Origin of the sequence: Blastopirellula marina, from assembly GCF_002967715.1 — a bacterium.
GTDB lineage: Bacteria > Planctomycetota > Planctomycetia > Pirellulales > Pirellulaceae > Bremerella > Bremerella marina_B.
The window spans coordinates 1-57,671 of record NZ_PUIA01000017.1 but is presented as its reverse complement, the minus strand read 5'-3'; the positions used below and the strand labels follow the sequence as shown (position 1 = coordinate 57,671).

Here is a 57,671-nt window from a genome sequence, read left to right as displayed (position 1 = left end):
TCGTCGAGCATCGTTTGCAGCTGAGCAATGCGGCTCGCGTTCACACTTCGCTCGGCATTCAGGCTGCGAATAGCGATGGCGATTTCCTGGTGCAAGTGGCCTCGGATCTCTTCTTCGGCATGATGGGCCGCGACAACGCCAGGATGGTTGTCGGTGCGAATCCCCTGCAGTTCAGCCGAACGAAGTTGGGCATCGATCAAGCCATCTTTCAGGCGACGCAATGCCGGCTGCGAATCGAGCAACTGGTTGGGCGTGGCGATCAATTCATTCGTGTTTTGCTGGGCGGCTGAGAGGATTTCCATCAAACGCTGCGAGCTTTGCTGATTGGCCAGAGCGGTTCGCAGTTCGTTCTTGATCTGTACCATCTGTTCGCGGAGGTTGCCGTTGCCGGAGCCGACTTCGTTCAAGATACGTAGTTCGGCCAGGTCGGTGCCGACTTCTTCTTCCATTTCCGAAAGCTGGTCGGTCACCCTGGTGAGGGCTTGTTTGGCCTGTTGTTCTCGGTAGTTGAGCTCTTGCATCAGGCTCGAGGCACGGCTGTTTCGCATCACTCCGAGTTGCTGGTCGAGTTGGACGCAGATCAGTTGATTCAACTGTTTTGCTCGCTCAGGCGTGTCGGCTTCGACGGTGATGTACAGCATTTCGGTCGTGCCGAATTCGGTGCCGCTGGGGGAGTGAACACTGATCGACTTGCGTGCCGTGGCGATGTCATCTTTGCTGGGCCAGGCCGAGGTCGACCAGCGGCCCGCTGGTGGGCCCAGTTCGGTCAGCGCCGCCTGAATCACTTCCCGCGAACGAGTGAGCTGTAGCACCGTTTCCTGGGCGTGTTTCATGTCTTCGACACGAGAGAACTGCCCCGGCTTGCCTAAGCTGCTGACTGCTTCATCGCGCAGAACGATGCTTTGGGTAGCCTCCCAGGAATTCGGCTTAACGACGGCGTACGCAAGAGCCGCGGTAGCAACCAGGATCGTGGGAACGATCCAACGCAGGCGGTAATGAACAAGTGCGAAGAGGATGTCAGCCGGGTTAAACATAACCAGAGCCTCGCGAAATGGCACGTCGGAAGGGAGTGGAAAAACGTGCGGGAAGCAAGACGCAGCCCAGTGGCTGGAGGTCCTGCTTCCCGCAACCCCGATTCGCTGGAGCTATAAGGCAACCCGAGTGCCAAGAACTGGGCGTGATTCACCGGATCGCGTTGTAAGAGAGCTTTTGGCAAGGACTTAAATGCGTTGGAGTGCGGTCTGCTGACCCCTGCGTTGATGTTGTCAATTCGCAATCGATGTGGCGAAAAAACAACGCATGATGTGGCGGAGAAACAAACACTGGAAGTTGGGCCAACATCCCGGATAAACGGATCTAACTTTGTTTGCTTTTACCTAACAGTGGGGAATGTTTGAAAGTCCGTTGTCGAGATAGAGAGCGACCGGCGGTGCGCAATCGCCGGCCTGAATGTTTACTTCGTCCCCCATATATCTATGCACGTCGAACGGTTTTCAGATCCTCAATCGGTCGTTTCCTTGCGGTCTGCCTGGAATGCGCTGGCTGGCAATGTGCCCTTTCGTAGTTACGACTGGATGATGTCGTGGTGGAAGCACTACGGCGAAGGGCATCAATTGTTTGTTGTCGGCGTGTTCGATGGAGACGACCTGGTCGGGCTGGCTCCGTGGTACAAGGCCGCGGGCAAGACCGGTGGACGCACCCTGCGCTTTCTAGGGGATGGCGAAGTTTGCAGTGACTACCTCGATATCCTCGTGCACCCGGACGACCCGAATCGCGTGGCTCCGCTGTTGGTCGATTGGCTGCAGGAAGCCCTGACGACTTCCAACGCATGGGATGCGATGGAGTGGGATAACCTCGAAAAGGGAACGGCCATCACGGCGGAGTTGAGTCAACGGATGATGCATTGCCAGGCAATGGTGCACCGATTGCCGGGCCTCAATTGCTGGCGTCTGGAGTTACCAGAGACATGGTATGACTTCGAGATGCAGCAGTCGAAGTCGCATCGGAAGCAGATCCGAAGACAGATCAGCCGCGTGCTCGATACCGATCGATGCCAGCTACACGTGTGCAATAGCACCATGGAACTGGATGCCGCCATGCCGATCCTGATCGATTTGCACATGCGCAGACGTAAATCGCTCGATCAGCCAGGCTGTTTCGCGGACGACCGCTTCACGAAGTTCTTGTACGAAGCGGCCAGCCAGATGATGGCCGATGGCAAGTGCGAAATCCTCTGGCTCGATTTGGACGATGTGCCAATCGCCGCCGAGATTCACTTCCCCAGCTATAGCATCGCCTACGCCTACCAGGCCGGGATCGATCCTGATCGTCTCAGCGACGAGCCAGGCAGCTTAATGCAGATTGCCGTCATTCGCCGCGCGATTGAACAAGGTAAGACGGCCGTCGATTTCTTACGCGGCGACGAACCGTACAAAGCTCACTGGCGAGCCGAACCACGAGCCTGTGAGACGATTCGAATCATTCCCAACACGACCTTCGGACTGATCCGCCAAGGGATCTGGACCACGAAGACGCAGGTTAAAAGCTGGCTCAAAGCATCGCTCGGAAAGAGCGAGTAAGGGGAAGCATGCCGCGACTGAAAGAACACCTGATCGATAGCTACTATGCCGCAACCTGGCCCTGGCGAGCCCGGTATCGTCAGGTTCGCGCGCGGGTAGGTCTCGTGCCGGTAATGGTTCTTTTCTACCATCGCGTGGCGGATCAGAACCTGAACGACTGGACGATCACCAACGACGGATTTCGTCGTCACCTCGACTGGCTCCAAGCCAACGTGGAAGTGGTTTCCCTGGCCGAAGCCCAGCGTCGCATCGCTTTGCGCTTTAATCCCAGACCGTGCGTGGCGATTACTTTCGACGATGGATACGGTGAGAACTGCGATCAGGCCATCGGCGAACTGATCCAGCGTCAGATGCCGGCTACTTACTTTGTGACCCTTGGCAACGTGCTGTCCGGCAAGCCGTTTCCCCATGATGCGAAACTGGGAATCGATGCCCGGCCGAATACGGTCGAAGAGCTGCGCGAGATGGTCGCCAGTGGTGTGATCGAGATCGGCGGGCATTCTCGCACCCATCCTGATATCGGTGCGATACGTGAAACGACCCAACTGCACGATGAAGTGATTGCGGCAACCGAGGAACTGTCTTCGCTGATCGATCAGCCGATTCGCTATTTCGCGTTCCCGTTTGGCCAGCATGCTAACCTGAATGACGCAGCCATCAACATGCTTCGCGCCAGTGGTATCCAGGGCTTCTGCTCCGCTTATGGCGGTTACAACATGCCGGGAGACGATCCCTATCACATTCAGCGTATTCATGGCGATCCAGAGCTTTCGCGACTGCGAAATTGGCTGACGATTGACCCTCGTAAACTTTCCGGTGTTAAGCGTTACCTGCCACGCTATGCCAAGCAGGCGATAGCGGTAGGGGGTGACGCATGAGCGCTGCACCAACTGCCGATAGCACGGCGAACGTAGCCAGCACGCCGACCTATCAAACGACTTCGCTGGCCGAAAGCATGTTGCTTTTGGCCATGCTAACGGTATTTCAACGCGGCATCGGCTTTGTCCGCGGCGTGCTGTTTTGTCGCTGGTTGCCGGCAGAGCAGCTAGGGCTCTGGGACCTGGTGTTTGGTTTTCTGATGCTGGCCGGGCCGCTGGTTGTGCTGGGGATTCCCGGTTCATTTGGCCGGTATGTCGAGCACTATCGACAAAAGGGACAGCTGCGAACGTTCCTCTATCGAACGACCGTAGCCACTGTCGCCCTGTCGACAATTGGTTGTGGGCTGCTGTGGCTGTTTCACGAACAAGCGGCGGTCATCCTGTTCAAGGATGCCAGCCTGGCCCCGATCATTCCGGTGGTGGCGCTCACGCTGATCGCGGTCGTGGGTTTCAATTACTTCGTCGAACTGTTCATCGCCATGCGGCAGATGCGGATGGTTTCGGCGCTGCAGTTCGTCAATAGCGTGCTCTTCGCCGTGATCGGTTTAGGGCTACTTTTGTGGTACGACAACTCCGCCGAAAGCGTCATTCTTTCGTATGGTATCGCTTGCAGCGTGACCGTGGTGATGGGGGGCGTTGTCCTGACGCGAGACTGGAAGCAGGTACCGCTATGCGACCGGGTGCCGATGCAATCGGAGTTCTGGAGTAAGCTGCTTCCTTTCGCTGCGTGGTTGTGGGCGATCAACTTGCTCTCGAACCTATTTGAAGTGGTCGATCGTTACATGATCGTGCACTTCAGCGGACTGACTCCCGAAGAAAGCATTACCCTGGTGGGCGATTATCACAGTAGCCGTGTGGTGCCCTGGTTGATGGTTGCCGTGGCGAATCTGTTTGGCGGGATCTTGCTGCCTCACCTTTCGGCCGATTGGGAACGCGGCGAACGTTCGAAGGTTTCTCAGCAGCTGAACCTCCTGCTGAAAGCGAGCTCGATGGTGATGATGGCCGGTGCCATTGTGATCGGTTTGACCGCACCATTTCTGTTCGAGTACGTCTTCGAAGGTAAGTACAGTGGTGGCCTGGAAGTGCTTCCGTGGACGCTGACTTACTGTGTGTGGTACAGCCTGGTCGGATGCGCGATGCTCTACTTCTGCTGTGCCGAGAAGACGCATGTCGGCGCGATAGTCTTTGGTATCGGCCTGGCGGCGAACGTGGGGCTGAATGCGTTGCTGCTACCGATGTGGGGACTCACCGGAGCTGTTATCGCGACGGCACTGGCCAATGCGATTGCGATTGTGTTGGCTCTGTTCCTGGCCCATCGGCATGGCATGGAAATCCAAAAATCAACACTGCTGCTTGCGGCAGCACCGTTTCTGCTTGGGCTCGGCTGGCAAGTCGCGCTTTCCGTGTGGATTGTTCTGTTGTGGCAAGCGTATGCCGGAAGCTGGGTGTTCGACACCCAGGAGAAGCAGTCGCTTCAGAACGGCTTGGACGTGCTGACAAGCAAGTTTCGGTCACGAACCTAAAAGGACCATGAGAACCGATGATGCGACGACGAATAAACCTACCACTTGATGGCCGTGCCCCTTTGCGTGTGATGTACCTGGTGACGAGCATGCCAGTTGGCGGCGCTGAAACATTGCTGGTGAATCTGATTCGCCGCATGGACCGTCATCGGTTTGCGCCCGAATTGTGCTGCATGAAAGATCTGGGACCGTTGGGAGAAGAGATGCAGAAGGAAGTTCCCACGTTCCACAACATGCTCAGCTGCAAATATGACCTGCGTGTCGTTCCGCGGTTGACCGAGCTCTTTGCCATGCGCGAGATCGATGCCGTGGTTACCGTGGGTGCTGGTGACAAGATGTTTTGGGGACGCCTATGCGCCTGGCTGGCAGGTGTGCCGGTCGTCGCTTCGGCGATCCATTCGACCGGCTGGCCTGACTCAATCAACTGGCTCAACCGCAGGTTGACTTCGATCACCGATCGTTTCATTGGGGTGGCTGCGCCGCACGGCAAGCATCTGGTCGAGGTCGAAGGTTTTCCACAACAGAAGGTCACCGTCATTCCCAATGGCATCGACACTGACCGCTTCGTTGCCAATCACCAGACACGCCAGCGCATTCGCCGCGAATGGGGCGTCTCAGACGAGACAGCCGTGTGCGGTATCGTAGCGGCCCTACGACCGGAGAAAGATCATCCGTTGTTTTTGAAAGCAGCGGCCCGCGTCGTTCAACAGGAACCCAACGCGCACTTCGTGATCGTGGGAGATGGCCCCGAGCGGCCTGCGATCGAGGCGCTGCGTGACGAACTGGGATTGCAGAAACACGTCACCATGACCGGTAGCCGTAGCGATATTCCTGAGCTTCTTTCGGCGATGGACTGCTTCGCGCTGACTTCCAAAAACGAAGCCAGCCCGGTTTCGATCCTCGAGGCGATGTCGACGCAACTGCCGGTGATCGCCCCCCGCGTGGGGAGCATTCCCGATGCCGTGGACGACGGCGTGAATGGACTATTGGTAACGGCCAGCAGCCTGGAAGAAACGGCCACTGCCATGGTGACGCTGATGGGAGATGCCGCCAAGCGAGCCGAAATGGGCAAAGCTGCCCGGGAAAAGGTGTTGCGATACGGTTCGCTCGACGCAATGGTCTCTGGCTATCAGGACTTGATCTGCGGTGTCTACCGGCAGAAGGTTCAAGCGGCCCTGCATGCGGCCCGTCAGCCGGTTTCCAGCCCGGTGCTGGTTCCCCATACAACGGACGCAAAAGCATCGTAAAGTGCAGTCAGCACAAGAGTTTCGTGCATAATGGCCGCTAGTCTTCCTGGCGCTTGTGCGATACGATGATTGGATTCCGTTCGTGTCGTGCTGGGGCAAGGTTTTAGAGCAAGTGAAATTCAACTTCACGGGTCCGTTCTTGGCTGGTCTGGCGAAAGTAGTCGCCGGAAGCAGTGTTCGCTGGGTGGATTGCCATCCCGACACGTGCCAACGGATCTATTTTGCCAACCACACCAGCCACATCGACGCGGTGATCATCTGGGCATCGCTTCCCAAGCATTGCCGCGAGCTGACCAAGCCAGTCGCGGCGAAGGACTATTGGGACCGAGGCTGGTTCCGCCGTTATTTGGCACGTTCGTTGAATGCTATGCTGATTGATCGCGAGAACATCAAAGTTCACCGTAGCCCGGTGGAGTCGATGCTCAAGGAGATTGGCGACAAGTATTCGGCGATCATTTTCCCCGAGGGAAGCCGAAACGATGGAACAAACCTCCGCGAATTCAAAAGTGGTCTTTTTTACCTGGCAAAGAAGCGACCTGACCTGGAATTGGTGCCGGTGTATGTCGACAATATGACTCGCATCTTGCCTAAGGGTGAATACCTACCGGTTCCACTGTTGAGCCGTGTGATTTTCGGACCGCCTATTTGGCTGGAAAACGGTGAACCGAAGACCGAGTTTCTCGTCCGCGCTCGGGAAGCGGTTTCCCGGTTGCGAGACGTCTGACGCTGAATTGACATCATGGACTTGCTGCACGTATCCCTTAGCACGATTCTCACGGCACCGTTGTTGGCTCAACAAACGGCGTTTTTGCTGGATGGTGCGACCGGCATCTTGCTGGGGGTAGTGATCAGTTGCCTGTTGATCGCGACCGGGGCAGGGCAGATCCTGCGGCGTCAGCCAGATTCGAGCGTGAACCCGGCCATCGTCCAAGCATTCATTCGCCGCGTGCGTGCCTGGTGGCTGATGACGGCGATCCTGGCCGTTACGTTTACGATTCCCTCGCCTGTGGCCACAGTGATCTTGTTCTTCTTGATCTCGTTCTGGGCTCTCCGCGAGTTCATCACGTTAACGCCGACCCGGCTGGGGGACCACCGAACGCTGTTCTGGGTCTTCTTTATTTTGACGCCAGCGCAGTATGTGCTGGTAGCGATGGGCCAATCGCAGTACGAGCTATTCAGTATCTTGATTCCGGTGTACGGCTTCCTGTTCATCGCCGCACGTATCGCCGTGGCTGGCGACTACAAACGCTTTTTGGAACGCATCGCCAAGATTCAAGCCGGGCTTTACATCTGCGTCTATTCGCTCAGCTATGCTCCGGCGCTGTTGTACCTGACCGACTGGACCGACCCGGAGTACTCGACCAAGAGCACGGCTGGATTGCTCTTCTACTTCCTGCTAGTCGCCCAGTTGAGTGATCTGCTGCACTTTGTCTGTAGTCGATTACTGGGCAAGAATGTGATCGCCCCGAATATCAACGCCAGCCGAACCTGGGAAGGCTTTTTTGCCGGCACTGGTGTGACCGCTGTGGTTGGGGCGATGCTGAGCCTGACCGGGGCAACGCCGTTCAATCCTTGGCAAAGTGCTGTCATGTCGATTGTGATTGCCGTGATGGGGGCCGCCGGTAGCATGGCCATGAGCGCCATCAAACGCGACCGCGGCGTGCAGGACTATGGCACGCTGGTGGAAGGGCATGCTGGCGTTTTAGACCGTATCGACGCCATTTGCTTTGCCGCTCCGGTCTTCTTCCACCTGACGCGGTACTATTTCACAACGGCCAGCGGTGGCTAGAGCGTTTTCATGAGAGTCGCGGCCAGCCAGAACGCTACCGATCGAATGGAGCCGGTCTAAGGCCCATTTGCTACCGAATCCAATACCCGTAGAGTACTTCGCCTGACAGGGATGCCTTTGCGACTCCGAAAGAAGTCGTTACACCAGGTCAGTTACGACGCTGAACAGATATTCGACAAGCTTAGCTTTCGCAGCGTCGCCAGCTTCTTGTGTTGATGAGCTTGCATTCGTTCCAGGATCTCGGAGAGAAATCGGACGGTTTCAACGATATGCTCTCCTTTGTTCAGCATGACACATTCAGCACGACCACTCATGGCTGCGTCGGTGACTTCGGCCCGAGTAGGGAGCCCTTTTTTCGCAAGGCTTTCCAGAACCTGGGTCGCCCAAATCACCGGTACGTGAGCCGCTTCGCTGAGCCAGAGGATCTCTTCCTGAACTTCGGACATGCGATTGAAACCGATTTCAACACCCATGTCTCCACGGGCTACCATCACGCCAATCGGCGGATGTCTGAGTGCCGCTAGTAGAAGTTCTGGAAGGTTGGCAAATGCCTGTTGGGTCTCGATTTTTAGAATGATTCCCAGCGTATCGGCGTCCCGAGCATTCAGTTCGTCGATCAGATCTTCTACGTCGTGGACATGTCGAACGAACGAATAAGCAAGTATATCAGCATGGCTGACAACAAAGTCGAGGTCCGCTCGATCCTTCTGAGTTAACGCAGGCAAATTGAAGTGGGTATCGGGGAAGTTAATGCCTTTGTCACTCCGGATTTTCACTGCGTCCTTACGCGTCTGAGTCACTTCGATGACAACTCTCTCTGCCGATGCTTCGCGAACCACGGCTCCCATTTCGCCGTCGTCGTAGAAGAAGCGATCGCCAGGTCGAACATCCTGGTAGATCTCGGGCAAGTTGCAGCCGATACTCGCAGGCTCGAGGACTTCACCGTCGGCATTTTTCCTGGGAGGATGACCTGGAATATTGCCGTGAGTCAATGTGATCAGATCGCCTATACGAACGGTATATTCATGCTCGGTTTGCTTGGCAAAGGAGTTGGCGATGTGTCCTTCCAGCACCTGCTCGTTATTTCGCAGAACACAAAAATGAGCATTGGGTTCGACAAAGACTTCGTCAGCCCCTTCGGCCCAACAGCCACTTTCTTCTACGGAAGTCACGAGCAGCGATTGTTGCCGACCGCGGGTATCCGTGACCAGTAAAATGTCGTGCTGTTGAATGTTGCGGAGGGCATCCTCTGGTATCGGTAATACTTCGTCGGCGGAATTGTGCTTTGCATCCAAAGACGAAATCCAAACCTGCGCGTTGGATCGAATCTTCCCGTTACTTTTCAGACGAGGACGCCAGTGCAAAACCCCAGGCCTGGATTCAAGTCGTCCGGTTCGCGGATTCGGACCAGCGAGATCCATTTGGACCTTGCACTTTCGACCAGTTTCCTGCTCGGCACGCCGAAGGTGATCGATCATCTGCGCCCAGATCGTTTGGTCATCCTTGGAACAATTGATACGCATGACATCCATTCCGGCCTGCAATAGTTCCAAGATCAACTCATATTTCTGCGCGCCTTCGCTCGGAATTGTGACCATGATACGCTGCTGTCGCGAGCTACCAGGTTCACCAAACAAAGTATTGGTATTTTGATCGAGATGAGCGCGGCCGGCGCGGAAACCCTCGGAGGAATTCTGAAGATCGATTGCCGGGGGCTGCCGATCCGCTAATCGATGAAGGGCCGTAAGGACGGCATCGATGGTAGGCAGTACATAGGCCTCCATGCGTCCTAGTGAACTGAGGCCCAGGGCATGCAACTGATACTGCAATTCCCGGATGTCATGCTGACGAACGCTAAGATAGTGCACCAGGTTTCGACCACACTGACGCTGCGAATCCGGAATCTTTGCCAGCGAAGCCGAGAAATGCTCTTCCAGCTTGAGGGCTCCCTCGCGAAGCTGAAGCAGGGAATCGATGAGAGTGTCGAATAGTTGCGCGCTCGAATGATCCATCAACTCCCCCGTGCCTACGGCTTTTCACAAGACCAGGGCAGATAGCACCCTGGAAACTGTTTGAAGAGTCATCCTAATGTGGTGAAGTTAAGGGAATTATCAATTTCTAGAGAAGTTCACCCAAAAACACCAGCGATCAAACCCCCACAGCAACGCCCTAACGCGAACCTTGCCCAGACAGAATCGGTCCCAAGTTTTGTTCCAGGAACGATTTCAGGCCGGGTTGATAGAAACGCAAGAGTCGGTAAACTGATTAGTTCCAAAGCCAGGAGGATACGCGAACTGGCTAGCAGCTTGACTCGAAATCAAGTGCCGGGTAACCGGTTGAGGGTTCGAATCCCTTGTCCTCCGCTCAAAGGCAATATTCGAGCACATAAGGACTTACGTCGATATGACGCGAGTCCTTTTGTTGCTTCTTGGCTTGGCCTATTGGCTGGAATTCGTTCGTGGCGGGGGGCAGGGGCATTGGCTTAGCCCTGCGGCTCGTTTTCTCTTTTACCCTGGCTGGCTCTTTCTTAGCGAAGCGGGGCCTTGCCGGCGAGGCGGCGTAGGAGGCCCATCTGCCCCAGGTGCATCATCGCGTGATAGGGAAGGAATACTAGCGTGTCGAACTTGGTTTTGAAAAGCGGGTGTTCCGGCAGGCTCGGTTCGTCGAGCTGCTCGAGCGTGTAGGTTTCTATTTCCTCGAGCAGTTGATCGTTTACCCGCTTGTAGATTTCTACGAAACGTTCAGGCGAAGGGTAGATCGATTGATCCGATGAGGGGACGCTGCCGCGGCCAAAATTCGCTGAGTAGCTCTCGGGGATCAGGCCTGCATCTTCGGCGCGTTTGCCGCGAATTCGCATCATCCCCAGTCCGTAGTTGGCAATCGTGATGTGACCGACCTGCCAGGCGATATGCGTGACTCCTTCTTCTGGCATGCGAAACCAGAGTTCTGGTTCCAGGTTGTCGATGAACTCACGGAACATCGTATCGGTGAAGGCAATTCGTTGTTTGGTCAATTCCCATTGAGCTGCGTCAGCCATGCAATCTATTCCCGAATCGGAGTTAGTCTTCCAGTGGATGAGTCAGGCCGGCGATTTGTAGCGCTTCACGATAGGCTTCCGGCGTGTTGATGTTTCTTAATAATCCCAGGTTGGGATCAATGCTGTGAAGCTCGCCTGCATCGATCCACTGGGTGTCCAGCGGTTCGATGCAGGACAGTAGTCGATGGTTACCAGAGAAGAGAACTTTCTCGAAGGTTTCCAGCGAACGGTTCGCATAGACGGCAGCCAATGGTTGAGGCATTGCGTCGCAACGTGGAATGGCCGCATCGTGAGACGATAGCTGCTGGAAGAGGTATTCGATCGACGCTGGAGTTACCAGCGGCAAGTCACATCCCAGTACGATTGCCGCTTCCGACCAGCCAGTCACGTACTTAAGTCCTTCATAAATCGCTGCCGCCGGACCTTGTTGTTCGACGCGATCCGGCAACTCGATATAGTCGAAGGGAAGCAGGGGAAGTTCCTGGAACTTGCTCGTCAGCAGGATCACCTCTTCCACCAGCGGGGAAACAATTCGCACGACACGCTCGAGCATCGTTTCGTTGCCGAACGGGAGGTGCGGTTTGGATTGCCCCATGCGGCGGCTTTCACCGCCACAGACGATTAAAGCGGCTCGCTGAGAACGGGGCAGGGTGGTCATGTCGGGTGGCTTGGTGTTGGGTATATTAAAAGAAGTGTTTTGTCGCCCAGCATTGAAGCAATGGTTTCATGAGACTTCGCTTACGTCACGATATCACGGTTGGCCTCGATCTACGAGGCGTATTGCCTTCGCGCATGTTGCCGATGTCGCTGGAAGAGGCTGCGAAGGTGACGGTCTGGGAAGGCAACCGGCGCGTCGAGTTGGGAGAATTCTTCACCGTCGAAATGGAAACGCGGCGCGAAGATACGCTGCGGATCATTGGTGACCTCTCGAATGTCGACAACATTGGTGCCGGGCTGGATGGCGGAACGCTGTTCGTCCAAGGCTCTGTTGGTCATCATGTCGGACAAGAGATGCAAGATGGTTCGCTCTACATTCACGGCCATGTCGGGAATAACCTGGCCGAAGGAATGAAAGGGGGATTCCTCAAGGTCTTGGGCAACGTGGGAGATCGCGTCGGTGCGCCGTTGCCTGGTGAGAATCGAGGGATGGCAGGCGGCAACGTCTTTATTCTTGGTTCGGCCGGAAACGAAGTAGGGCACCGGATGCGCCGCGGGACGATCGCCATAACCAACGATTGCGGTGACTACGTTGGGTACGAGATGCTGGCCGGAACGATCTTTGTCGGCGGCAAGGCAGGAGCAAGCCCGGGGCTGATGATGCGGCGCGGGACGATCATTCTGTGTGGTAATCGACCGAGCGATTTGATGGCAGGCTTCGCGCATGCCTGTCGATATAAGCCTGCCATGATGTCGTTGCTGGCCAAAGACTTCTCTCGGCAGGAAGTACCGGAAGCCGCTCGACTGATTTCTTTGCGGGACTACGATCTTTACCACGGCGACCTGGTGCAAATGGGTCGAGGCGAGATTCTTTTGCCGGCGTAGCCTGAGCGTCTCCCCCGTATGAGCGACGTAAATCTGACGAAGTCGCTACATTCGATACAACCTGCTACAGGACAGGCAAGCCGTGGCGCGTCTATTGCCAGGGATAGCGGGGGCGTAGGTAACGTTTAATCCATTAAATCCGAGGCGGGGCGAATTCTAGAAAAAGTAGGCGAGTGCTATCCGATAACTGTTACTAGCCACGGATGGGTGAAGTGACTCATGGATGGGCAAAGCGAAACCACGAAGTTGGGACCGTAGCATATGCCTGTCGAATTACTCCACGCTTGGTTGGGCGTCGCATTTTTGGCGACCTGGGCCATGATTGGTCAAGTGACCTTGGAGCGGAACTAGCTGCTCTCGGATCGTATCGGGAAAGGACACCAAAGCCACACGCTTTCCCCGGATCGTTCTCGAATTGCAGCTCTTCACCCCCTTTTCAAGCGGTACTTATGGCTGCGTCTAGTTGACAGACGCATAAGAATTGATTTTCCTAGCGGCAACTTTTCTTTTCTTTTGAAAATTGTTGCCCCGGAAAATCCCGCATGTCGTCCCCCCCACCATCTAGTCGCCCTGAACCTAAGGTTGCCTATTGGCGGCAAAACCTGATGGTTATCAGTGTTCTGCTTACTATCTGGGCCTTTGTGGCCTTTGGTTGCTCGATTTTCTTCATCGAGTGGCTGAATCAATTCCAGATTGGCAACTTGCCGCTGGGCTTTTGGTTTGCTCAGCAGGGGTCGATGTATGTCTTTCTGGTTCTGATCTTGGTCTATGCATTGGTGATGGACTATCTCGATCGCAAACATGATGTGAAGGAGTAGTCCGTGGACTTTATCGAACAGATGCCGCTGCTTGGCGCGGCAATGACAGCGACACGAATATGGACCTTTGGGTTCGTCACCATCACCTTCATGATCTACCTGTATATCGGGTGGAAGAGCCGTGTAACGGAATCCGGTGAGTTCTACGTGGCTGGGCAGGGGGTTCCTGCGATTGCCAATGGAGCCGCCACCGCCGCCGACTGGATGAGCGCTGCGTCGTTTATCAGCATGGCTGGCCTGATCAGCGGTTTGGGCTCGGATGGGTCGGTCTTTCTATTGGGCTGGACTGGTGGCTACGTGCTGTTAGCGATGCTGCTGGCACCCTATCTGCGAAAGTTTGGCCAATACACGGTGCCTGACTTTGTGGCCAAGCGTTACTACAGCGAAACGGCTCGTATTGTGGCTGCCGTTTGTGCTGTGTTTATTTCCATCACGTACGTCGCCGGTCAGATGCGTGGCGTGGGGATCGTGTTTGCCCGCTTCCTGGAAGTCGAAACCTGGCAGGGGGTCGTACTGGGGATGATCATCGTTGGCGTGTTCGCCGTGCTGGGGGGCATGAAGGGGATTACCTGGACGCAGGTCGTGCAGTTTTTCGTGCTGATCGCTGCATTTTTGATTCCGACATTCGCCCTGTCGGGAATGCTAACTGACAGCTCCGTTCCACAAATTGGGTTTACGACCGGGGACATCGCCGAGAAGGTCAACTTGATTCAGGAAGACCTCGGCTTTTCGTCGTACACGCAACCGTTTACCAACTACGACATGGCGAACGTCTTTTTCATCATGTTCGCTCTGATGGCTGGTACGGCTGGTTTACCACACGTGATCGTGCGTTTTTACACGGTGGCCAATGTGCGTGCGGCTCGCTACAGCGCTTTCTGGGCATTGCTTTTCATCTGCTTGCTTTACACTTCCGCACCGGTTCTGGCGATGTTTGCCCGCTATTCCATCTTGAACACATTGGAAGGGGCACGCATTGGCGAAGTGACCAAGTCGGATGATGACGTTTCGTACATCCCCGTTTATCGGGTCGATGAAGAAGGCAAAGAAGTACCTATCCAGTGGGTCGATACCTGGCAGAAAACCGGGTTGATCACGATCGACGACAAGAACAAAGATGGCATCCTGTCTCTCAAGAATGTCGACGGTAACTTTGATGAAGTGAAGATCGACAAGGATATTCTCGTTCTGGCAACGCCTGAGATCGCGCAGCTTTCTCCGTGGGTGGTGGCGATTGTCGCCACCGGTGGTCTGGCCGCTGCATTGAGTACAGCCGCTGGTCTGTTGTTGGTGATCTCCAGCTCGATGGCTCACGACTTGTACGTTCACTTCTTCGAGCCGAATGCATCCGAACCACGGCGACTATTTATCGCTCGAATCATGATCATCGGAGCGATCCTGGTCGCTGGCTACTTCGGCATTGCACCGCCAGGGTTTATTGGCGAAGTGGTCGCGTTCGCGTTCGGCCTGGCTGCGGCAAGCTTCTTCCCGATTATCTTCCTGGGGATCTTCGATAAGCGAATGAACCGTCAGGGAGCGACATCCGGGATGATCGTAGGCATTCTGTTCACGGCCATCTACATCATTCTGTGCCGTTCGGATCGCGTGCTCGGCTTTGACGAGCCACTGATGACTCCCTGGTTCCAGGGAAGCAGTTGGATCCCCAATGGGCTTCGTCCAGAAGGTGTTGGGGCGATTGGCCTGGCTTTGAATTTCATCGTGGCGATCACAATCAGCCGGCTCACGCCGCCACCACCGCCCGAGGTTCAAGACCTGGTTGAGAGTGTCCGTGTTCCGCGTGGGTCGCACGCTCCGGAAGCTCACTTCGACGAAACGGACGCCGAAGCGGATAATCCGTAAGGCAAGTTTTTAGTGCGGCTGCTGGAAAAGGATCGGCAGCCGCCAAATAAGAAGCAAAAGCAGACGCTTCAGCGATAAAAGAATGCTAAAGCGTTTCCGAGGTAATCGCCGGTCAATCTGCTGAGATTTGGCGACTAAACAAGCTCAAGCGAGGGATCCGGCACATCGACCCCATCCCGGTACTTCTCAAGTAATTCTTCTTCGACGAAGTACGTCAGGCCATCATCTTCGCTAAACAGGCCCTTGAGGCCCGCAGCCGATTCATCTGCCCGCGTAATCTTGCGGCAAGAGACCGCCAGGGTACAAAACTGATCGGGATCGACGAATCGCACGTTGGCTTGGCTTCGTAGAAGCTCGCGCCGTTCCCAGAGAGACTTACCGCTCAAACCGTTGTTCACTTTCAAACCGACCATGATTTCCATCTTCCTTCCATTCTCTATCGTCAATTTGAGAGAGAATCATCACGGGAAGGAAATCCGTTCCATGTCGCGGGGTCTTCAATGACGCCCGAAATAGCACGATAATCCGTCGCGCTTTCCATCGTTTCGGAGGAATCCGTTCCGGCTGACCTCTCCGGCCAGCCGTACTTGCTAGCACGACATCCTTGGTGACGTCGATTGTCTTCGGGCAAAGTACCCTCGCAACCTCCACCACGCACGATTAACGATACCTTAATCGCGAGTTCACCTTCAAGTATGTGGCACGGCAAATTGCGCTAAAGAATCTTGGCGGGTCATCGAGCCCTCATTGGAGCTGCTTTCAGCGTAAACAGCTTAGTTTAAAGAGTTTATGTTCCAGGCCGGTTCGCGGAAACGATAGCCGACCCCCCGAACGGTTTCGATGAGGATCCCCTTTCGGTCGAGTTTACCGCGGATCGATTTCACGTGGACATCGATCCGGCGTGTTCGACTCGCGTGCTCAGAATCCCCCTCAGGCTCTCGGTCTTTCGCTGGCAGACCAGCCGCTTCTTCGAGCTGAGCCCTGGTAAGGACATGCCCTGGGCGTGCTAGCAGAGCTTGCAGGAGCCGATACTCGGTCGGCGTCAGATCGAGACGTTTGCCGTCCATTTCGACCAAAGAAAAGCGAGGATCGAGTCGAATGCCGTGACATTCGAGGACGGCCTGGGAATCGGCCGTTTGTCGGGCACGAAAGGTCAGCGTTTTAACCGACTGGGCAAGCAGGTCGAGTGCCAGGGACTCGGCCAGACGTGAATCGTGAGCAGGGTCGTCGATGCCACTCAAGTCTCCGCCGGTCGGAGCAATCAAGATCGCCGGGGTCGAGTCTTCGCCCAGGTTTCTTAGCAGTGAACGACATAGGTCAAGCGTATCCACTTCGGCCAGAGACCGCGATAAGACGACCACGTCCGGTACGTATTCCATCGCGTGCTGCAGACCATCACGCGTGCCGCTGGCCAAGTAGACCTGGCAGCCGGTTTGTTGCAGATTGTGCGCGACCGTGTGGAGCGGACCACCTGCTTTTTCGACGATCAATATGCTGCGCTGGGCCACGGTTTGTCTTTATGTTCTGGTTGAAGGAAACAGGGGGATCCGCCCTGATAAGCAGTAGCCTTCCGTGTATGTCATTGGCGGCGAAATCATGACGCGGTCTCCTCGTTGTCATCGATCGACTGACGATGGCGAACGATTTCGCCTTCGACCCAGTAGATGACAATCTCGGCGATATTGGTGACGTGATCCGCAATCCGTTCGATATGTTTCGAGATACCGGTAATCTCGATCATCCAGTCCAGATCAGTTGGGTTTTTCGAGATCCCCTCTTTGAGCCACTGGAAGATTTGCCGATGCAGGCGATCGAGTTCACGGTCTTGATAGATCAACTTTCGGCAGGTCGATGCATCACGATCGATGAACGCATCCAGGCTTTTTCGTAACATCTCGATGGCTTGAAGATTCGCTTGCCTTAAACATTCCGGCAGAACGATCTGGGTGGTCGCCACGCCGCCGTCGCGAAGCCGAACCACGCTTTCGGCAATGTTGACCGCCAGATCTCCGATACGTTCTAGCTCGTGGCCAACCGACATCGATGAAATGATCAGGCGCAGGTCCGACGCCACCGGCTGGAAGAGAGCGATCGAGTGCAGGCACTCTTCTTCCAGGGCGACATCCATTTCGTCGAGTTGATCGTCCTCGGCGATAACATCAAGGGCTCGGTCTCGATCGAGATCATGCAGTGCCCGTGTCGCTTCGCTAACCTGGGCCTCGGCATGCGTACCCATCGAGAGAAGTTGGGAACGAACGGCTTCGATCTGTCGGATCCAGTGACGAGTCATGGAAAGTAGCTTTCGAGGTTCTATTTGTCGGATGCGCCGAGGAACAGGTCGATCGTCTCGGCATCGGGCGCTTTGATCGTGGTACGCATCGGACCAGCACCAATTCGCGTGACGTGCTTTTCGGGAAGTCCTTCTTTGCGGAAGTGCGCTGCGGCATCGGTTTTCTCGGCGAAGATCCATGCGCGTCCATCTTCGAAGTAGGTCAGGTAGCCTGGTTTGGCAAAGAGGTAGTGAATGGCCGTTTCTCGTGAATCTGATTTGATCGTCTTGCGATCCGGTCCAGCGCCAGGCAGCGTAACATGTTTTTCAGGACCTTCGCCTGCGATCAAATCGGCGATCCCTGGGCTGTCCAGGGGAAGAACCCACAATCGGCCGTCGACTTCTTTGGTTAAAAAACCGCTGCGATTGTAGGGGGAATGATCGGCAGATGACTTAACGGTCGTGCCGTCGGCCAGGTAGTACAGTTCGTACCAGTCGTTATTCTTTTGATTGACGCCAGGGCGAGCGTGAAACAAGGCCGACACAGCGTACGGCTTGCCATCGCGCTGGTATTCGACCACCACGATCGACCCGAAATCAAGCTTGGCGGTATCCTTTGCGGCTACGTCGTTGACGTAGATAGTGCCATTGGTGCCGGCTTCCGGTGTGGGGACGTGGTCTGGGAAGGTGTCCAACTGCTTCCAATCGCTGTACTTGCCGTGCAAATAGTTCCAGAAGTCTTCCGTGAACTTCTGATGATTCGAGGGACGCGCGGCCGTTTCGTCGGCATAGGCGTAGGAACTGCAGCAGGCAATGGTCGTCAGTACCAAGAGCATGAACCGTTTGGCTACAACTGGCAATCGAAGCGTCATTGTCGGCGTCCTTTCGCAAAAAGTGAGAAGCGGGATTTCTTAACCAAAGCGTCCCGTCACGTAGGCGTTGGTTTCAGACAGCTTGGGCTTGGTGAATATGTCGACGGTCGGGCCATATTCGACGAGCCGGCCCAGATACATAAACGCGGTGTAATCGCTGATTCGCGAGGCTTGCTGCATGTTGTGAGTAACGATCAAAATCGAGTACTCACCGCGAAGTTCGCGAATCAAATCTTCGATCTTGCCGGTAGCGATCGGATCGAGCGCAGAGCATGGTTCGTCTAGCAGCAGCACCTCTGGCTCACTCGCGATGGCTCGGGCGATGCATAGCCGTTGTTGCTGACCGCCGGAAAGACTCAGGCCACTTTCGTGTAGTCGGTCTTTCACTTCGCTCCAGATCGCGGCACCTTTCAGGCTGTGTTCACAAACTCCTTCCAGCACGCTACGACTTCGTTCGCCGTCGATTCGTAACGGATAGACGACGTTTTCGAAGATGCTCATGGGGAATGGATTGGGTTTCTGGAAAACCATGCCCATGCGTTTGCGAAGCTCGATCACGTCGACTCCGCGATCGCAGATCGATTGGTCGTTTAAGAAAATGTCGCCTTGGATTCGCACGGTGTCGATCAAGTCGTTCATGCGATTCACGCACCGCAGCAAGGTCGACTTGCCACAGCCGGATGGGCCGACTAACGCGGTTACCTGGCCGCGGGGAATAGGCATGCTGATATTGAAGAGAGCCTGCTTGTCTCCGTACCAGAGATTGAAGTTCTTAATCTCCAGAACTTTTTCTTCGCGAAAGACGGCATCGTGCACCACAGGCGCAAAGTTATGTCCCTGGGCGATCAATTCGAGCCGGCTCGTTTCCGAAGTTCCTGATTGTGGTTGACTCATGGGGTTGGGCTTCTGCTAGTCACAAAGGCGAGACATAGGCATATTCAGGGCCGTTTAAAATTGTCCGGACTGAAATCGTTTTCGAAGTCGGGCACGCAGCCAGATCGCGAACAGGTTCAACGTCGCGATCACGGTGATCAGCAGCAGTGTCGTCGTGAACACCATCGGCTTGGCGGCTTCGCTATTTGGGCTCTGGAAACCTAAGTCGAATATATGAAAACCGAGGTGCATAAAGCTTCGGTCCAAGTGAACAAATGGGGCGCTCAGGTCGACCGGCAACTCGGGGGCCAGCTTGAGCACGCCAACCAACATCAGGGGAGCGACTTCGCCAGCTCCGCGCGCCATGGCCAGAATCATTCCGGTCATGATGCCCGGCAACGCGTGGGGCAGGACGATACGATGAATCGTCTGCCATTTACTCGCCCCGCAGCCATACGAACCTTCACGAAGCGAATTGGGAACGGCGGCCAAGGCTTCTTCCGTGGCGACAATCACTACCGGCAAGGTCAGTAGGGCCAACGTCAAACTGGCCCACAGCAATCCCCCTTTGCCGAACGTTGGGTTAGGAAGATTGGCCTGGTAGAAGCCATGGAAGTTGGGTGTAAATGCGACCAGGGCAATGAACGCCACCGTTGCCGTGATCCACAACAGAAGACTGGCTATGCCCAAGGTTGGGGTGCGCATTCGCGTCAGCACTTTGCGGCTTCCCAGCGAGTACGATGTGGTAATGAATGCCGAAAAGGCCACGATTGCCAGGCCAGCGGCAGTCAGCCACCACCATAGCTTCGGCATGGTCGGCAGGTTGGCATTGACGGGACCACCATCGATGTAAGCACCGACAACGAGAATCAAAAAGCCATAGCCGAACACACCAAACACGATGCTCGGCACACCGGCCAGGTTATTGATGCTGATACGAATGATACTGACGATCGGACCACTCTTGGCGTATTCGCGAAGGTATAAAGCTGCCAAAACGCCGAAAGGAACCACGATCAGCGACATGATCATCGTCATGGCGATCGTTCCCCAAATCGCCGGGAAGACGCCCCCTTCCGAGTTCGCTTCACGCGGATCTGCCAGAAGGAATTCGCCCCAACGCGAGAAGTAGACCTTCAAACGCCCCATCCAATCGAGTTGATTGGCCGGAAACGCTCGGACGATGTCTCCCAGTTTCAGCTCCGCTTCGGTCCCATCAGCGGTGGTAGCAAATAAACCGAAGCGATTGTTGCGATCCTCGATCTCGTTAATGCGTTCCTGCAGTGCGGCAATCTGATTGTCGACCTCAAAGCGAACGTCCACAAAGTGATAAACGGCCTGCCGGGCAGCAGGAGGGACCTGCGCCAGCAATTGGGAGATTTCATCCAGTCGGGCTTCGATGCGTGTTTCTTCGCTGGAGCGTTGTGCGTTTAAAGTGGCAACGAGATCTGGGCCAACCTTGGACATCGCCGAATCTTCGCCCAGGATACGCCGGGCACGTTCGGCGATTCGGATATCCTTCTGTTTGTCTTGTTGGATCGCATTCAATTCGATCTTCAGGTTATAAATCTCGTTCGCCAGTCCTTCGACGAAAACGTCGTGCTCCAACTCTTGCGAACGCAGTTCAAGGCGGGCTTGTTCCTGACGGCGGCTGCTTTCGCCTACTTCATATTCGGCGATGCGGTCGATTGCATGGACGCTTTCACGGGCCGTTTCATGGTGTTGCTGGTAGGCGTTGTAGGTTGCCTGGGGGCCTTCCAAAACCTCTCGGATCTCGATCAGGTTCTCACCATCGGGAACTTCAGAAAGGGAAAGGACCTGGCCACTTTCGGTGACACCGACAAGCCCTTGCTCCCCATTTCGATTTTGAGTGATGAAGCTAAGGGTGTTCTCGGCTTGCAGGGCATCGAGCTTTTCTTGAATCGATTCAATCTCTTGGGTTAGCGATTCGAGCATAGCTGCCCAGGCCGCTTGAGCCTCATCGTCTTGCGCGTCCGGCCCCGAGAGACTCGCTTGATAGTTCGTGAAAAACGCATGGATATCGCTCAGGTCGTCTTCGTCTGATGAGATCGGACGAGTTTTCGAAGTGACGAATTTCTGCGGTGTGCCGATGAAACGTCCAAGCTTCGTTCGCTCAAAGAGCATGGCCCACTCAGGCATCGTCGGTGGCGTATCGGCGAGTTCGTCTTGGGTGACCCATTGATAGGTACCGCTTTGAGGGCCTTTGAACTCGAAGTTGTCGGTGCGGTATTGCCAGCGATGGGATGGCTGGGGCGTGGTGCTTTCGTTCTCGGTGGGTTCGGGCGAAACGCTACCGGGGGTGTAATCTTCCTCGTCGGCAAGTTCCCCCAACAAGACCGAACCGTCTTTAAGTGTTACCAGATACAGCCGACCTGGCCAGAAGCTGGCCATGCCTTGATAGATAATGAGCCCCAATAGCCCAAAGATCATCAACAGAGCCAAAGTCAAAGCTCCGCCTGAGAGCCAGATCATGGGCTCTCCCTGAGAGAGAATCGTGAGCCCTGGTCGTACCTTGCGCTGGTACTTCTTGACGTGGCTGTTTGCGTTGTCCTGAGGTTGGCTCATAGCTGGTAGGCCCTCCTCCGGAAGTAAAGTCGAACGACTTCCGCGACCGTATTGATCAGGAACGTCAGCATGAAGAGCACCAGCGCCGATAAAAACAACACGCGATAGTGCGAGCTTCCTTGAACGGCTTCCGGCAGTTCGATGGCGATATTTGTGCTAAGGGTTCGGAAGCCGTTAAAGATGTTCCAGTCTTCGATGGGCGTGTTGCCGCCGGCCATCAGCACGATCATCGTTTCGCCTGCAACACGACCCAGGCCAATCATAAGTGCCGAAAACAGCCCGCTCATGGCCGTTGGAATGACGACACGTACCGTCGTTTGCCAATGCGTGGCACCACATCCCAGCGATGCCGATCGCAGATGGGAAGGCACCGTGGAAAGAGCATCGTCTGCCAGCGTATAGATAATGGGAATCACGGCGAAGCCCATCACGAAGCCAACAATCAGCGAATTTCGTTGATCGAATTCGCCAATGTAGGTTCCTCGCGGATCCCAACCGGCAAGGTCGAATAAGGTTCCCAGGGCATAGGCCAACGCAAAGGTAAACAGCGACAGCAGCAAAAACTTCCCTAGACTCAATAGCGAGAACGTGAACCTGGGGGCCTTGGCGACGCTGCCGCGCCAGAATGAATTCAAAACATAGACATCCAACACAAACGTGACCAATGCCGAGAAGGGGATCAAGATCAGTAGCCAGCCCCCGACGCCTGAGCCTTGTTCCGGGTGAACCAGCCAGAACTTGATATTGCCGAGGAACAGCCACTGTTCGATCGAAGGCCCTAGCCAGTAGGCAAGATAGATACCCAGGCAAAGCACCGGCGAAAGAAACCATAGTCGATAGGGCTGAAGCCGGAGCGTGAATGATTGCGGCATGACTTGCCAGATGAACGCACCCAGCAAGATGACGAACGGGACGGTGAATACGGCCGCCAGGCAAGCAGGGACCACCTCTTCGACCACCGGTGCAAAGACCAGGGCCGCCAGAAAGCCCAGGACCACGCTCGGCAAGCTGGCCATCATTTCAACGGTCGGCTTCACCAGCATACGTGTCCGCCGTGTGCTGAACTCGCTGGTGTACACGGCAGCAAGTAGAGCCAGCGGGGCTCCAAATAGCATGGAGTAAAACGTGGCCTTGAACGTGCCAGAGATGAGCGGGTAGAGCGAAAACTTCAGTTCGTCTTCCGTTTTCGAGGAAGAGCTTTGCCACATGTTCAGCGGTTCGGCGTACCCTTCGTACCAGACCGGCAAAAAGAGAGACGCCAGCGTAATGTCAGGAAAGCCAGGAGAGAGAGCGTAATGAGCAATCTTGCCATCGGCCTCGATAAAGAGCCCATCGTCACGAGGAGCGATTCTGGCAAGTTGTACCACGCCCCCGTCAGGCACTTGCAAATCGGCAACGTGCTTCTCGGTGGTCATGTGAAACAGCGAGCATTGGCCGGTCGCATAACCCACGATAAACATGCGACTGCGCGACGAAGCGCCAAATGCACTGACCGCCCCAGGACCCTGGGGGAATGCATGGGCACGTACCAGAGCGAAGCCGTCGGAACTTTTACGATCTGCAAAGGTGTCGTCAGATCGATCGGACAGGCGAATCTGGAACCAGCCTGAACAGTTTCCTTCGCTGTCACCCACGAACAAGGTCTCGCGGCCTAAGATCCAATTGCACAAGGTGACCTGTGCGTCGGAATCGGGGACCAGGTCAACGGTCTCGGCGATGCTGATGTTGGCCTTATCGCGGATATCATAGCGGCTTAGTTGCCCCGATGGTTTTACCGCCAGGACATTATTGCCAAGGTCATCGATCAGGATGAATTTGGGAACGCTGTTATCCTCCGTCGCTGCTGGAAGGTCATAAAACTTGGCGTCAAGTTTCACTTTGCCGCTGAGCAGACTCTTCTTCTCGCTGACAACGCCCAGCTTTAACTGGTCATCCCCTGTCAGGGCCGTAAAAGTGGTCGACTTACCGCCGAGGCTAGACCGGGCACTGGCCTGGGGAAGATGATCCAACAGCACGATAGGCGAATCGCTGACGGCAATCGGTTCGCCAAGCGCCCAATCAATCTCTTGGGCCCGGTACTGTCCCTGGGGCGTCATCTGCACGACACCATCCTGGTAGATCGCCGTGTCACCCGGATGCGACAAGTGCTTGCCTGAGGTGCTACCAGTCTGGTCGACAAACCAATTCTTGATTTCGATCGGGTCGACAAAGGTTGTCTTGAATTCGACGTTCCCGATGCGGACCGATCCGTCGTTCATGCCAATGACGAAATCGGTTTGCCCCGTCGATGTCGAGATTGCCGTGATCTGGCCTTCGTCCAGTAGCTTTGTCTCTTGAACAACCTCGAACGCCAGTTGGTTTGCTGATTCTGCTTCGGCGTCTTTCGGCGCGGGCGGAATCAAGCGAACGACCTTCAGCGTGCCGTCCGTTGTCAGGAGCCATCCCATGGTCTGGTATTCGTTCAGCTCGAAGTGAACGATCTCGTTGGAACTCCACGGAGCCTCGCGAATATCGAGCGGCTTGATCGACGCGACACGGAATAGAGGAATGACCTCCATCACCAACACGAGAGCCACCAGGCAAACAGCGACAATCGTGCCAATTCCGCCAACGGTGATGACGCCTTCGGACATAATATCCGACCAACGCACGCTCCAGTGGGTTTTGAGCCTGCGTTTTCGTCCGGTGAATCTAGGCGGGGTGCCACTCATGGATAAGCGAGAAACCTTGGTTTAACCATCCAGGCGAAGCGTGGGATGTCGATGTGAATCGGATAAGCTCTGCAACAACGATCGGAAGTGGCAGAGCTTACCGGGAAGGAAAGCGAAGGGCTCAGTTCTTGATGCCGACCTTGGCCAGCTGTTCTTGCGCGATGGTGGCGGGAATAGGCAGGTAGCCATCTTTGACGACTGCCTTTTGTCCTTGCTGGCTGTAGATGTACTTCAAGAACTCGCGACGCAGTGGATCCAATTCGCTGCCAGGACGATGGTTCACGCTGACAAACAGAAAACGCGACAGCGGGTAGTCGTCGGCGTTTTCGGCGGTTGGTTCGACGAAATCCGTTCCCTCAGCCGACAGCGGTAGTGCGCGGACGTCGGACGTCTTGTAGCCGATGCCGCTGTAGCCGATACCGAACTTGTCGGTCGCAACCCCTTGCACAACCGAAGAGCTACCTGGCTGCTCTTTGACCGACGGCTTGTAGTCGCCACCAAACAAGGCGTTTTCCTTGAAGAACGCATACGTTCCCGATGCCGAGTTACGACCATACAGGCTGATCGGCGACTGGGCGAAAGCACCGGTCAGGCCAAGTTCTCCCCAACGGTTGATGTCCTTCTGGGCACCCCCTTTGCGATTGGTCGAAAAGATGGCATCGACCTGAGAAAGGGCCAGGCCTTCAATCGGATTGTCTTTGTTGACATAGACGGCCAGCATGTCGATGCTGGTGCCCAGTTCGGTTGGTTTGTAGCCGTATCGCTTCTCGAAATCGTCGATCTCGTTGGCCTTCATCGGACGGCTCATCGGGCCAAAGGTCGCGGTACCTTGGATCAGTGCCGGAGGAGCGGTCGAAGAGCCTTTGCCTTCGATTTCGATCTGGACGTTCGGATAGATCTCTTGGAACCCTTCTGCCCACAGGGTCATCATGTTGTTCATCGTGTCCGAGCCGATGCTTTTGATCGTGCCAGAGACGCCTGAGACGCGCTGGTAAACCGGCAGCTTCGGATCGACTTCCAGCTGAGCCATCAATACCCCAGGGCATAGGCACGCCAGAAGCGAAGTAATCACGAAAGTGTGGCAACGCAACATCAGATCCAATCCTTCCAGAAGCAGGGCAAGCAAAAATCGGAGGCGATCACATACCATCACGATTTCGCACCAGGGAGAAATTAGCATTAACAATGTGCTAACACTTGGAAAAGCTCATCTCCACACGACCAGTTTCGCTAGGGATTAACGATTTTCTCGGCGTTTAGGGGCTATTCCAGCGGATGTTAATCTTCTGGCATAACCTCGGGCAAAGAAAGCCCTGACCTCTTTTGAGTGGTTATATTTACAAAACGTTAATATTCCGGTTAACGTGCATGGCCCTTGCGGGGGGTGGCTGTCTGTGAGAGCGGCACCATCCAGAGCACATGAAAGGTGCTTTGTTAGAGCACATCCGGGGTCGAAAGGGCTTCGGCGGCGGTGATGAAGCCGTCGTTGTCGGCATCCAGCTTCGAGAACTGATCTGGGGTGCCCAGGAATTCACGAATACTGATATCGCCGTCTCCGTTATAGTCCATGCCGGAAAACCAATCCGGCGTCAGTTCGTTGATCTCGGTCGCGTCGCCAGGAGGCGTGTAGATCGAACGCACCAACTGGTTATCGTCTTGTTCCCCGCGAAAGAACTCGAACACCAGTAGCGACGGAATCTCGTCGAATTCAATCGAATGTGATTTGTCGGCATCCATGCTGGCAAATTGCTTCTCCAGTTGCTTTAGTTCCCGGGCGGAAAGCCGGCCATCTCGGACCGGGTCGACCGCGCGAAACAGAGGGTCATCCCCGTCGATTCCCTGCAGACGAATATGGCATCGCTGCACCCAGTTTCGCTGGAGGAGCGAGGCTTCGATCTCTTCAACGTACAGTTTCTCGTCCTTGTCCTTGTCGGCCATGGCGAAGTTGATGTTGGTGCCTTGCTCGGGAAGTTCGCTTTCCTCGAGATAGCCATCCTGGTTACCGTCATACGTCTGCAAGAGACTTTCGGCCTGGCGAAGCGCGAATTCAGAGCTCACGTTGTCCCTCATGCGAAAGACGAGCCAATCGGTGCCCAGGTTGACCGAAACTTCGTTGCTCTTGGTAATCGGCTCGGCAGAAGTCATTCGGAAGGGAGTCATGGAAATCCTCGGCTGCTTTTCCGCGTCATCTCCAAAGCGAATGGTCAGTTCGTATTCGGGAGGTAAGCTCGCGAGCTTGGGGAGCTCCTCTTTGCTCAGCACTCCATCGGCATCGGCGTCGATCGTATGCAGCAGGTTTTCTGAGGGGAACTTGTCGAGTTGAAGTTGCCCACCGCGTTCATAGTTTTCCTGCATCGCGTATAGCAGATCGTTCCAGGGTGTACTGTCGTCTAGCGTGAACATCCCTTGCCCGCCGAAAAAACGACGTCGATCGCCACTGCGTGTCATGTCGGTCATCGAACGCCCTGAGGCCGTGATCAATTCCATCGGCGTGACGATCTCGTCGTCATCCAAGTCGCGTAAGCGAAGCCGATTGGCAGCCGTGGCGATCTCTTCGCTATCGATCACACCATCGCTATTTTCATCCAGCATCTGCCGCAGCGGAGAATCGGTTCGGCTGCGATTGACGGCATAAGACGTTCGGCGAACGGAAAACGCCTCGGTGCGGGCACTGCTGCGACTGACCATGCGTGGGACCTCGGCGCGATCGACCCAGCCGTTGCGATTCGTGTCGTAGCGATCGATGTTCTGTTTGCGTTGACGCGGGTCTTCGAAGGAAAGGTTGCCGAATTGCCCGCTGCGTAACTCGGGTTGATCCGCCAGTTCATCCCACGTCGCTTTGCCGTCCCCGTTCGCGTCGGCCAATTTCAGAACGTGATCGACCAGTTCTTCCATCGCGTGATCGTACGGCTGGTCGTCGATCCATAGCAGCACGTCCACGCGGATCGGTCCCTGCGATGTGAAGACGATTAGCCGTTGCGGCTGGACGTACGGTTCTAGCTCGAACGGAAGCCCTGCCTGGGGAACCGCCATCTCTTCCAAGGCAATCAAATCGATCGGATCGACGATCGGTTGAACCACGACAGGAGGCGGAGGAGGCTTCACAGGGGGCGCTTTGGCAGCACGCTCGTTGCAGCCGCCAACGACCATTGCCAGGGAAAATAGAACGCACGATGAAAGAACTGCTCGCATGTTACGCCAAAACCTGGTCGATGGAGTGCCCTTCCGAAATCTTGATAGGACGTGCCTGGGGCGAGAAGTGCTCGGTCGCCGGATCGACACCCACGGCACGACACAGCGTGGCCAGCAGGTCTTGCACTTCGGTCTTACCTTCGGTGACCTCGCTGCCGGCTTCGTCGGTCTGGCCGTATGCCTGGCCACCGGCGATGCCACCACCGGCCAGCACACATGTCCAGGCATCGGGGAAGTGGTCGCGACCGGCGGTGTTGTTGATGTTGGGGGTTCGGCCAAACTCACCCATCCACAAGATCGTGGTCGATTCCAGAAGACCACGTTCGCTCAGTTCGCGCATGAGCGTGCTCCATCCTTGGTCAAGTTCTTTCGAGAGCCGCTCGACGGCGGGGAAATTGCCTTGGTGGGTGTCCCAGCCGAGGCCACCTCCGCCGAGTGTCACTTCCACGAAGGGAACATCGCGCTCGACCAGTCGCCGGGCAATCAGGCAACCTTGGCCGAACGTGCCGCGTCCATACGTCTCGCGAACCTCGGTGGACTCTTGCGAAAGGTCAAACGCCGAGGCCGCCTCGGGGTGCATCATTTTGACGGCCGATTGAAAGATCGTGGCTTGGGCCTCGGCAGCGCCGGAAGGATGCCGAGCCAGGAACTGGTCTTGCTGGTCTTTCCACAACGCCAGTCGAGCGTCCTGCCGCCGCGTATCAATCCCTGGGGGAAGCGACAGGAAGTCGACACCCAGGTCGGCCATCGCATCCGACCCTTCGGCCGGCGGTGCCCCGCGCGTGCCAACGGTTGCCGCGGCATAGCGTGGCCCGAGAAAGCCAGGGCTCAGCGCGCTGCCGTTGAGTAGGCCACTCGGGTTAACGGCCACGTAGTTGGGTAGTGTCGACTGGTTGTGCTCAAGCGCCTTCGATAGCGACGCGCCGATCGAAGGGTAGTTCAGAGGCCCACCCGGTCGCTGGCCGGTATGCATCAAATAAGTACCACGCAGATGGTCTCCTTCGCGGGTACTCATCCCGCGCATGATGGCGAGCTTATCGGCCTGCTGGGCAAGCCCGGCAAAGTGTTCGCTGAAGCGAAGGCCCGGGACGTTCGTTTCTGTTTCCTTGAACTCGCCGCCGTTGGCATGTCCTGGCTTCATGTCGAAGGTGTCGGTCTGCGTCGGACCTCCGGCCATCCACAGCACGATGCAGCTGCGTTTGCGATTGGGGTCCGCACCGGCGGCGGCTGCCAACTGAGGAAGCCACGAACAACTGGCGGCACCCACCAGGCCTGCGGTCGCCTGTAGGAATCGACGTCGCGAATGAGGTGTGGTGTTCATCAGGTGTTCCCTTTAGTGGTTCAGCATGAATTCAGCGCTATTGGCCAACACCCACAGCACATCCCCGAGGGCTGCCGATTGCTGGCCTGGTTCTGCTGTTTGCAGAAACTCTTGATACCGCTTCAATTCATCGGGATAAGGGGGGCGGCTATAGGCTGCCAGAAACAGGACGTTCAACCGTTGTTCGTCCGTAAGGAATGGAGCAGACAAGGCCTTAAGCAGACCGCTGGTTTCAGGGGAAGTCGCGGTCGAAACAGGCGGGCCGTTCATCACCGCCAGGGCCTGCGGCATGCCCGTATCAAAGAACGTGCGGTCCTTGCTTGCTGTTCGCAGGCGTGCAACGAACTGAATGCGTTGACCGTCCTGCTGCATCATTGTGACGTCCGTCTTTAGCAGGCCGACCTTCAAAAAAGCATCGTACAGTTGCTCTGGCGTGAGTGATTTGACTGCCATCCGGGCAAAAAGTTCCGGCGGTGCTTCCGAATCGGAAACGGCCTCGCTGCTGCGAGCATACGTGTCGGTAATCGCGATCGTTTGCAGCAGCAGTTGCAGGTCAAAACCACTTCGAATGAAGTAGTCGGTCAGTTCATCCAGCAACTCAGGATGGCTGGGAAGGTTTTGCGGCGACATGTCATCGGCTGGATGAACAATGCCGCGTCCCATCATGTGGGCCCAGGCCCAGTTCACAGCCCGCCGCGGCATATAAGGGTTATCGCGCGAGACCATCCAGATGGCTAACTGCTGCCGGCGTGTACCACCGAGCGAAGCATAGTCCGCCTTGCTGCCAGGAAAAGCAGGCGGCACCACCTGGTCGGTTTCTGGGATGGTGACTTCCCCCATATCACGATCGACGATGTCAAAACGTCCCAGGCCAATCACGTTGTCGTTGCCCGGACGCTCGAGCTGGGCGAAGAAGGCGGCAAGGCCCCAGAAGTCTTGCTGCTTCCAGCGATCGAATGGGTGATCGTGGCACTGGGCACACTCTAGTTGCAGGCCCAAGAAGATGCGTGATGTTTCCGACGCCAGTAACTCAGGTTTCAAATCTTGCGAGGCATAAAAATAGCCGGGGCCGTCACTTCCCTGGGTCGCAGTCAGAAACTCTTCCACCAGGCGGTCATACCGCACGTTCTGGCTGAACTTGCCTCGCAGCCATAGCTGCAGCCCTTGTTCGTTCTGTAGACGCTGCGGGTCGTCCGAGGGCTCGAGCACCAGGGCTCGCCAAGTGTTGGCCAGGTGCGTGGGATAAGCCGGCGACTTGATCAGTTGGGCAATCAACTGCTGACGCTTGTCTGGGGCGTCGCTATCGAGATAGGCTCGCGTCTGGGCGACCGTGGGGAGGTTGCCGACGAGATCGAGATAAGCGCGTCGGATGAATTCACCGTCGGTTGCCAGCGGGGCTGCCGTTGCTTTTTCACGATCGAGCCGGGTCTGTACAAGCTCATCGATCCGCGCGGCCATCGCCTGCATTTTGGCCGTTTCGCTCGACACATCCGTAGAGGTGTCTTGCGCTGGAAGAGCCATCGTCCACGCAAGCAGCAGCACAGCGCAGCTCACGGGCACATGCGCGATGCGAAGCATGTTTCCGCCTCGAAAACAGATAAGTGGGGGATAAGGTCGACCAGGAGGTACGCGGTACCTCACTATGCGGGTATTTTATCAGGTTCTATTTGGCCTGATAAGGAAAATGCAGTGATTTACAAGGAATATATCTACGTCCGTTAAGGGTGCCGAAAACTGGGTTACGGCACCCTGGATTGGTACTCAGGTTACTTCTTTTCGCGAGCTCTCGCTTCGGCGGCTGCGGCCGTGCGGCCTTTGACGGCCTCGACTTCCTGAGCCTGACCCCAGAAGTAGAGCATGATCCCTAGGATCAAGCCAAGTAAACTAGCCGATAGCACCGCGAACGGGCTTTGCGTAAAGGTCGAGTTTTGGGCAGCGGCCTGCGTGGTAAGCACCAGACCAAACAGACTGATCACAAAGCTCAACACGTCCGAGAGGATCTCGCGAAGGCTAAAGCCCAGGTGGGCCATCACCACCAGCTTGCCGATCACCAGTTGCAGGGCAAAGCCAATCACCCCGGCGAGCATCAGGGCGAAAGCAAGCCAGTGAAACGCCGGGAACTCGAGCGCCTCGGCAACCTTGTAAATCGGCGTCAAGATTCCCGCGCTGGTTTCTTTGGCCGTCTCCGAGTTATCGACGTCCTTGGCGATGGTTTGCAATTGCTCGGGTAGTTCGCTTGCCGGTTCGTTTGCTTCTTCCAGCTTCGCTTGTTCTTCGTTGTCATCGGTCGCCGCTGGCTGATCGGCATCTGGTGTGCCAGCTTCGACGGTTGCTGCTTCTTCCACCGGTGCCGGATCGGCTGGGGCTTGTGCCCAGGCAGGGGATGCAACAACGCAAAATACAAGAGTGATCAAAAGGATCGACGCAACTAAACGTGTCATGGTTTCCACCTCCGCTTAACAGGAAAGCTGCAATGACGAGAAACGCCGCATACGCGCATTCTATCCCTTGCAAAGTGTGATGAATTCTTGGATTCAGGTGGGTATTCGACGATTTCATCGGAATCTTGTCGAAAACTCACCGAATCGTGATCGATGCTCTTCATCGCAATTAAGGCACGATTGTGTCGAGAATCGAGAGATGAATGCGCAAATACGATATTGCGTTTGCTCCGCCGGCTTGGTTTTATAGAAGATGCGACCCGCCTCGCCAGAATCCACTTTTTAACCTGCCTAATGAAGATGGAGATCACTTCTCATGAGTTCTTCCGATGCTACGCGTCGAACCTTTCTTAAGTCCACTGCCGCAGGAGTCGCGGCTACATCCCTTGCGATGAGTGCCCAAAAATCGCAAGCCGCCGATGCCAATTCCAAGCTGCGAATTGGTTTTGTGGGTGTGGGTGGACGTGGTTTTGGTGCGCACGTGAAAAGCCTTTCCAAGATCGCCAAGGAAGGCGCCAATATCGAACTGGTTGCCGTGTGCGATGTCTACGACGCCAACCGCAATCGCGCTGCCGACTACATCGAAAAGGAAAACGGCGGCAAGGTTGCCCGGTACGTCGACTTCCGCGAGATGTACGCCAAGGAAAACCTCGACGCCGTCAGCATCGGAACGCCTGACCATTGGCATGCCATTCAAGCGATCGAAGCGATGAAAGGAGACATGCATGTCTACTGCGAAAAGCCGATGGTCAAGCAAGTCGAAGACGCCATCGAACTGGTCAGCGTCTGGAAAGATACCGGCAAGGTCATGCAAGTCGGCGTGCAGGGAACCAGCCTGCCGATTTGGGATGCCGCCCGCGAGAAGATCGACGAAGGGCTGCTCGGTAAGGTGTTGATGTATCAGACCGAGTACTTCCGAAACTCCGACATCGGTCAGTGGCGTTACTACAAGTTGTCGAAGGACATGACCCCCAAGACGATCGACTGGAAACGCTTCCTTGGTGTCGAAGAGGGTCTGGCCGAAGACCAGCCGTTCGACCGAGCCGTGTTCGCCCAGTGGCGTCGCTTCTGGGAATTCGGTAGCGGTATGTTCACCGACCTGTTCGTCCACCGCACAACGCAAATGATGAAGGCCACGGGACTGCGTTACCCGGCTCGTATCACTGGTAGTGGTGGTTTGTACCTGGAATACGATGGTCGTCAGGTGCCGGACGTGGCAACGGTGGTTGCCGAGTTCAACGCAGGTTGCCAGGGGCTGGTCACGGCCACGATGGCTGCCTCGGAGACTCCGGTCGAGCAGTTGGTGCGTGGGCATGATGGTTCGATTCTTTTCGATCGCCCCAGCGAGTCCGGCGAATTCACCTTCGTGCCGGAACGACCGCAGGTCACGCACATCAGCCCGACCACGTTGCCGTACGAGCGTCAGGTGATGAAGGCCGACAAAGAAGCCCCGAAGGATCAAACCAAGGCTCACTTCGAGAACTGGATTGCCGCGATCGAAAACAACACGCCGCAGTCTTGCAACAATCCGCCAGACCTGGGCGCGGCAGCGATTGTGCTGGTGAACCTGGGGGCTCGTAGCTACCGCGAAGGGAAGATCTATCGCTTCGACGATGAAACGATGACCATCAGCGAAGCGGATGGATCGTGGTCGAAGAAGTGGGAACAGGTCTCCAAAGAGCGTGGCAAGCCTCAGCATGTGCCTGGCTGGAAGGGGGGCGACAAAGGCTCGACCATCCTCGATCCAGATCACCAAAAGCTGGAAGGGCCTTGGATCGACGGCAAAGATCCGGCTGCCTAATGCAAGCTGGTCGACCACAAGAAGCAAAAACGGCACCTCGGTTGAGGTGCCGTTTTTTGTTTGAAAAACGATATCCAATCGGAGCTTATAGCTTCTCGAGCATGGATTCTGCCTGCTTCTTGACGGCCGATTTGCCGCTGGCCGATTTGAGTTTCGCCAGATCTTGTTCCAGCGAGGTTGCCAAAGCAGAGTCGGACTCTTTCAGCTTGGCGATCTCTTCGTCCAGGATCATGATGCCGCTGTCGAGTTCACCCGACGAGGCATAGCCTTCCAAGGTCGATTTGATCATCGCGGTCGGCTTAGGAACTTCTACGCTGGTAGACGGCGTCGAAGGACCGCAGCCCAGGCAGAAAGTCAAAGCAACAAGGCAGCACAACAAAGCGTATTTCAAAGCTCTCTCCTCAAGTTAAGTTCTCCACAATGAACGTGCCCGCCAATAACGGCGGGCACGATGCTTGAACGGCAGCCAGCTTAAGGGATCGAGACCGGGTTGCCGTCGGCGCGAGCACCCAGACGTTGCCAGGTGACGAAATCGATCGTTTCAGGGAAGAACTTGACCGAACCGTCACCCATCGAGGCAAGCACGCCGCCTGGATGGAGGCTACGAGCCGGCACGATACCGTTACGATCGCATGCATAACCAAAATTGCCACCGCTGCAGCAACTGATGTGTTTCCAGTTAGGTGGGGCAATGGTGTTCATGCCAATGAACCCTGGGAAGCTCGCTCCCCAGGTACGACCACCGTTGGATTGCTGCCAAGAGGTTGCCGTCGAGTCGCAACCAGCGCCTGCGGCTTCGATATCGGCCTGCGCAGGAAACTGGTCGGTGCTCAGCGAAAGCTGGTTGGTGTAGTCACGTTCTTTCGTCAGTTGGCTACTGGAGTTGTCCCCTTTGAGAATTTCAGCGATGAAGATCACGTTCGACGAGCCGTCGGTGAAATCTCGGAAGCCGGATTCCTGTCGGCGCACGAAAGGACCGCTGGCAGCTACGGCCGAACCGGTCGAATAGAAGTCGCGACGCGAGCCACCATTGAGACCGTAGTTGTTTCCGCCCCAGTTGGAGTCTGGATAAGCGATATCGCTAGGGCAAAGAAATGCGTCGAGCTTCGTTTGGGCATTGGTTGTGTTCACACCGGTATCCCATTCGATCGTGAAGTTGTAGCGATCGTACAAAGCATTTTGCTCGATGTACGGCAGAATCATCACATAAGCACCGTGGCCACGCCACGAACTCACGCTCGTTCCGTCCGATTTGATAATGTCGTACTGCAAAGCGGGGAACTTCTTGTGCGTGTCGTGGTAGTTGTGAAACGCCAGCGTGAGCTGCTTGACCTGGTTGGAGCATTGCATCCGCCGAGCAGCCTCACGCGCCTGTTGCACGGCCGGTAAGAGCAGGGCAATCAGCACCCCGATAATGGCAATTACCACGAGGAGTTCGACAAGGGTAAAACCCTGCCAGGAAGATTTTCGTTTCATGTGTGAATTCCTTAATAAAGACGAGTAAACCCTTGTAATACACGCGTTAACGGTTTAGGTAAATGCGTACGGTGATTGAGGATTGTTTTTTTCGGGAAAACACGACTTTATTGTGATCAGGGTATACCTAAGTGGGTGGATAAAAGGCCATGCTGCCGATGTTAAATCAACTATAAAGGGGGGGGCCGGGAGCGGCGTTGGCCGGAAGATAAACCCTGCTCGTGGACGATTCAGAAATGAGTCCTGTTTCACCAGTAACTTCTCCAGTGAATTGAGCCAGGTGCCGTGGCATTCGGCAGCTCATGGCTAACGAGAAGTCGGGCCAGCGAGAAAGAGCCGTCTCCTGAGCCGAAAGGAACATCGCTCGCGTTTGCCTGTGTCAGACGCAGAACCAAAAAGTTGCAGCCAGAAGAATTGGTGCCCCTTTGGCTAAGTGGATTTCATCGCGATACTTTGACCTTACGTCACGCGTGTCGAGGACGAAGTTGCTAGGCTGTGATTTGCCGGACAGGCTAGTATCCTTAGATCACGGTGACATGGATCTTCTGTGTTCATTTGGTAGCAGCGAAAAGGAACTGGACAAATTGCTTTAATGCCGACAGGGAGGTGGTGGCATCTGAGTTGTGGATGGCTCGTTTCGATCTTCGGAAGGCATCTTTCGTTTCTGGTCGGCCTGCTATTCGTGTTGGGGCTGCCGCTTGGCTTGGAAGCCTGGTCGCCCTACTTCTTTGGTTGCGACGATAACTATCACCAATTCCTGCCGGTTATTCTGGAATCGATTCACCAGGTCGAAGCTGGCAACTTTCCAGGCATCAACTCGCACCAGGCGATGGGCATGCCGGTGTTTGCCACAGGAACCTATTCGGTCTCGTATCCCGGTATCTATCTCGCTTACTGGCTTGCGATTTTATGCGGGTCGCAGCAGTACTTCATGGAGACCTATGCCTTCTTGCATATCGTAGCCGGCTACGGGGCAACGTACTTTTTGTTGCGACGCCTGAAGATCGAGCAACTCGTTGCGGTAAGCACCGCTGCCTCCTATGTGCTGGGAGCGTATGTCATATTCATTGGCAAAGCTTGGTATTACACGTTTCCGACGCTACTGTTTTTGCCACTTCTTGTTGGCGCGACACTGGATCTGGTTGCCAGGCCCACAACGTTTGGCCGGGTTGCCTGGTGGGGGATGGTCGCCGGAGTTTACTTCCATTCTGGAAACGCTCAACTGTGGGCGTACACGATGTTTTTCTGCGGGCTGCTGTTCGTGATGAAGGTCGCCACAAGCCAGTGCTGTGTGCAGAAGTGGCTTGCGTTGTTCTTGGCCGGCACCGTGGCCGTGGTCATCACGTCTCCTGTGTTGATTGCTCAATACCAACTGATCGCCGACGTCGATCGCGATGGTTCGTCGTTTGCCAGCATGAAGGACTGCTTTCTGAACTACCTGGTATGGTCGAACGAAGGCTATCCGGCATACACCGGCAGCTTGCTATTTGGCGCAGGACTTCTGTCGCTGGTTTGGCGGAAGTGGAACGTATGGGCGGTGCTGGGGGTCGTCGGGATTCTTTGTTCGCTGGGAAAACCAGGCGGAATTTGGTTGATCATGGCCGATTCGCCCGTGTTTGAGAAGTTTCAGCATCCGTTCAAGTTCGTTCTCTTCGCGACTTTTTTTATGTTGATCCGCGGAGCCGAATACGTTGATTGGACTCGGGTTTTACGACTTTCCGCCGTGCTGAATCTGCTGCTCCTCTCGGCTTTTATTTGGGACCGTGGAGTGGAGGAACGCAGCAACCTGCCGTACGCGCCACTTTCGCAGGCCAGTGACCAACTGCTTGGTGACGATCGAATTTACAGTTTCGCTTCTTCGCGTCTGGTGGGGGAAAAATATTCCCAGTCGATGGCAAACAACTTTGCCTCGTACTATGGAAAGAACGTGATTTCGAGTTACTCGGACGGGCTGACCTACTTGCTGGACGAGCAGATTCGCCAGCGAGAGCACATTGCCGCGAATCCTCTTGCTGCGCTTCAGGCGTACGGTTGTCGCTGGATCCTCGTGCACGAATCCTTTGAGATCGTCCAGGCCGAGCCCGAGAAGTACGCTTTTGTGTTTCCGGAAGTTCACGAGCAATTGCCCATCTACGAAACGCTGGAGCCAAATTGGACGGAGCGATATCGGGAGCCGCATTTCGTCATCTACGAACTGCCAGATGTTGCCCCCTTGGCTTTTCCTCGGGGAAGCACCCAGCCACTTCCGATCGATGTCTGCGGCTCAGGCATGCGAGTTCGCTTGCAAGGAATCCGCCACGATCAAAACGTGATTGTCGTTAACTTCCTGATGCGACCAGGCTACGTGGCGACGCAAGGAGATAAAACGTTGGCGATCGCGCCAGACCAATGGGGCCGGATTCAGGTAACGCTCGACAATCATAAGGATGATCTGCTGATCACCTACTGGCCAATTCATTGGTGAGTCGGCGGCTTTGTTCCAAGGGGCTCTTTCTTGACGGCGTGGAATTCAGCGAGCGTACCGTTAGCCGTCGTCAAAATCTTCTAGCAGTTCCTGGAACTCAAGCCACTTCCCTTCAAGCTCGGCAATTTCATCGGCGACGGTCGTGAACCGCGCGTGTACCTTCTGGGCTTCCGCGGCGTCGGTGATTTCCATCAGCTTTCGATTCAGGTCTTTTCGTTCGTCGTCGAGCTTGGCGATCTTGCTTTCCAGCTTGTTGAGTTCCTTGCGTGCTGCGCGGGCGTCCTTGTTGCGCTGCTTGCGTTCTTCCTTCGCCAGGTCGGCATCGCGTCCTTCGAGAGCAACGTTGGCAGCGATCTGGTTGCCATCTTCCTGTTCGATTTCCTGGCTCAAGCGATAGAGGTAATGCTCGTAGTCGCTGGGGATGTGGGTCACCTTACCGCTGCTGACTTCGATGATCTGTGTGGCGATGCGCCGCACGAAGTAACGATCGTGGCTGGTGAAGATCACCGTGCCGTTGTAGTCGTCGAGTGCCTCACAAAGCGAGTCGACCGTTTCGACGTCCAAGTGGTTGCCTGGTTCGTCGAGAATCAGGATGTTGTACTTGCCCAGCAGCAGCCCCGCGAGACAGAGTCGAGCACGTTCACCACCACTGAGAACTTTGACCTTCTTCTGCACGTCGTCGCCACGAAACAGAAAGCTACCGGCAACGGCGAGCACCTGTTGATGATTGATCGACGGGTCGCGAACGCCGAGCAAGTATTCTTCAACGGTATCGTTGGCCGGCAGCGTCGAGTAAACGTGCTGGGCGTAGATACCGATGTCGGTGTTGTGTCCCCATTTCACTTCGCCAGCTTTCGGAGCGAGTGAACCGACCAGCGTGCGGAGGAAGGTCGTCTTCCCTTGGCCGTTGTCACCCACGACCGCGGCCCGGGCACCATGTTCGATATCAAGCGTAATCCCATCGGCAATCACGCGATCGGGATAGCCGATAGAAAGACCCTCGCAGCGGACGGCCGTTCCCTTCTTAACATCGACCTGCGGTACGCGAATGTAAGCACTCGCTTCGTCCGCTTCGATTTCGATGTACTCCAGGCGGTTAAGTTGCTTCTGCTTGTTTTTGGCCTGGGCCGCCGTGTTGGCACCGGCTCGGTTTTTATCGATGAACCGCTGCAGTTGCTTGGCCTTGGCTTTGGTCGCGGCGTTGACCCGCTCGTCGTGCAGTTTGCGCTCGTCGCGGTACTCGATGTAGTCCTCGATACTGCCGGGGTAAAGGGTCAGCTTGCCGCGCGAAAGCTCCAGCGTCTCGTTGCAGGTCTGCTTCAGAAAGCCTCGGTCGTGCGACACGATCAGGTAGCCCCCTTTGTAGCTCTTGAGGAACCGCTCGAGCAGCATCTGGGTACGAATGTCGAGAAAGTTCGTCGGTTCGTCCAGGATCAGAAACGTGGGATCATGCAGCAGCAGGGCCGTCAGTTTCACACGCGTCTGCCACCCGCCGGAAAGGTTGTGCACCGGGGCGTCGAGCATGGCTCCTTTGATCTCGAAGCGAGCCGCCACTTCGCCGCACTTCCAGTCTGGCTGATCGCTATCGCGCATCAGAAAACCAACGACCGTTTCTCCTTCCAGGAACGGATCGTGCTGGCGGAGATATCCCAGGCGCGTCTTAGGATGGAGAACGACTTCTCCCTTCTCAAGCTCTTCGTCACCCAGGATGGCTCGGCAGAGGGTCGATTTGCCGGCACCGTTGCGGCCCACCAGCCCTACTTTGTGATCGTCGGTAATCGAGGCCGTGGCACCGTCGAGAAGTACCTTATGGCCAAATCGCTTCGTCGCGTTCTGAATGTTAATAACAGGGGGCACGGTAACAGTTTATCGTTCTAAAGTAGGTTTCAAGCAAGACGTAACACGATCTTCACACAGTGCGACTACCGAATCTTGCGCTATGGCCGTATTCTGGTGCATCCCATGATTTTAACACTTCAGCGGGGTCTCTGAGACCGTTATCAGCCATCGCTTCGATGAATAAATCGCAACCACCGGTAATTGTTGCGGAATCCGCTTCCGCCTCCAAGACGGCCTACAACGAAGGCAAGCTAACGCCGGCAACGCTAGCCGATCTGCGGGGGAAACACCCCAATTACACCGGGGATTGGGTTCATTTAGTTCACCTGGAAACGGCAATCCGAAAACCGAGCACCGATCCAGATCGTTTCCAGCAGTGGAACAACTGGCGGCACGAAGTGCAGGAAGGGACACAGCCGCACGATAAAGTGGTTCACCTGGAAGGGGTGACCCTGCGGAGTGTCGACCTGCGAGGAATCGATCTTGAGGGGGCCGTGCTGCGGGATGCGACCATCGCGGCCAGCGACTTCCGGGGGGCTCGCCTGTCCGGAGCCGTCTTTCAGGAAGCGAATCTTTCCTTCTGTGATTTTGCCGAAGCCGATTTGACCGGGGCCCAACTGCAAGATGCCAACCTCGACCACGCGAATATGCGCTCGGTTACGCTCGACCAGGCAAACTTAGACGGGGCGATTCTCACCTCGGCAAAGCTCAAAGAGGCTCGTTGCCACGAGGCTTCGTTCGAGCGTGCCAAGCTGATCGGTGCCAACTTTACCCAGGCCGATGCCGCAGGTGCCAGTTTTCATCGGGCTAACCTGGCCGATGTGATTTTCGATGGGGCCTGTCTCGACCGGGCCAGGCTGTCCGAGGCCGATCTCAACTATGCCAACCTGCAGAACGCGAGCCTCAAGAAGACGCAGTTCCAGCGAGCCAATTTGCATGGCGCGACGGCCCACGGAGCGGACTGCGAAGGGGCCGATTTCACGGCGGCCATTTTGCGGCAAGCGAACCTGGGCAACTGCAACTTGCGTGCGACCCAGGGGCTGCTGTTGGATCAGACCTTCGTCAACGGCGGAGAGTTCGGCGCCAAAACAGACGACCCGTGGACCCGTCTGCTGCGCAATTATACCTGGAAGAAACTAGCGATCGTATCGCTCATGTTTTGTGTCTTGTTCGTCCCTTACTTCCTGGGCAGTTATTTTAAGCCCCCCAGCCAGTTGATCGAACGCCCCATTCCTCAGCGCGTGGTCGAGATTTCCGAAAACTTCTTCAAGGTCCCTCACACCAGCTACGAAATCGATGAGTTCCTGCGGTTTCGCTACGACAACTATTACGCTCCGTTGGTGAGTAATCTGAATAGCCGATCGACGTGGGTTTACCTGGCGCTGGGAGGCATCGACGGAATCCTGTTCCTGGTTACCGTCGTGGCGATGGTTGTGTGCCTGTTACAGAGGATAGCCCTGACGCGAAGTATTCATAAGCTGCACGCGGCGAATGCGATCGTTCGCCGTACGCCGAAACTGGAAGAGTACATGGGGCCCTATAGCTCTATCGGTGAAGAACCTTGCGGATGGCCATACGCATTGATGAAGTGGCTGCAAGGTCACTTCGTCGAGACCAACGCGGCTAGTGGCCAGCAGCAGTTGGTCATTCGCCCAATGCGTTGGCTCCGGCTGCCCAGTTGGTGGCTCGCAGGAATGCAGGCCATCAAGCCGCTCTGGAAGGTGATGCCTGATCTCTTGAAACGCCGCCCACCTCCATCGTGGATCGACACGCTCGGTCTTACGCGGGTCGATCGCATGAATCAATCTCTGACGTGGGCCATTCTCGTGATTGTTCTGTTTATGCTTTGTCGCGTTGCCATCGAGCTGATTCTCGGCAACCAATTGACGCTCGGTGGGTAACCGGTCGCCGTTGCGTCAAATGTGCACGAGACACGGTCGCGACCGCGAGCGTTGTGGCCGCTGATTGGCCGATTAATCGGTACGACCGTTACTGTCAGACCGCTATGCCCAGCTATCAGGTGGGTTTCCCGCAAGCCCATGGGGAATCAAAGCCCAGCGGTCAGACCTTCTGTCGTTATGACCTATTCTTGAGGAGTATCGAATCACTAAACGTACGTGTCGTTTCCCTGGTACGACACATGGGGCAGTTCCTGAATCATGGCATCCTCTTCCACCATCGCGACGCAATGCCTCGGCTATACGCCGATACCGGTAGCATTGTTATCTGCCGATGAGGTGCCTGCCGTAGATCTGTATCGCAAAGATGCAGAGACGGGGCGTCTACGATTGTATCGCGCGGCCAATCTGCCGATGCTGCCGGAAGACCTCCAGCGGTTGGCTGAAACCGAGACTAATTGGCTCTATGCGACCGACATCGACCACGATCAGATGCAGCGGTTCATTCGCCGCCGTCTCGATCTGTTAGTACGCGATGAAACGCTCTCGCTGCGAGATCGCTTTGGTCGGCTGAACCAGGTGGTCGAAGGGCTTCTCACGTCGGCATTCGAGTCGAATGATACGGATGAAGTCATGCGCAGCGCCAACAGCATTTCCGCGATGGCCGTCCGTCTGCTTTGCCGCGACGACATGACCGCCGGCGACTTGATTTCCCTGTTGCATCACGATTACCAAACGGTCACCCACTCGCTGAATGTCTCGTACATGATGGTGACCCTGGCCCGCAACTTGCGCCTGGTTGGCAACGACGAACTACCGGCGGTGGCGGCGGCCGGCATTCTGCACGACATTGGCAAGCTGTCGGTGAGCGAACGCATTCTGACGAAGAACGACCGACTACAGCGCCGCGAGCAACGTGTCGCCCAAAAACACCCAGCCCTAGGCTTCCGACGATTGGGAAAGCGAACCGACGTTTCCTTCGCCCAGTTGATGGTTGTCTATCAACATCATGAACGCACCAACGGCAAAGGCTACCCGGTCAGTGCCGTCGGAAATGAAATCCACCCGTGGGCACGTTTGTGCAGCGTGGTGAATGTGTTTGAGTCGCTTATCAGTAATCGCCCATATCGCGGCCGTTATTCGTTGACCGAAGCGTTGTCCATGATGGATCAACACCTGTCGGACGGCTTGGATCAGGAAATGTATCAATGCTGGAAACAGTCTATTCGCAAAAAATGAAGTTGCTGTTGGATCGGCTGCGATGCCGCATTCAATTGCCCGATCAATTTGCGGACTTGGAAAACCGCCGTGGGGTACTCCCTGCGCAAGCACTCGACATGCGTCGTACCACGCGGTTGTACTGTCCTGGCAAGTTGCTGATCGAATCGTTCGCTTCGTTGCCATCGGTACCGCGTAATCATCAGTACGTAGTAGGCTACTCGATCGATATTTCTTCGACCGGCATCCGTTTTCTGCACGATACCGAGCTTTACCCAGGCGAACAGGTAACGCTTTGGACTTCCGCCCAGCGGCTGACATGCACGGTCATTCGCTGCCGCCGCTTGAATGAACTTTGCTTTGAGATTGGGGCATCGTTCACTGAAGAAGATCCCAGCGTTGACGATCCGCAGGATATCGAGCAGCCAGAGCAGGATCTCGCCCATCAACGTGAAGAATTCTTGAACTAGTTCCCACTGGAAATGGGGTCTTCTTTCCCACGCGCGACGGCTACGCTGCTTGTGCGATAGCCGTCACTTGGTTTGCCACGCCAGAGACTACGGCTGCCAGGCTTCGTCGAAGAAGTCGGCGGCAACTACCTTGCCAGGGGACGATCCATCCGGATCTTGGCGGATGTCGATCAGCGTCCAGTCCGGCAGCTTCGGGTTTTGCAGGCTGTTGGTACGATCGTGATCCTCGCGGAACGTCGGACCACTGTTGATCACCAGGTACTTCTGCGTATTCAAAGGATTGGGATAGATCATCAGCGGTACGTGATTGGCCGCGTCGACCTTATGCGCGCCCAGCGAGATCTCTTTCTCATCCCAGGCCAGCGGTAGTTGGCCCATCGTCTTCTTCAGCACCGAGTTGGTCTCTGGGGTGCCCCAGCAGATCAAGTTGTACTTCTTGATGTCGTCGGCCGTAACGTCCTTGTCGAGCTTGGTACGCAGCTTGCCGCGGAACAAAGACTGCCAGCGACTGGCCAGATGCTTGGCTTCGAAGTCGACCCAACGCTGCACGTTGGCGTTGGCCGACTTGCCCGATGGCATCACCACCAGGAAAGGTGCCATGAATGCGTCGTCGATCGGACCTTGCAGTCCTGGCGTCTTGTGGAGCTTGTCGGTCGATGCCGCTTGATCGGTGACTTCCCACTGGTTGCCGCTACGGGCCAGGATGATCGAGTTGGCTGGCTTGTCTCCTTCGTTCACGGTGAGCTTCTGCCCATCGATATCCAGGGTGAACTTCTTGGCCTTGTCCAGATCGATTTTCATCTTGGCAACGTTGCGCGTGACCACCATGAGTTCGTCGTCTTCCTTCCACAACGCGCCAACGCGGCTATCTTCCCAGTGCCGAGTCAGCTCCAGCATTTCGACCCAGTGCATCTTGCCGTATCGCAAGGTGGGCGTCTGGATCGTGACGTTCAGTGGGTATTCGGCCTGACCTTCATCGCGGGCCGCTTTCACCATCGCCAAGATCTGCTCGAGTGTTTCCGGAGCGTACTTGTGACCCATCTTCGGGCCGATCAGGTGGGTTAGCGTCTGGCCTTCCTTCTTGAAGGCTTCTTCCATCACGCGAGCTGCTTGGATCTGCTTGTCTTCTTCACCGCTATATGCCACGACCGGCAGATTGAACAAGTTGGTCGTGTACGAGGGGACATCGTAAACCTGCCACAGCGTTTGCTCGTACTGCGGCGGGTAGTCTTCTTTCTTCAGGTTCTGATAGCGCGCCGTCTCGGCGAAGCCGGCCCCGGGGCTCATCGCGACAAAGTTCTCGGCATAGTGAGCACCGATGTGCCAGCAGCCAGCGCCCCCCATCGAGAAGCCCATCAGCACGATTCGCTTGTCGTCGATGTTGTACTGCTTCTTCACCGCGGCAATCGCATCCATCACGTCGATTTCGCCAGCCGACTTGAAGCCGATACATTGGCGACCGAAAGGATGCAGCACGATCGCATCTTCTGGCGAGATCTGACCGGTCTTGGTCGAGCGTTCATGAATGAAGTGCAGGTCGGTCGCCTTGTCGCCTCGGCCATGCAGCCAGATGTACAGCGGCTGTGGCTTGGAGAGATCGAGGCCTTCCGGAATCACCAGGCCGTACGGCTGCGAGCTGCCGTCGATGCTGCTGGTATAACCACGAACGACCAGCCCTTTTTGTTCTTTCCAGGGAGTTTCATTCTTGGCCAGGCTCTCGGCTCGATTGCGGGCCATGGTCAAACAGGCCTGGGCCTTCTTGATGTCCCCTTCGCCGTAGAACTCGCCATGCTTGATCGCGAACTCGACTGCCTTGCGGTAGACGTCGACATCGGCAAACAGCGGGTTGTTCTTCAAACTGGCCGAGAACTTGTCGACCTCGGCGATCCGAGCTTCCAGGTTCTTCTTGGTCGGCTCAGGCAGGGTGTAGTCGCTCTTGGCCGGTAAACGACGAGTGATTGGTTTGATCGGGTCCTGGGCGAATGCACTGGCGGCAAACAGGCAAACAAAAAGCAGGCAAATCGAAGCGCGATTCATGGCAGGTTGGCTCGCAGGGAAGGAGATTAAGACCGGTGGCCACTGGCGTCAATCGACCCAGTGGCAGGGACAAAACAGCACCGAGAGGGGAAAGTCGGCCAGGAGGTTCTTGGGAGAGAAGACTCCACTCGGCCGACGAGTTCCCATGTCTCGATTTACTTTCGTGGCGTGCGGGACGCTTACTTCTTCACAACCCAAATGTTGCGGTACACAACGGGGTTGCCGTGGCCTTGCAGGTAGATCGCATCGGGGCCTGGGCCTTCCTGGTGACGGCCAGGCGTGTTGCTGGGCAGTTCCAGGTCATCGTGGATAACGACACCATTGTGCTTGATCGTGACGCGTGCGTTTTCGGTCTTCTTGCCGTCGGCATCGTACTTGGCCGCGGTGAAGTCGACGTCGTAGGTTTGCCAGGTGAGTGGTGGGTAGCACATGTTCACCTTCGGCTTGGAAACCTTGTAGATACCACCACATTCGTTATCGGCACCCGACAGGCCGAACGAATCGAGGACCTGGGTTTCGTAGCGGCTTTGAACGTACAGACCGCTGTTACCGCGAGCCTGGCCGCGTGCGTCTGGCTTGAACGGTGTGCGGAATTCGAGGTGCAGCGTGTGATCGCCGAACTTCTCTTTCGATTCGCAGTCGGCCAACAGCAGGTCTTCCTGAACGATCTTGCCGTTGTTCCAGGCATCGGCGCTGGTACCGTCAAACAGAACGATCGCACCTTCTGGGGCTTTCGCGCCGAGGGTCGGGCTCTTGCGTTCGACCTTTTCGAGCGTACCTACTTCGACACCACCTTCGCCAATCACTTCGATCTTGCCATCGTGCAGCGTGGCGACGAAACCTTCGCCTTTGAATTCGACCTTGCCGCCGCTAGCGGTGGCTTCGGCCTTGAGCAGATCGTCGTAGTTGCCGCCCGAGTAACCATCGCCGGGCAGACCGCCTGGGTAGGAAACGGCTTCAAACTTATCGTTGCCCAGGGCAATGACCTGCACGCCGTACTTCACTTCGGCACCGTCGACGGTCACCTTGCCGACGTATTCGCCTTGAAGCTTGTAAGACGCTGGGGCTTCTTCCTGAGTGGTGTACGTTTTGGTGTCGTCCGCGGCGAACAGGGGCAGCGGAGCGGCGACGGCCAGCAATGCGGCCAGAATGAGGTGAGCGAGGGGACGCTGCATGATGAACTCCCAGCAGGTAAACAGGGGGTGGAAAAACAAGGAGAGGGACGTTCCATTGTGGTTCGCCGCACGCAATGATGCAACCATCCTCAATAGATGCTCTAGCTGGCGGTCGAGCGGCGGCGGGGAAAGCCGATCGGGATCGTTTGCGGCGGCAATCGTCGGCCTGCGTGCAGGGCTCGGGTCATTTCCATCTGATCGGTGGGGGCGACGGGACGCAAAAACTCAATCTCGCCACCCCGCTTTGTGGCCACGACCTGGCCGTTCTGCCAGATGAGCGCATTGGTGTGAATCGCCGGAACCTTATGCTCGTCGGTCAGTACACCGGCCAGGTTCAATGGGTCGGTACCACTGACCGCCACCCAAGGATCTTCCTGTTTGGCATCGCGCAGCTTCCGTAGAGCGTAGATCGCTTGTTCGGTGCCATACTGCTCGCCGCCGGCATTCTTCACAAAGCGTCCGCCACGCAGCTCGCCGCGACGTTCCATCCGCCGCAGCATCGGCACCAACTGGGCCCACGACGGGGCGGCCGTCTCGCGGTGCAGTAGGTCACGGAAGATCACCCCGTACCGCGCCACAAGTTGCAAACACCAGCGGTGCAGGTAATCTTCGGCCGAGACCTCCTCGACGATGCCAGGGAAGAGCGACCATCGCCCGGCCCGCGAGGTGGCGTTGCTCTTGCGACGCGTTCGCGACTTCTTCGTACCAGAGTCGTCGACGATCTTTCGCACGGTGCTAAAGCTGTCGCAGGTAATCAAACCTAAAGCGGCCAGTTCACGCAGAGCTTCGTCCAAGTGGGTCGGCAGTAGCTTCGTAAGAATTTTAAGGTCTTGATGAAACAGCGCTCCACGCGCCTTGAGAGCTTCCAGTACTTCTTGGGCGTTGCCGCGTGCGAGGGCTTCGGCCGATTGTCGAACGTCTGGGATGAGCCAGCCTAGGTTCTCACGCTGCACGATCGCCATCGGCACGCTGCGGCGAAGCGAGGCCATGCTCGGGCCTTCTTCCGCGTCACCTTGCGGTGGTCGCAGTCGCCCCCATACCAGTTCGCCGGAAGTCAGTTGATCGTCCAGCCAGTCGGGGTCGTAATCGTCCATGCGCGCCGCGAGCAGGCTTCGTTCCCAGCTACCGGCGGAAGCCTCGAAGCCTTGCAGCAGGTTCATTACCGCGCTGAGGCCGCGAGCCCCCGACGACTTCGTTTCCCGCTGCAGCAGTTGATGCCGCGCGAGGAAACGTAGAAAGACATCGCGCTCGACCGGTTGAATCTGCTGCCGCAATCCGTTGACGGTCAAGCGATGGATACGAGCCAGCAGCCGTCGGTCGCACCACTGCAGGTCTCCTTCGTGCGAAGAGCCAGCGGTTGAATAATGACCCCGCAGGATGATCCCTTCCGCTTCGACCGCTTCGCAGGCGGCATGCACGCTCGATGGCTTCAGTCCCCAGGTCTGGGCCAGTTCTTCGGTCGAGAAGGGGCCCAGGCACGGGGCCACGCTGCGCACCAGTTCGACCCAGGCCTGGTGCGATTCCAACTGCTTTCCGACCCCCTCCGGCACCGTCACGCTGGGCTGGGCCGTTCCGCCAGGCAGGGCTGCTTCTACGATCGAAAGGGTCTCGGTCGCGGTCCATAGCGGCTCGTGACCATCACGCACGTAACGTGTCGCGCGGCCTTGCTTCACCAGGCGATCGAACAAGCTTTGCCATTCTTGCCCTTGCGACTCGGGCAGCGCGACCAGCGAACTGAGCACGTCGTGCAGTTCGTCCGGATCGCGCGCGGTTGGCCAGGCCTCGCGGCGGACCGTGGCGATCGCTTCGGGGGAAAGCTGCCCGAGCTCTTTCATCTCGCCAGGGGCTAGTGTGCGGCGCGTGGTAACGGCTCGCGTACGGCGGTCTTCGAGTCCGGCCGGGTCGAGGAACGAATACGGATTCGCGTTGATTCGTTCATGGGCAAACGGCGACGGCTCGCGCGTTTGCCGGGCAATGAACTGCACTTCGCCCGCTTCGACGGCCCGCAGCATTTCCTTCCAACGCTCGACGTCCATTCCTTCCGTCAAACAGTCGTGCAGGGTTTGCTGTACTAGGGGGTGGTCGGGGTACTTGATGTCTTCGTTGTGGTTTTCGAGGCAACCAACCTGATCGGGGAACGCAGCGGCCAGCAGGTCGTCCGAGCGGAAGCGAACCATGTGGGGCGGGACCTTCTTGCCTCCCATGAAACGCAGGATCGCCAGGGCCCGGGTCGCGTTCCAACGCCAGCGAATGCCGAACATGGGAAACGCCAGCAAGGCTTGTTCGAGCAGTGCCTGACCGTTGTTGGAGTTCAACATCTTGAACATGTCTTCCAACGGAAAGCTGTGCTGCGGACCGAGCGAAAGGACGATGCCGTCGTCGTCGGCGCTGGCTTGCAGTTCGAAGTCGAACGAGCGGCAGAACCGTTTACGAAACGCCAGCCCCCAGGCCCGATTGATCCGCGTGCCTAGCGGGGCATGCACTACCAACTGCATGCTGCCGGCTTCGTCGAAGAACCGCTCGAAGACAATCTTCTTCTGCGTCGGCACCAGTCCCATCGCCGCGTGCTGGGCGGCCACGTAGCGAACGGCCTGCATCGCAGCCCACGCCGTCGCGTGACACTCGGCCTGAACCCACTGCACCGTCTCGACATCGATCTGATCGAACGATGACTCCAGCAGGTCACCCTCTTGCGATTGAATCTTGAATCGCTCGCGGGAAGGATCCTCGGCCGCGGCGACAATCTTGTCGGCGATTTCCTCGCGCAGGTCGGCCACTTCCTTGGAAAGCTCGATGGTGCGGCCAGGCGATTCGCCAAACCAGAAAGGAACACTCGGCGGTTGGCCTTGAGCATCCTGCACGATTACGTCGCTGCCGCGAATGGCCAGCACGCGCCACGAGGTGTTGCCCAATAGAAAGACGTCGCCGGCCTTGCTGTCGACGGCAAAGTGTTCGTCAACGGTCCCTACGACCTGGTTCTCTGGATCCATCACCACGCGGTAGATGGGCATGTCGGGGATCGCCCCGCCAGAGGTCGTCGCGCTGATCCGGGCACCCCGCCGCGGACGCAGCTTGCCGTTGATCCGATCGCGATGGATATGCGCGCCGGTCTTGATCGAACGCGTGACTCCTTCGTTGATCATCTCCAGGACATCCTGGTACTTCTGATACGAAAGGTCGCGGTAAGGCCAGGCACGTTTGAATCGTTCGTACAGCTCCGCTTCGTCCTGCTCTTCAGCGGACACTTCCGCGACGACCTGTTGGGCGAGGATATCGAGCGGAGCGACCGGGATTTCGATGCGGTCGAGTTCCCCCTTCTCGACGCTCCGCATTAGCGCCAGGCACTCGATCAGTTCGTCGCGCGTCAGCGGGAACAAGCGACCTTTGGGGGTGCCATGCAGCGAGTGGCCAGAACGCCCAACGCGCTGCAGGAAGTTGGCAATGCTGCGGGCCGAACCGATCTGCACGACCAGGTCGATATAACCGATGTCGATCCCCATCTCGAGCGAGGCGGTCGCGACGATCGCTTTCAGCTTCCCTTCTTTCAGACGCTGTTCGGCCGAGTGGCGGATCTCTTTGGCCAGGCTGCCGTGATGGCTGGTGATCACTTCATCGCCGAGCACTTCCGTCAGCCGGTGGGCCACTCGTTCGGCCATGCGGCGCGTGTTCACAAAGACCAACGTACTGTGATGTGACTGGATCAGCTTGACCAGTTCGTCATATACTTCGCCCCACTGCTCGTTGGAGCATACGGCTTCCAGTGGGGAAGGGGGGACGCTCACTTCCAGATCGAGCTGACGGCGATGCCCTCCGTCGACGATCGCGCAGTCTGGCACGTTGTTCTCGTCGACCCGCTCGGCACCGACCAGGAAGCAGGCCACTTCTTCGATTGGCTTCTGCGTGGCTGACAAGCCGATGCGGGTTGGGGGCTCGATGCACAGCGCTTCGAGCCGTTCCAGTGTCAGCGTCAGGTGCGAACCTCGCTTGTCGCGCGCCAACGCGTGGATTTCGTCGACAATGACCGTATCGATGTGCCGCAGGGTCTTGCGGCTACGTTCGGCGGTCAGCATCAGGTACAGCGATTCCGGCGTGGTCACCAGAATGTGCGGTGGCCGCCGTGTCATCGCTTGCCGCTGGGACGACGGCGTGTCGCCCGTTCGCACGGCCGTACGGATCTGGGGAGGAAGCATCCCCATGTTCTCGGCCATGTCGCAGATTTCCATCAGCGGCACGTCCAGGTTGCGGTGGATATCGTTACTGAGCGCCTTCAGCGGCGAGACATAGACGACATAGGTGGTGTCGAGCAGATTGCCGGCCAGCCAGCGGCGGAAGAGCCGATCCAGGCAGACCATGAATGCCGCGAGTGTTTTACCCGAACCCGTCGGAGCGGCGATCAGTGTGCAGCGCCCCTGGGCAATAGAGGGCCAGCCAGCGTTTTGGGCCTCGGTGGGCTTGCCAAACCGCTTGGTGAACCAGGCCTGAACCACAGGATGAAATAGCTCGAGCGACATGCTGAGCATTATACCCATGTGTACGGATGTGCATAGGTAAAAGTCGCGAAAGAGACCGCGGATATGCTAACACGCTGAAGCTAAAGTGTTTCCAGCTCTAAGTTTCGCAAAGCGGCTCCCGTATTCCAGGTTCCGATACCCAGCGGCTTGGTGGTGTCTTGCTCGATCCAGATGTCGAGCTTTCGTCCTTCGGGGTTGTACTTAATGATCTCTTCGTCATCCAGCCAAACCTGAACGCTCTTGGGCTGCACGCGGACGCGGATCTTGTACCACTTGTTGTTCTCGAACTCGGTGTAGCCGGTCGTTTCGTTCTCGACAGCCGACATGCCGTCGATACTGGTGATGCCGGTGACGCCGCCCCCCCAGCCGCCGATGATCAGCGTTTGGTGGGCCTCGCCGACGGGGAAGGTCAGACCGCAGAAGAAGTCTCCCCCTTCAACCCGCTTCGCTTCCAGGCGAACTTCGTAGTTCATCTTCGGCGGGTTGCCGTCCAGCACGATCCCCGTGGCCGGGTCTCCTTTGCCCAGCAGAATCTCGCCATCTTTGACCGAGACGTCGCCGTGATCTTCGTAGAAGCCTTTGTCGTTGAGTTTCCACCCTTTCAAGGTTTTGCCATCGAACAGCTTCTGGACCTTCGACTTGGTTTCCTGGGGCTTCGCGTCCCCTTTTTCTTCGGCGACGGCCGGCAGGGCGAACAGGACGAAACAGGTTAGAAGCAGGGCAGAGCGAAGCATCAAGCGAACCTCGGGCAGGCGAACAATGGATTGAGACCTCATCAATCTTCGCACGCACTGTGCTGCAAAGCAACGGTTCCTTCCGATGCTTCTAAGGTTGTGGCCAGGTGTCGGGCTTGCCGGGCATAACGTTGCACGAATTCAAGAAACGGACGCCGCTTGATCGGTTTGGTGAAATAGTCGTCGCAGCCAGCTTCCAGGCAGCGCATCCGATCTCCTTGAAGCGCATGGGCGGTGACGGCCAGAATCGGTTTGGAAAACCCGCTGTCGCGCAGGATCTGCGTGGCCTGGTACCCATCCATGACCGGCATCTGCATGTCCATCAGAATCACGTCGACTCGTGGGTCGCTATCGCATCCGGTTTCGCCGGTCTCGCGGCGGTTAGCGCTGATCCACTCGACCGCTTCCAGGCCGTTGTTGGCCACGGTAACGGTGGCACCTGCTTTTCGCAAGAACGCATTGAAGACCAGCTGATTGTCGACGCCATCTTCGACCAGCAGCACACGGTACCCGTCGAGCCCGACGTCGTCGTTGCTTGGCGTCGTGTTGTCCGCGGGAAGCGAGTTCGAAGTGACTTCCAAGGGAATACTAAGCAGGAAGGAGGTCCCATACCCCACTTCGCTTTCGACATCGAGTGCGCCTTGCAGCGTTTTGACCAGCCGCTGGCAGATCGACAACCCCAGCCCCGAGCCCCCATGGCTGCGCGAAGGTGAGTTATCGGCCAGGTCGAACGGCTCGAAGATCGTTTCCAGGCGACTGGCCGGAATGCCGATGCCTGTGTCGCGAACGATCAGTTGTAGTGCCGGCTTGGGGAAACGCTGGAAGCTGGCTTCGACGGTGATTTCCCCCTCCGGCGTGAACTTGATCGCATTCTCGATCAGACGCTTGAGGATCTGCCGCGTTCGCGTGGCGTCGGTAACAAACTCTGCCGGAATCTCTGGTTGTACACGAACGTGAAACTTCAAGCCTTGTTGCTTGGCTTTCTCTCCGTATAGGTCCTGCACGTCACCCAGGATTGCCGCGATCGATGTCTTCCCCATGTTGGCCAAGGGAAGCGCCGATTCGATGCACGAAAGTTCCAGGATATCGTCCAGCAACTGCATCAACTGATGGCTATTGCGGCTGATCGATTCCAGGGAGGTCGCCGCTTGTTCATCCGTTGAAAGATTTCCCAGCAGATCGGCATGCCCCAGAATGGCCGTGATCGGGGTCCGCAGGTTGTGGCTCATGTTGGTCAGGAATTCGCTCTTGGCATGCACGGCCGAGTTGGCCAACTTGTTCGCCGCTGCCAAAGCGATTTCGATTTCTTTCTTCTCGGTGATGTCGGACGCGGCCCCCAGTACCCGGCCGCGACAAGGACCACTTGATTGAAGCTGCCCACTCAGCGAGTACCAGCGAAAGAGACCATCGGCGTGGCGAATGCGGCACTCAAGCTCAAACCGGTCGGCATTCGCGTTGAACTGCGAATGGATCGTTTCGGTCAGCTTGTATCGGTCGTCGGCGTGAACGCGGCTGAGCCACTGATTGACGTTCTGCGGCAATTGGTCAGACGCAATCCCCAGCATCGTTTGAAAGTGCTGCGAGAGGTACACAAAGTCAATCTGGCGGTCCCACCACCACAGCCCAACATTCCCTTCGACGATTGCCAGGCGGTACCACTGTTGGTGCTGGCGCAGGTTTGCGCGGATTTGCGCTTCCTCGATCAAGTACTTCAGCTTGAAGTCGATCTGCTGCTCGTCGAACTCTTTCCAGTCGATAACGAACGGAGAACGCGAAGTGACAGGGCCCGCTTCGATATAAACGTTCAGGCACTGCCCTAAGACCGCCGGCGATTGCTGCGGGTCCGGCCAGTGCTGATGCGCGTTGCCCTGCGAAGCCATGGCCCAAAAGCACAGGCCAATCGAATCATGAATCAGGTCGGGCCAGCCGTTGGGCTCGACGCACAGAATGTTTTGTGGCAATACGCCACACGCGTGCAGATGCGGCAGAATCCTGGCGGAGTCTGACCCGTCTGCAACGATTGCAATATGGATCTTTTCGTAGTCCATCATCGATTTGCCCCCACGATCCCGCGCGATCGTGAATCAATTCTGGTTCAGTAAATAGTCTTGCCAGGGGTGATGGCACCCCAAAGGCCTTATCTAAACGTAGGACGCAAATCGATCAGCGCTTGCTCCGCGCATGACATTGCAGCAACTTGTTGGCCGGGGCATACCGGTCGTAGCGATTGCGCGGCGGCCAGGGCAATCGCACTATTACCAGTGGTTATCTAGCAGAGTAGATGCCAGGCTAGTTCTTCAGCAATTCTTCGCGGTAGCGGGCCATCACGTCGGCGCGAATCAGAAGGCCGATCAGCACGCGTTTGCCAGCGGTTTGGATTTCGACCGGCAGCGTACCCACGTCGCGGGTACCGAAGTCGCGCAGCGCTTCCAGCAGGTTTTCGTCCGGCGAGACGGCGATCGGCGAGACCATCGCAATGTCATGCGCGTTGACCAGGTACGGAGAGACATCCGTATCGAGCACGCGGTGCAGGTCCTCGGGGCGAATGATACCGTGCAGCGTGCCATCTTCGTTCATCACCGGAATGCTCTCGATATGAGGATTCTCGCGCGCGATCTTGATGATCTGCATCACGTTGTCGGTGTGCTTTACGGTGGGGAACTTACGCACCATCACGTCGCGCACGGCGATGTTTTCGATATGGTGCAGGTCGTGGCTGCGGGCAATCGATTCGCCGCGACGCGACAGCTTCTTTTCATAGATGCTTTCCGGATCGACCCAGCGAGCGATCAAGCTCGAAATGCCAGCGGCGGCCATGATCGGCAGAATGATGCGATAGTCGTCGGTCAACTCGTACACCACCACAATCGCGCTGAGCGTTCCATGCGTGGTGCCGGCCACAACCGCGCCCATACCCACCAGCGCATACGCCCCGGGATGATCGCACCACTCAGGCACAAACAGGTTAAACAGCAACCCGATCACCGCCCCGGTGGTCGCACCGATGAACAAACTGGGCGCAAAGATACCGCCAGAGCCACCCCCGGCCAGGCAAGCACTGGTCAGAAATGGTTTGACCAGCACCAGCGGCAGCAGCCAAATCAGGTGCTGCCACATCTGGTCGCGAGAAAGCCGTATCGATTCTCGATGCGAGTCCCCTGTGGTTTCGTCGGCATCGGTCAGCTTCTGGGCGTTCTCTAAATGCAGCGTATGGCTGATGGCCGCGTAGCCGGTTCCGTATAACGCCGGAATCGGTTCGCGGCGTTCTCGGTCGTGCTGCGATGCGTCTTGCTGGGTTTCGTGCTGGCTAAGCTCTTGCTGAGCCGCCACCGACTGGGCCGGAGCTACCGGGTACAGCACGTAGTAGGTGGTGCCAATCACCCCTAGTAGCAAGCCGCACGCGATCGAGCGGACCCAGTGCTTGGGGATCCAGTATTCCGACTGGTCTTCAAACCAATACAGCAGCTTGGTAAAGCCGACGGCCATCAAGCCGCAGACAATGCCCAGAAAGATGTACGACGGCAGTTCGTGATAGGCACCGTCGAACTTGTGTTGAATATGCGGAAACTCAGGAGCGAGGCCATGCGCCCCCTGATTCTGCTGCACGACATTCGCCAGCACGGCGGCAATCACAATTGCCGAGAGGCTTTCCACCGCGAAGTTCGCCAGGATGATCTCGCTGGCAAAAATCACCCCGGCAATCGGGGCGTGAAAGGTCGCCGAGATACCGGCCGCGGCACCAGCGGCTGCCAGCACTTTGATATTACGGGCCGAAAGCTGAAAGATCTGGGCCGCCGTACTACCAAACGCGGCACCAATTTGCACGACCGGACCTTCGCGGCCGATCGAACTTCCCGTGCCAATACATAGCCCGCTGGCCAACAGCTTCACGATCGCCACCGGCGGTCGAATGACACCATCCTTGCGGGCAATCGCTTTGATCACCTCCGGGACACCGTGTCCGACCGCTTCAGGGTAGTACTTACGGGTATACCACGAGACGATCACCAGACCCACAACCGGACAGACGATCAGGGCAATCAGCCCCAACCAGTGGTGGTGGGCCAGTTGCATGGCCGGGCGAATGGTCCAATCCTCGACCCAATGGATCATCATGGACAGAAAGATCGAACTATAGCCGGCCAGAATACCGACAATCCCAGCCAACGTAATGGTCAACGGCTGCGCAGGGATCGTCCCACGCTTGATATGCAGCGCAAGCCAGTCCTGAACCGGCTGCAACCACCCACGTACCCGAGACCAAGGCATAGCACTCGTAGGGAAAAACCCTCCGGACCCGACCACCGGAGGAGACCAAATTGGGAAGGAAAGAGACCTAGGTTATCAGGGATGCCAGTCCCGTTAAAGGGCGCACCTTCCTCCGAAGTAGTTACAGCTAGATTTCTAGCTTGCTGAATTAAACATCATCGGCACCGGTATCCTGTCTGCTGGTTTCTTCCGAAGCAACCGGAGGGCCTTGGTCGTACCCAATAGCTGTTGCTTTCAGCACCTCTGCAAATCGGTAAATGTCATCGATGGAATCGATGTTCTCCTTGGTGATATTCTTCTCCGAGTCAAATAGACCAATTGATTTCTTGGCCGTGTTGAAGAAGAGCCGACAGATTGGTTTTCGGTTATTGTCATCTAAAAGGACACCGCAATAACTCAACGTGTCTCGCATGAAAACACGACTTGGAGAGACTACCTCACGCAAGATCGATTTGACGGCATGGTAGCCTTCGATCTCTTCTTCCGTCGTTACGATGCCTTTTTCTTCAGTCAATTCTTCGGCGATTTCTTCGTAAGGTTCCACTGGGCTGACCGACGTCGAAGTGTCCGCGCTCAACGCAGAGCTAAGGCGACGGTTGAACATGTCCTGTACGAATTCGTGAAATGCTTGCTTTGTCAGGCCAGTAAATTGTTCTTTCGCAGACTGTGTCAGTCGGCCATCGTAAACTTTAGAAGCAAATAGCTTTACGAATTCTTCTGAAGGGTTCTGCCACTCTTCGGCAAAGACACGTTTGATGCCCTTTGTGTACTTGAGCTGATTGGCCGTTGATAGGATCTCTTCGAGATCGAAGATTTCTTTGGCGAACTTCTTGATCTCACCAACGACCTTCTCTGTTAGGTCGGTAATACGAAAGTCTAAAAACGGACGGGAGTCCATTTTGTTTGGGGAATCGAGGTCAGAGTAGAACTGGTAGTGAACTCCGTCTGTGAGAATCCCGAACCGTGCATCGGTAACGGAGAAGTATCGATAGAGTTGTGACGGAGTGACTCGCGCTAGGTCGGTGCCAATCATTTTGCACTCAAAGAGAATCGTTACTTGCGAGTCTTTCATAATCGCATAATCGACCTTTTCTCCTTTTTTGATACCAACATCAGCCGTAAACTCGGGCACCACTTCCAGGGGATTAAATACGTCGTAACCGAGTGCCCCAATAAATGGCATTACTAAAGCGTTCTTGGTCGCCTCCTCCGTCTTCAATTGCGAAGCCATCTTTTCTGCTCGCGAGGCGAGTTCTTTTAAACGATCAATCAAATCCATTTTGGCGTACCCGTAGGAAGAGGTGGGATAAAGACCCCTAGAATCTACCAAAGTGATCGCCCAATTCAATCAAGCTCCCCAAGGCAATTCACGCCAAATTCAACTTCTCTGCACGAAATGCCAGCAAACAACCGGCATAAATCGGGATTACGTTGAATGGACACCCACCTCATGGAAAGGTCAGCTGTGAACGCCGAAGACTTGCGAAAAATCATTGGAGCTTCCCAGGAACCGGTCGAGTATGCCCCGGTCGCCCTGCTGCTGAAAACAGGCTATGCCTGTTTCGGGCATTACAACGGGAACGTGAACGACGACCTTGCTCAAACGCTGGTTGTGTTGAATGCCCAACTGATGGACCTCAAGGCCGAGGCCCATCGTGCTCGCCCGGCGGCGGAAGACTTTCGCGAGTTCCTGCTGGAGATCGTCGGGGCGTACGATGCCCAGCAGCAAGACGACCTGCCGACCCGCGAGTTCCTCGGCAAGCCGATCCCTCTGGTCGCGATCCCCTTGGAAGAAATCGCGATCGTCTACCCCGTCGCCCAGATCGTGACGATGCTCCAGAGGGTCAGCCCCGAGAAGCGCGAAGAAACGGCAACGCCAGCGCTCTTCGATTTCAACCGCAGCGAAATCCTGAACGTCCTACGCATGAAACTGTGGTAAACGTTCCCGTCCCCCAGTGCCACGCAACGCTGGTAACGATTCTACAAGAACTCTCTAGCTCGGGCGATTTGCTTTGCAGTGGCAGTCTTCACGTTGGGTGGGCCGCAGCTAGGGGGTTGTTTCTTTCTTGGATAGTTTCGGCTTTGTTTACTTGTGATTCGATGGGATTCATCAACCTTCAGGCAGATTGTAAAGTCGAGTCTGGTTCTGGTTTTGCCGGACAGCAGGTCACGCATTGCTGCCTGCAGCAGGTCGATCACGCGAGTTGGGCTGAGCTTGTTGAGCGGGACTTTCGCTTCGTG

General features: G+C 56.4%; 41 protein-coding genes and 1 tRNA gene (1 of these 42 running past the window's edge). 16 read left to right on the top strand and 26 right to left on the bottom strand.

Annotated elements, in window-relative coordinates; translation table 11 throughout:
- Positions 1-1,034, bottom strand: partial view of a GumC family protein gene (locus C5Y96_RS06185; protein ID WP_105350999.1) — the 5' portion only. Its footprint begins 436 nt before the window's first position; 1,034 of the gene's 1,470 nt are visible here — the first part of the coding sequence; it begins with the start codon at positions 1,032-1,034; its stop codon lies off the left edge, out of view.
- A gap of 516 nt (positions 1,035-1,550) precedes the next feature.
- Between C5Y96_RS06185 and C5Y96_RS06180 the strand changes: the two genes are divergently transcribed.
- The 6 genes from C5Y96_RS06180 to C5Y96_RS06155 all read left to right on the top strand — a co-directional run bounded on the left by C5Y96_RS06180 (position 1,551) and on the right by C5Y96_RS06155 (position 8,016).
- Positions 1,551-2,579 (top strand): GNAT family N-acetyltransferase, encoded by a 1,029-nt coding sequence (locus tag C5Y96_RS06180; protein WP_158261115.1) that lies wholly within the window; start codon positions 1,551-1,553, stop codon positions 2,577-2,579.
- An 8-nt stretch (positions 2,580-2,587) separates the two neighbouring features.
- Positions 2,588-3,457, top strand: coding sequence for a polysaccharide deacetylase family protein (locus tag C5Y96_RS06175; RefSeq protein WP_105350996.1), 870 nt, complete (start codon positions 2,588-2,590; stop codon positions 3,455-3,457).
- Positions 3,454-4,980: a lipopolysaccharide biosynthesis protein gene (locus C5Y96_RS06170; RefSeq protein ID WP_105350995.1), complete on the top strand. Its 1,527-nt coding sequence runs from the start codon at positions 3,454-3,456 to the stop codon at positions 4,978-4,980. The genes C5Y96_RS06175 and C5Y96_RS06170 overlap by 4 nt, the downstream gene beginning before the upstream one ends.
- A gap of 17 nt (positions 4,981-4,997) precedes the next feature.
- Positions 4,998-6,227, top strand: coding sequence for a glycosyltransferase (locus tag C5Y96_RS06165; protein WP_233198839.1), 1,230 nt, complete (start codon positions 4,998-5,000; stop codon positions 6,225-6,227).
- A gap of 112 nt (positions 6,228-6,339) precedes the next feature.
- On the top strand, positions 6,340-6,951 hold the full coding sequence (locus C5Y96_RS06160) for a lysophospholipid acyltransferase family protein (RefSeq protein WP_105351797.1): 612 nt from the start codon (positions 6,340-6,342) through the stop codon (positions 6,949-6,951).
- A gap of 15 nt (positions 6,952-6,966) precedes the next feature.
- Positions 6,967-8,016: a phosphatidate cytidylyltransferase gene (locus C5Y96_RS06155; RefSeq protein WP_105350994.1), complete on the top strand. Its 1,050-nt coding sequence runs from the start codon at positions 6,967-6,969 to the stop codon at positions 8,014-8,016.
- A gap of 152 nt (positions 8,017-8,168) precedes the next feature.
- Here the strand turns inward: C5Y96_RS06155 and C5Y96_RS06150 are convergent, their stop codons facing one another.
- Positions 8,169-10,028 carry a pyruvate kinase gene (locus C5Y96_RS06150; RefSeq protein ID WP_105350993.1) on the bottom strand — a complete coding sequence of 620 codons (1,860 nt, stop codon included), beginning with the start codon at positions 10,026-10,028 and terminating at the stop codon, positions 8,169-8,171.
- 268 nt (positions 10,029-10,296) lie between these two features.
- Between C5Y96_RS06150 and C5Y96_RS06145 the strand changes: the two genes are divergently transcribed.
- Positions 10,297-10,379: transfer RNA gene (locus tag C5Y96_RS06145), tRNA-Ser, on the top strand.
- Between the two features lie 164 nt (positions 10,380-10,543).
- Here the strand turns inward: C5Y96_RS06145 and C5Y96_RS06140 are convergent.
- On the bottom strand, positions 10,544-11,053 hold the full coding sequence (locus C5Y96_RS06140) for a DinB family protein (RefSeq protein ID WP_105350991.1): 510 nt from the start codon (positions 11,051-11,053) through the stop codon (positions 10,544-10,546).
- Positions 11,054-11,075: 22 nt separating this feature from the next.
- A complete protein-coding gene (locus C5Y96_RS06135) occupies positions 11,076-11,711 on the bottom strand; it encodes a molybdenum cofactor guanylyltransferase (RefSeq protein ID WP_105350990.1) in 636 nt (211 codons plus the stop codon).
- A 68-nt stretch (positions 11,712-11,779) separates the two neighbouring features.
- Here C5Y96_RS06135 and C5Y96_RS06130 point away from each other — a divergent pair, with 68 nt between their 5' ends.
- From C5Y96_RS06130 to C5Y96_RS06120, 3 genes are all read left to right on the top strand, one after another.
- On the top strand, positions 11,780-12,595 hold the full coding sequence (locus tag C5Y96_RS06130; RefSeq protein WP_105350989.1) for a formylmethanofuran dehydrogenase subunit C: 816 nt from the start codon (positions 11,780-11,782) through the stop codon (positions 12,593-12,595).
- Between the two features lie 542 nt (positions 12,596-13,137).
- Entirely contained in the window at positions 13,138-13,413 is a 276-nt protein-coding gene (locus C5Y96_RS06125) for a DUF4212 domain-containing protein (RefSeq protein WP_105350988.1), read from the top strand.
- Between the two features lie 3 nt (positions 13,414-13,416).
- Positions 13,417-15,273 (top strand): sodium:solute symporter family protein, encoded by a 1,857-nt coding sequence (locus C5Y96_RS06120; RefSeq protein ID WP_233198838.1) that lies wholly within the window; start codon positions 13,417-13,419, stop codon positions 15,271-15,273.
- Between the two features lie 134 nt (positions 15,274-15,407).
- On the opposite strand, the gene C5Y96_RS06115 is transcribed toward C5Y96_RS06120, so the two are convergent.
- From C5Y96_RS06115 to C5Y96_RS06060, 12 genes are all read right to left on the bottom strand, one after another.
- Positions 15,408-15,686: a hypothetical protein gene (locus tag C5Y96_RS06115; protein WP_146115536.1), complete on the bottom strand. Its 279-nt coding sequence runs from the start codon at positions 15,684-15,686 to the stop codon at positions 15,408-15,410.
- A gap of 360 nt (positions 15,687-16,046) precedes the next feature.
- Positions 16,047-16,781, bottom strand: coding sequence for a winged-helix domain-containing protein (locus C5Y96_RS06110; RefSeq protein WP_105350984.1), 735 nt, complete (start codon positions 16,779-16,781; stop codon positions 16,047-16,049).
- Positions 16,782-16,867: 86 nt separating this feature from the next.
- Entirely contained in the window at positions 16,868-17,563 is a 696-nt protein-coding gene (phoU, locus tag C5Y96_RS06105; RefSeq protein ID WP_158261114.1) for a phosphate signaling complex protein PhoU, read from the bottom strand.
- 20 nt (positions 17,564-17,583) lie between these two features.
- Positions 17,584-18,414: a hypothetical protein gene (locus C5Y96_RS27260; RefSeq protein WP_158261113.1), complete on the bottom strand. Its 831-nt coding sequence runs from the start codon at positions 18,412-18,414 to the stop codon at positions 17,584-17,586.
- 39 nt (positions 18,415-18,453) lie between these two features.
- Positions 18,454-19,308 (bottom strand): phosphate ABC transporter ATP-binding protein PstB, encoded by an 855-nt coding sequence (gene pstB, locus C5Y96_RS06100; protein ID WP_105350981.1) that lies wholly within the window; start codon positions 19,306-19,308, stop codon positions 18,454-18,456.
- A 54-nt stretch (positions 19,309-19,362) separates the two neighbouring features.
- Entirely contained in the window at positions 19,363-21,873 is a 2,511-nt protein-coding gene (locus C5Y96_RS27740; protein WP_233198837.1) for a phosphate ABC transporter permease PstA, read from the bottom strand.
- Positions 21,870-24,506 (bottom strand): ABC transporter permease subunit, encoded by a 2,637-nt coding sequence (locus C5Y96_RS06085; RefSeq protein WP_199188640.1) that lies wholly within the window; start codon positions 24,504-24,506, stop codon positions 21,870-21,872. The genes C5Y96_RS27740 and C5Y96_RS06085 overlap by 4 nt, the downstream gene beginning before the upstream one ends.
- Before the next feature lie 199 nt (positions 24,507-24,705).
- Entirely contained in the window at positions 24,706-25,677 is a 972-nt protein-coding gene (locus C5Y96_RS06080) for a PstS family phosphate ABC transporter substrate-binding protein (protein ID WP_105351789.1), read from the bottom strand.
- A 341-nt stretch (positions 25,678-26,018) separates the two neighbouring features.
- The gene (locus C5Y96_RS06075) at positions 26,019-27,776 is read right to left on the bottom strand and encodes a hypothetical protein (RefSeq protein WP_105350980.1); all 1,758 of its coding nucleotides are present in this window, start codon (positions 27,774-27,776) and stop codon (positions 26,019-26,021) included.
- A 1-nt stretch (position 27,777) separates the two neighbouring features.
- Positions 27,778-29,097, bottom strand: a complete 1,320-nt coding sequence (locus tag C5Y96_RS06070) for a DUF1501 domain-containing protein (protein ID WP_105350979.1) — start codon at positions 29,095-29,097, stop codon at positions 27,778-27,780.
- Between the two features lie 12 nt (positions 29,098-29,109).
- Positions 29,110-30,675 (bottom strand): DUF1549 domain-containing protein, encoded by a 1,566-nt coding sequence (locus tag C5Y96_RS06065; protein ID WP_105350978.1) that lies wholly within the window; start codon positions 30,673-30,675, stop codon positions 29,110-29,112.
- A 188-nt stretch (positions 30,676-30,863) separates the two neighbouring features.
- Complete coding sequence (locus C5Y96_RS06060; RefSeq protein ID WP_105350976.1) at positions 30,864-31,538, bottom strand: hypothetical protein; 675 nt, start codon at positions 31,536-31,538, stop codon at positions 30,864-30,866.
- Between the two features lie 316 nt (positions 31,539-31,854).
- Here C5Y96_RS06060 and C5Y96_RS06055 point away from each other — a divergent pair, with 316 nt between their 5' ends.
- The gene (locus C5Y96_RS06055; protein ID WP_105350975.1) at positions 31,855-33,339 is read left to right on the top strand and encodes a Gfo/Idh/MocA family oxidoreductase; all 1,485 of its coding nucleotides are present in this window, start codon (positions 31,855-31,857) and stop codon (positions 33,337-33,339) included.
- 85 nt (positions 33,340-33,424) lie between these two features.
- On the opposite strand, the gene C5Y96_RS06050 is transcribed toward C5Y96_RS06055, so the two are convergent.
- Both C5Y96_RS06050 and C5Y96_RS06045 read right to left on the bottom strand, forming a co-directional pair.
- Entirely contained in the window at positions 33,425-33,730 is a 306-nt protein-coding gene (locus tag C5Y96_RS06050; protein ID WP_146115535.1) for a hypothetical protein, read from the bottom strand.
- A gap of 80 nt (positions 33,731-33,810) precedes the next feature.
- Positions 33,811-34,815 (bottom strand): DUF1559 domain-containing protein, encoded by a 1,005-nt coding sequence (locus tag C5Y96_RS06045; protein WP_105351786.1) that lies wholly within the window; start codon positions 34,813-34,815, stop codon positions 33,811-33,813.
- Positions 34,816-35,407: 592 nt separating this feature from the next.
- On the opposite strand from C5Y96_RS06045, the gene C5Y96_RS06040 reads away from it, so the two are divergent.
- Positions 35,408-37,279, top strand: coding sequence for a hypothetical protein (locus tag C5Y96_RS06040; RefSeq protein WP_105350973.1), 1,872 nt, complete (start codon positions 35,408-35,410; stop codon positions 37,277-37,279).
- Positions 37,280-37,339: 60 nt separating this feature from the next.
- On the opposite strand, the gene C5Y96_RS06035 is transcribed toward C5Y96_RS06040, so the two are convergent.
- On the bottom strand, positions 37,340-39,136 hold the full coding sequence (locus C5Y96_RS06035; protein WP_105350972.1) for an ABC-F family ATP-binding cassette domain-containing protein: 1,797 nt from the start codon (positions 39,134-39,136) through the stop codon (positions 37,340-37,342).
- Between the two features lie 158 nt (positions 39,137-39,294).
- Between C5Y96_RS06035 and C5Y96_RS06030 the strand changes: the two genes are divergently transcribed.
- The 3 genes from C5Y96_RS06030 (at position 39,295) to C5Y96_RS06020 (ending at position 42,704) form a co-directional block, all read left to right on the top strand.
- A complete protein-coding gene (locus C5Y96_RS06030; RefSeq protein ID WP_105350971.1) occupies positions 39,295-41,019 on the top strand; it encodes a pentapeptide repeat-containing protein in 1,725 nt (574 codons plus the stop codon).
- Positions 41,020-41,277: 258 nt separating this feature from the next.
- Positions 41,278-42,255 (top strand): HD-GYP domain-containing protein, encoded by a 978-nt coding sequence (locus tag C5Y96_RS06025; RefSeq protein WP_105350970.1) that lies wholly within the window; start codon positions 41,278-41,280, stop codon positions 42,253-42,255.
- Entirely contained in the window at positions 42,225-42,704 is a 480-nt protein-coding gene (locus C5Y96_RS06020; protein ID WP_105350969.1) for a PilZ domain-containing protein, read from the top strand. The genes C5Y96_RS06025 and C5Y96_RS06020 overlap by 31 nt, the downstream gene beginning before the upstream one ends.
- A gap of 87 nt (positions 42,705-42,791) precedes the next feature.
- On the opposite strand, the gene C5Y96_RS06015 is transcribed toward C5Y96_RS06020, so the two are convergent.
- The 7 genes from C5Y96_RS06015 to C5Y96_RS05985 all read right to left on the bottom strand — a co-directional run bounded on the left by C5Y96_RS06015 (position 42,792) and on the right by C5Y96_RS05985 (position 56,709).
- Entirely contained in the window at positions 42,792-44,741 is a 1,950-nt protein-coding gene (locus C5Y96_RS06015; protein ID WP_105350968.1) for a prolyl oligopeptidase family serine peptidase, read from the bottom strand.
- A gap of 179 nt (positions 44,742-44,920) precedes the next feature.
- Complete coding sequence (locus C5Y96_RS06010; protein ID WP_105350967.1) at positions 44,921-45,916, bottom strand: DUF1080 domain-containing protein; 996 nt, start codon at positions 45,914-45,916, stop codon at positions 44,921-44,923.
- Positions 45,917-46,017: 101 nt separating this feature from the next.
- Complete coding sequence (locus tag C5Y96_RS06005) at positions 46,018-50,427, bottom strand: DEAD/DEAH box helicase (RefSeq protein WP_105351783.1); 4,410 nt, start codon at positions 50,425-50,427, stop codon at positions 46,018-46,020.
- 80 nt (positions 50,428-50,507) lie between these two features.
- Positions 50,508-51,203: a DUF1080 domain-containing protein gene (locus C5Y96_RS06000; RefSeq protein ID WP_105350964.1), complete on the bottom strand. Its 696-nt coding sequence runs from the start codon at positions 51,201-51,203 to the stop codon at positions 50,508-50,510.
- Positions 51,203-53,212 (bottom strand): PAS domain-containing hybrid sensor histidine kinase/response regulator, encoded by a 2,010-nt coding sequence (locus C5Y96_RS05995; protein WP_105350962.1) that lies wholly within the window; start codon positions 53,210-53,212, stop codon positions 51,203-51,205. The genes C5Y96_RS06000 and C5Y96_RS05995 overlap by 1 nt, the downstream gene beginning before the upstream one ends.
- A gap of 238 nt (positions 53,213-53,450) precedes the next feature.
- Positions 53,451-55,430, bottom strand: coding sequence for a chloride channel protein (locus C5Y96_RS05990; protein WP_105350960.1), 1,980 nt, complete (start codon positions 55,428-55,430; stop codon positions 53,451-53,453).
- Between the two features lie 148 nt (positions 55,431-55,578).
- Positions 55,579-56,709, bottom strand: coding sequence for a type I restriction enzyme HsdR N-terminal domain-containing protein (locus tag C5Y96_RS05985; protein WP_105350957.1), 1,131 nt, complete (start codon positions 56,707-56,709; stop codon positions 55,579-55,581).
- Between the two features lie 171 nt (positions 56,710-56,880).
- Here C5Y96_RS05985 and C5Y96_RS05980 point away from each other — a divergent pair, with 171 nt between their 5' ends.
- Entirely contained in the window at positions 56,881-57,369 is a 489-nt protein-coding gene (locus C5Y96_RS05980; protein ID WP_146115534.1) for a hypothetical protein, read from the top strand.
- The last annotated feature ends 302 nt before the right edge of the window (positions 57,370-57,671 follow it).

What these genes read in the sequence shown, in the direction of transcription:
- C5Y96_RS06135 (WP_105350990.1), bottom strand. Translation starts at nt 11,711, where the DNA reads ATGACCACCCTGCCCCGTTCTCAGCGAGCCGCTTTAATCGTCTGTGGC.
- C5Y96_RS06065 (WP_105350978.1), bottom strand. Translation starts at nt 30,675, where the DNA reads ATGCTTCGCATCGCGCATGTGCCCGTGAGCTGCGCTGTGCTGCTGCTT.
- C5Y96_RS06025 (WP_105350970.1), top strand. Translation starts at nt 41,278, where the DNA reads ATGGCATCCTCTTCCACCATCGCGACGCAATGCCTCGGCTATACGCCG.
- C5Y96_RS06015 (WP_105350968.1), bottom strand. Translation starts at nt 44,741, where the DNA reads ATGAATCGCGCTTCGATTTGCCTGCTTTTTGTTTGCCTGTTTGCCGCC.
- C5Y96_RS06175 (WP_105350996.1), top strand. Translation starts at nt 2,588, where the DNA reads ATGCCGCGACTGAAAGAACACCTGATCGATAGCTACTATGCCGCAACC.
- C5Y96_RS06150 (WP_105350993.1), bottom strand. Translation starts at nt 10,028, where the DNA reads ATGGATCATTCGAGCGCGCAACTATTCGACACTCTCATCGATTCCCTG.
- C5Y96_RS05980 (WP_146115534.1), top strand. Translation starts at nt 56,881, where the DNA reads ATGGAAAGGTCAGCTGTGAACGCCGAAGACTTGCGAAAAATCATTGGA.
- phoU (WP_158261114.1), bottom strand. Translation starts at nt 17,563, where the DNA reads ATGACTCGTCACTGGATCCGACAGATCGAAGCCGTTCGTTCCCAACTT.
- C5Y96_RS06170 (WP_105350995.1), top strand. Translation starts at nt 3,454, where the DNA reads ATGAGCGCTGCACCAACTGCCGATAGCACGGCGAACGTAGCCAGCACG.
- C5Y96_RS05985 (WP_105350957.1), bottom strand. Translation starts at nt 56,709, where the DNA reads ATGGATTTGATTGATCGTTTAAAAGAACTCGCCTCGCGAGCAGAAAAG.
- C5Y96_RS06040 (WP_105350973.1), top strand. Translation starts at nt 35,408, where the DNA reads ATGCCGACAGGGAGGTGGTGGCATCTGAGTTGTGGATGGCTCGTTTCG.
- C5Y96_RS06165 (WP_233198839.1), top strand. Translation starts at nt 4,998, where the DNA reads ATGATGCGACGACGAATAAACCTACCACTTGATGGCCGTGCCCCTTTG.
- C5Y96_RS06055 (WP_105350975.1), top strand. Translation starts at nt 31,855, where the DNA reads ATGAGTTCTTCCGATGCTACGCGTCGAACCTTTCTTAAGTCCACTGCC.
- C5Y96_RS06140 (WP_105350991.1), bottom strand. Translation starts at nt 11,053, where the DNA reads ATGGCTGACGCAGCTCAATGGGAATTGACCAAACAACGAATTGCCTTC.
- C5Y96_RS05995 (WP_105350962.1), bottom strand. Translation starts at nt 53,212, where the DNA reads ATGATGGACTACGAAAAGATCCATATTGCAATCGTTGCAGACGGGTCA.
- C5Y96_RS06085 (WP_199188640.1), bottom strand. Translation starts at nt 24,506, where the DNA reads ATGTCCGAAGGCGTCATCACCGTTGGCGGAATTGGCACGATTGTCGCT.
- C5Y96_RS06075 (WP_105350980.1), bottom strand. Translation starts at nt 27,776, where the DNA reads ATGCGAGCAGTTCTTTCATCGTGCGTTCTATTTTCCCTGGCAATGGTC.
- C5Y96_RS27740 (WP_233198837.1), bottom strand. Translation starts at nt 21,873, where the DNA reads ATGAGCCAACCTCAGGACAACGCAAACAGCCACGTCAAGAAGTACCAG.
- C5Y96_RS06130 (WP_105350989.1), top strand. Translation starts at nt 11,780, where the DNA reads ATGAGACTTCGCTTACGTCACGATATCACGGTTGGCCTCGATCTACGA.
- C5Y96_RS06030 (WP_105350971.1), top strand. Translation starts at nt 39,295, where the DNA reads ATGAATAAATCGCAACCACCGGTAATTGTTGCGGAATCCGCTTCCGCC.
- pstB (WP_105350981.1), bottom strand. Translation starts at nt 19,308, where the DNA reads ATGAGTCAACCACAATCAGGAACTTCGGAAACGAGCCGGCTCGAATTG.
- C5Y96_RS06060 (WP_105350976.1), bottom strand. Translation starts at nt 31,538, where the DNA reads ATGACACGTTTAGTTGCGTCGATCCTTTTGATCACTCTTGTATTTTGC.
- C5Y96_RS06045 (WP_105351786.1), bottom strand. Translation starts at nt 34,815, where the DNA reads ATGAAACGAAAATCTTCCTGGCAGGGTTTTACCCTTGTCGAACTCCTC.
- C5Y96_RS06080 (WP_105351789.1), bottom strand. Translation starts at nt 25,677, where the DNA reads ATGTTGCGTTGCCACACTTTCGTGATTACTTCGCTTCTGGCGTGCCTA.
- C5Y96_RS06020 (WP_105350969.1), top strand. Translation starts at nt 42,225, where the DNA reads ATGCTGGAAACAGTCTATTCGCAAAAAATGAAGTTGCTGTTGGATCGG.
- C5Y96_RS27260 (WP_158261113.1), bottom strand. Translation starts at nt 18,414, where the DNA reads ATGACGCTTCGATTGCCAGTTGTAGCCAAACGGTTCATGCTCTTGGTA.
- C5Y96_RS06005 (WP_105351783.1), bottom strand. Translation starts at nt 50,427, where the DNA reads ATGTCGCTCGAGCTATTTCATCCTGTGGTTCAGGCCTGGTTCACCAAG.
- C5Y96_RS05990 (WP_105350960.1), bottom strand. Translation starts at nt 55,430, where the DNA reads ATGCCTTGGTCTCGGGTACGTGGGTGGTTGCAGCCGGTTCAGGACTGG.
- C5Y96_RS06000 (WP_105350964.1), bottom strand. Translation starts at nt 51,203, where the DNA reads ATGAGGTCTCAATCCATTGTTCGCCTGCCCGAGGTTCGCTTGATGCTT.
- C5Y96_RS06010 (WP_105350967.1), bottom strand. Translation starts at nt 45,916, where the DNA reads ATGCAGCGTCCCCTCGCTCACCTCATTCTGGCCGCATTGCTGGCCGTC.
- C5Y96_RS06115 (WP_146115536.1), bottom strand. Translation starts at nt 15,686, where the DNA reads ATGGTCGGTTTGAAAGTGAACAACGGTTTGAGCGGTAAGTCTCTCTGG.
- C5Y96_RS06155 (WP_105350994.1), top strand. Translation starts at nt 6,967, where the DNA reads ATGGACTTGCTGCACGTATCCCTTAGCACGATTCTCACGGCACCGTTG.
- C5Y96_RS06125 (WP_105350988.1), top strand. Translation starts at nt 13,138, where the DNA reads ATGTCGTCCCCCCCACCATCTAGTCGCCCTGAACCTAAGGTTGCCTAT.
- C5Y96_RS06070 (WP_105350979.1), bottom strand. Translation starts at nt 29,097, where the DNA reads ATGAACACCACACCTCATTCGCGACGTCGATTCCTACAGGCGACCGCA.